This window comes from Luteimonas viscosa (assembly GCF_008244685.1).
Lineage (GTDB): Bacteria > Pseudomonadota > Gammaproteobacteria > Xanthomonadales > Xanthomonadaceae > Luteimonas > Luteimonas viscosa.
Window position 1 is genome coordinate 1 of record NZ_VTFT01000001.1, and the last position, 57,099, is coordinate 57,099.

Here is a 57,099-nt window from a genome sequence, read left to right on the forward strand (position 1 = left end):
GTGCGCGACCGGATCGTCGCCGAGGCCCGTGGCAATCCCCTGGCGCTGCTCGAGCTGCCGAAGGGCGCACTGCCGTCGCTGCTGGCCGGCGGGTTCGAGTTGCCCAGCGCGCTGAGCGTACCGCGCCGTGTCCAGAACAGCTTCCAGCAGCGCTCGGCCAGCCTGCCTGCCGAGACGCAGTTGCTGCTCCTGGTCGCCGCGGCCGACCCGACCGGTGACGTGGCGTTGCTCTGGCGGGCCGCCGCGCACCTGGGAATTGCTCGCGAGACCGTGGCGCCCGCGAAGGTCGCCGGCCTGGTGGAGATCGACACCCGGGTGCGGTTCCGTCATCCGCTCGTGCGCTCAGCGGTCTACACGGCCGCGACCCCGCCCGACCAGCGCCGCGCGCACAGGGCGCTGGCCGCCGTCACCGACCCACATTTCGATCCCGACCGTCGCGCCTGGCACCGGGCGCAGGCGGTGCTGGGCACCGACGAGGAAGCTGCCGCGGAGCTGGCGCACACGGCCGGACGTGCGCGCGCCCGCGGCGGGCTGGCCGCAGCGGCCGCGTTCATGGAGCAGGCGGCCAGGTTGACGCCCGAACCCGCGCGCCGAGCGACCCGCGCGCTCGAAGCCGCGCACGCCAGGTACGACGCCGGTGCCCCCGAAGCCGCCATGGCGCTGTTGGCAGTCGCGGAGGCAGGGCCACTGGATGCGCTGCAATGCGCCCGCCTCGAGCTGCTGCGCGCCCAGATCGCCTTCCATCTGACGCGCGGCCGCGAGGCGCCGGCAATGCTGATCGGTGCCGCCAGGACGCTCGCCCCGCTGGACGGCGCGCTCTCGCGCGAAACCTACCTGCAGGCACTGGAGGCGTCCTTCCACGCCGGTCGCCTGGCACCCGGCCGCGGGTTGCTGGAGGTGGCCGAGGCGGCCCGGAGCGCGCCTGCTTCACCCACGCCGCCGAGGGCGATCGATCTCCTGCTGGATGGCTTGGTCACGAGGTTCACACAAGGGTACGAGGCGAGCGTCCCCAGTCTGCAACGCGCCCTGGTGTCGCTGCGCGATGAGGACTCCGGTACCCGCGACGACAACGGGCGCTGGCTGTGGCTGGCCTGCCATGTCGGGACCATGCTGTGGGACGACGAGTCGATGTACGTGCTGGCGAGCCGCGCGGTCCGGGTCGCGCGCGAGGCCGGCGCGCTGGCTACGCTTCCCGCCGCTCTCAACGCCCTGGCCCTGGTGCTCGTGATCACCGGCGAGCTCGCCCGGGCCTCGGAGTTGTTCGCGGAGGAGGATGCGATCACGCGGGCAACGGGTGCCCCACCGCTCCCCAACTCGAGGCTCGTGCTGGCTGCCTGGCGCGGCCGGGAGCAGGGGACATCAGAACTCTTCGCAACAAGGATCGCGGAGGCAAAGGCGCGGGGTGAGGGCCTCACCGTCAGCAGCGCCGAAACTTCGCTCGCCTGCCTGCACAACGGGCTGGGCAACTATGGCAGCGCCCTGGCTGCCGTTGCGCCGCTGTCCGAGTCCGAAGAGCTGGCGCATAGCAACATTGCGCTGCCCGAGTTGATCGAGGCGGCCGTCCGCGCAGGCCAACCGGAGCGCGCGGCTGCCGCTCTGGACCGGTTGACCTCGCGAGCCAGCGCCAGCGGCACCCACTGGGCGCTCGGGGTGGCGGCGCGCTCGCGGGCGCTGACCACCACTGGGCCGGGCGCAGAAGACCACTACCGCGAGGCGATCGAGCATCTCGGAAACTGCCGCATGGCTACCCATCTCGGCCGCGCCCACCTCGTTTACGGCGAGTGGCTGCGCCGGGAAGGTCGTCGTCAGGATGCCCGCGAGCAGCTCCGGACCGCCCACAAGCTGTTCTCGGACATGGGGACGGAGGCCTTCGCCGAACGTGCCGCCTGCGAGCTGCGGGCCACCGGGGAGAGCGCGCGCAAACGTAGCGCCCAGCCGACCGACGCGCTCACCGCCCAGGAGCTGCATATCGCACGGTTGGTCGCCACGGGGGCGACGAACCGGGAAGTGGGCACCCAGCTGTTCCTGAGCCCTCGTACGATCGAAGCCCACCTGCGCAGCATCTTCCACAAGCTGGACATCACCTCCCGCCGGCAGATCAGGGACCTCCAGCTTCCCTGACACGACGGACGCGAGCGGCCGTGCGGCTTCATCCGTCTCCCGCCGTCCCCGACGTTACCCGTTCGTTGTCGATGAACTCGTCCGGGCCCCGTGCGGGACATGCATGGACCTGCGTGCGACGCCGCTCCGGCCGGCGCTCGCGCTGGTCCTGGAGCCAGCAATCGTCCAGTGTGGAGCAGTAGCAAAGCGCCAGCGCCATCCGCGGGTACTGGCCGAGCAAGCGCTGGAAATCCGCCGCATTGTCGAGTCCGATCTGCCGGATGGTCTCCCCCGGGGCAATGACGACGCCGTTGACCTTGGATGCTCGCGTATTCCTCAGATCGGACAGGCCCAGCGCATCGAAGATGTCGGGCCAGCTGCGCTGCGGTTGTCCGTCGACGTAGACACGCAGGCCGTCCACCAGTGCCGGCCCGACGCCCTTGTTTTCGATGCTGATCGCCAGGCCGCCCTGGTCGATCGTGATCGCAGGCTGCAGGTACGGCCAGACCTCGGCGCGCACCTGCTCGCGCTGCAGCATGGCCGTGTAACCCGACACGCCCAGCGCGAGCAGGCCGATCAGCGCCGCGATCACGGCGGCGACCGCGTTCCACTCCGTGCGCTTCTTGGGCGCGGGCTCGGACGCGGTGGCAGTCTCGCTCATCCGGCATATCCAGTGAATGCTGGGGCCCCGTCGGATCCGTGCCCACACGGGTTCGACATTCTCATGGGTTCTTCTGCAACGGGGACACCGACCTGCGGGCGCAGTGAGGCGTAGGCGCCGGTTTTGGCGATCATGCGGCGGGACTGATCGTGGTCATTGGTGGGGTGCAAACATGCCAGTCACAGACGTTGCATCCAGTGTCTACCAGCCCTGGCGAAAACCGATTGCGGTTCTATGTGGTGATTTGTATGGATGTGCTGTCTCGAAAGCGGTTTGCATGGAGTGCGCGATCCCGAGCTCGACGGCGTCTGCCGCCCGAGCATGGCGCTGGATCGTCAGTGCTCGCGCCCGTTCCGGCGCAGGGCATGGCTGGTCTCACGCGGTTGCTGCAGCTGATCGCGGAGCCGATCGGCGGTTCGCTGGTCGCATTCAACGCCGGGCGCGCCGCCGAGGAGGCGCGCGGCCATGCTGGCTTCGCCCGGGGTTCCAGATCCAAAAGCGGGCGCTCCGGCGCAGCAGGCCATCGAAGCGACGGCGGGGGAGGGCGGGGCACGAAACGCAGGTGACAGTCGCCGCGCAGCTCAAGGCGCGGCCTTGGCCAAAGGACACGGTGGATCAGGTGCGCGCCGTGGCCTATGTGCCGGCATTGATCCCGTTTCCGCCATCGCCGCATGGCGCACTGGCACACTTCATCGCGAGATGCTCCTGAACGAAGCGCCTGCCGAGGATCCTCGGAAAGCTGGTCGTACTGGGTCGGATGCAGGTCGAAGGGGGGCGCCCGGCGGTACGTAGCAGAAATCATGCGCGGTCAGAACCGCTCTCCTTAAGGCGTGAGAATCCCGCTGTTCGCATACGCGTGCTCACGCTGCTGCGTGGATTGACAACAGGTACTTGGTCGCAGCAGTTGTCGACGCAGATCGAAGCAAGCTGATCAGCGCCACAGCCGTTCACACGACGCTCTCGCGCCAAGCTTGGAGACTCCTGTCATTCCGCACGCTCAGCAACGTCCGCCCCGACAGGCAAGACCTCAAGGCTTCGGCGGTCCAGCTGCGCCACCACCTCCTCGAAGCCGTATGTGGCCTTCCAAACGAGCCGGCGCTCGGCCAATCGCGGAGCGTAGACCCTGTCGATGGCACTGGGCAGGTGCCAGCCCCGAGTGCGGAAGAGGCCCGCCAGGGCCGGTACGCGTTGCTCGATGACGGCGGCAGGGTCAGTCGCGAGTGCATCGCAGTCCCCTGGCTCGAACGGCGTGCTGCCCGACACAACGTAGCGCTCGAACGCGTCGCCGTCATTCTCGAGGGCCAGACGATGCGCGTCAGCCACGTCCCGGGCATCGATGCCCCGATGCAACCGATAGGCGGCCATGACGTCGGCGGTCTGGGGAAAACAACGCGACATGCGGAGGATGCGCACGGCCAGGCCGCCTGTCGCGGCGTCCTCGAGCAGGTTCTCGGCCGCAAGCTTGGTCCGGTGGTAGATGCTTTCGGGCTGAGGTGGGGTGTCCTCATCCACCCAGGTGCAACGTCCTTTCACGATCGCGCGCCCATAAAGCGCTGTCGTGCTGGTGAAGACGATGCGGCGCACGCCGCTTGCGCGCGTCGCATCGATCAGGCGCGCGGTGCCCTCTACGTTGATTCGCTCGAACTCGGCGTCCGACACGATGCCGACGTGAGGGGCATGGAGAGCGGCGGTGAGGATCACCGCTTCCGCGCCGTCCATTGCGCGGCTGACCACTGCCGGGTCGGTGAAATCGCCGACAATGCGGGTGGTGGCGAACGGGCTATGGTCGATCCCGAGAACAGAGTGGTCGCGCGTCAGCGCGCTGAATACTGCACGACCGATGCGGCCGGAACTGCCAATGAGGATGACTCTCACGTGGGCCCTCCGAGGCGAATCGTTGACCGCCCTGTTGCTGGATTATGTCTGCTCCTGACCGGTAGAGGAGGTCAACGGAGCCGGTAGCCAGGGACCGTTATCGAGGGTCGGGGCCGAGTCGTCGACCTTTTTGGCCCTGACAGGCAGCAGACACGGGGAGCCGCAAGTTGACGAGAGTGCGGCTTCAGGGCGGCGGGGCACGCGTGGAGTACGCTGTTGGTGACCGGTGGAAAGTGTCGAAGGAACATTTGAGCACGTCATGAGCCGAAGCCAGAAGCTACTGCATTTGCCCGCCCTCGTGGCACCTCTCATGGTGGGGGCAACACTTCCGATATCTGCAGTCGAGTCCCAGCCGAGGGGGGACGCGACGGTGTATCGAGATGTCACCGATACCCACGTGCCCGCCGCCCCCGATCTCCACGCGCTGGACGCCATCTTCGTGGACGTAGATGGCGACGGTGACCTGGATGTGGTGCTGGCGGTCGAACACGGCGAGAACCGCCTCTATCTCAACGACGGCGCGGGGCGGCTGACGTGGAAGCGCGGTGCGCTCGGAATCGCCGAGTACGACACCGAGCACGTGCTCAGCGCCGATTTCAACGCCGACGGATACCCGGACCTGATCTTCGTGGCCGAAGACGACAGGTCGCACCAGTTCTTCCTGGGAGGTCGCGGCGGCGAATTCTCTGAAGTCACCGATCGCCTCCCGGCGCTGAGCGAGGGCAACGGGTTGGCGGTCGGCGACGTGAACGGTGACGGCTTCCCCGACATCGTGATAGGCAATTCTGGATCCGAGTCTGGACAGAATTTCCTCTGGCTCAACGATCCGGAGCAGCCGGGGCATTTCATCGACGCAACCGCGACACATCTTCCGGCCGTAGAGGACGACACCCAGGACATCGTTCTCGTGGACCTGGACGGTGACGACGACCTGGACATGCTGGTAGCCAACGAGACTCCGCCGAGCAGGCTTCTGCTCAACGATGGTCGAGGCAGGTTTTCGGATGCTTCAGAGCGGCTGGACCTCATTGCGCCTTTCGAAACACGGCAGATGCACGTGTTCGATGCCAACGGGAGCGGATTCCCGGACATTCTCATGCTCAACCTGACCAGCAACAACCAGGACTGGGACAAGGATCCTCAGGTGCGCCTGCTGATCAATGACGGCCAGGGCCGCTTCATCGATGAGACCGTGGACCGGATACCCTTCAACACGTTCTCGACCTGGGGCGGCACGATCGTGGATTTCAACCATGACGCCGCGCCGGACATCATTGTCGGACCCATCCAGGTCCCGGGTTTCGTGCCGTTGCAGGTCCGCGCCTATGCCAACGACGGCAATGGCCGCTTTTCCGACGTCACGCCCGCAGTCATTCCAGAGGAGACCGTTGGCAGAAGCTGGGGCATGGCTGTCGGCGATCTGGATGGCGACGGTGTGGATGACATCTTCATCGGCGGCTGGGGCACGCAGGCGAGACTGCTCTTGAGCCGGCCAAGGCCATGACGTGAGCAAGGCTCTTCGTACCTGACACGAGTTGACCAGGCCAAAAGGTGTGTCCGGCCGCGCCACGAGCGTGGACACCGGGGGGCTTGAGGCTCGGATGGATTCTCGCCGAGCCGTCGGGCCTTAGATGATGTGCCGAGAACGGAACGTGGGGTTGTCCGCGCACAACGACTTCGGCCCGCAGTAGTCGTAGTCCGCGGCGGCGGCGGAAAGTTTTCGGCGGCAGACACGCGAGGCTCCAGATGGCCGATGTGTCTAGCCGGGCGTTGCCAAGGGGCGACCGACCAAGACACCAATATAACATAATATACATTATGCGAAATAAAGGATGGCTCTGGAAGGTCACACCAGCGCTACGCCCCCTGCGCTATCCCTTGATTCCCCTTCTGTGGTGGAGAAACGCCATGAACCGCGATCGCAAGGATCCACCGGAAAAACCCGATCCGCCATCATGCAAACCGGAGTCGACCAGGGACCGGGCCGAGCGCAAGGACAAGGAGAACGAGAACCAGGACGAAGCCCTGGAGGAAACCTTTCCGGCCAGTGATCCCGTGTCTCCATTCATTCCGGCGAAACGGCCGGACTGACCATGGCCCGGCCGCACGCGCCTGTCGCGCTCCTGATCGTCGACATGGTGAACCTGCTGGACTTCCCGGACGCGGATCGCATGGCGCCCTCGGCGATCGCGGCCGCGCGCAGGATCAAGGTCCTGCGCGAGCGCTTCCATGGGCGCGACTGGCCCGTTGTGTTCGCCAACGACAATTTCGCCCGGTGGCGGTCGGACTTCCGTGAACTGGTGGCGCTTGCGGCCCATGGCGAGGGCGCACCGCGGGAGATCGCGGAGCTGCTGGCGCCGGATCCGCGGGACTATTTCATCCTCAAGCCCAAGCATTCCGCGTTCCTGGCCACGCCCTTGCCGGTGCTGCTCGGGAAGCTCGGCGTTCGCCGCCTGCTGCTGACCGGAATGGCGCTGGAGAGCTGCATCCTCGCCACCGCCGCCGATGCCAATGCGCGCGAATTCGAGGTTGCGATCGTGCGCGACGCGGTCGCCGGCTTGCCCGCGTTGCGCCGAAGCGCGCTCGAGGCGCTGTCGGGCTCGGGGACGGCGCGACTGGTCGACAGTCGTGGAGCGCTGCGCTGGGCGGCGGCCGGCGACTGAGGCCGGATCGCTGGTTCCCCGACCGCAGGCCGTTGCGTGGGCGACGCCCCGCTCGTCCACAGACAGGCCGCCCAGCGGCGCGCTTTCTCATCCACGGGCGAGGTCGAGTGGCGTGCCCTGGATTCGCGAACCACGGGCTTCCAGGCCGCTGAACTGGCGGAATTGACGTTTTCTTACGGCACGGCCGCTATGCTGCACCGGTTATCCGTTACGCATGAAGTCCAATGCCGCCCAAGAGCAACAACACCGTCCTCCGCAAGTCCGGCAAGTCCGGCAGCAAGCAGTCCGCCAACCTCACCCGTGAGCAGCTCGAAGACCATCTCGCAGCCTTCCGCAAGGCCGGCGGCAAGATCGAGAAGCTCGGCAACACCAACACCTTCAAGAAGATCGGCTGACGCGCGATCCGCTTCAGCGGATCGGCACGTCGTGGAAGGTGTCCGGCGGCGGTTGCAGCCGGAAGGTGTAGTGCCACCATTCCATCGGATAGTTCTCGAAACCATGGCGGGCCATGGCGTCGCGCAGCCGTGTGCGGTTGGCCCGCTGCGCGTCGTCCAGATGCGGATGGTCGGTGTTCGCGCGCGGATCGAAGAAATCGAAGGGCGTACCCATGTCGAGCGCCTCGCAGCGCGCCGGCGACGCGTCCTCGCAGCGCAGCAGCGTGAGGTCGATCGTCGCCCCCTTGCTGTGGCCGGATCGATCGGCGATGTAGCCGGGCACCAGGCTCCCCTTCTCCAGCGCCGGATAGTAGGCCGCCTTGGTGCGCTGGTCGCGCGGATCGGCGGCCCAGCGCACGAACTGGCGCACCGCGCGTTCCGGGCGGTAGCAATCGAAGATGCGCAGCCGCAGTCCCTGCGGTCGGAGCTCGCGTTCCAGCCTGGCCAGGGCCTCGGCCGCGGGACGCAGCAGGTAGCACTTCGCCGCGTCGTAGCCATCCACGCGCGTACCGGTGAAGTTGTCGTCGCCGGCGTAGCGGATGTCGGCGTCGATGTCCGGCACCAGTTCGCGGATGTCGACCATGCCCACGGACCCGGGTGTCGCCAGGTCAGCCGTCGTATCCGTGGCAGTCGGGGGCGTCGAGGACGCGCAGGCGACGCAGAGCAGCGTCGCCAGCGCGATTCCCGCCAGTCGCAGGTCACGGGGTTGCACAGTCGCCGATCCGTTCGAAGGCGAGGTCTTCGTAGTCGTAGCTGAAATCGGCATCGGGATCCACCTTCGCCATCGTCAGCCGGTCGGGGCCGGCGGTGTGCGACTCGAACGCGAGCCAGGCTTCGGCGTCGACATCCGGGTCGTACCAGTCGACCAGCAGCCGCGTATCGCTGCGCATGACCGCGCCGCTCAGCTTCGGCGACCTGGCGGACCGGAATGCCACGCCCTCTCCTTCCGCGCAGATCGAAACCTCGCCGAACCATGGGTCGAGATAGCGGCCTGCGAATGTCGCGACTTCCGCAGGGGTTGCCGCGCGGCGTGTCCGCGCGGCAACGCGCGACGCATCCTGCGGGCGCGATTCGCGTTCCGCCGCCAGCAGTGCGGCGTAATGGGCCACGGTGAGGGAGGCATCGCCCGGCCGGGTGAAGCGCTTGACCAGCACCTGGGTGAGCACGGTACGCAGTTCGTCCGCATTGCCGTTGACCAGGATCACGAACCCGGCATCCAGTTGCGGCAGCAGCGTGAGCGCCGAGTACATGCCCGAGAGCGTGCCGGTGTGCGACACCTTCCAGGTGCCGTCGACATCGGTGAGGCGCCAGCCGTAGCCGTAGGCGGAAAAATGGCTGTCGTCCCAGTCACGCATGCGTTGCGACAGCGGCATCGGCATGTGTGTCTTCCACATCTCCTCGCGCTGGCGGGCCGACAGCCAGGGCCTGCCTTCCGCATCGAGGCCGAAACGCCCGGGTTGCAGCCACATCCGCGTCCACGCCAGCATGTCGCCGAGGCTGCAGCGGATGCCCCCGGCCGCCATCATCGGCACGTCGGCAACGACTTCCCCGTCCTCGCGGATCGCGACCGGTTCGCCGCCTTCGCCGCGCATGTGCGGCTGCGCGATGTTGCCGACCGCGTCCCGGCGCCATTCGCCGACCTGGCAGCGGTCCATGCCGAGCGGCCCGAACAGTTCGCGCCGCACCAGCACGTCGTACGGCGCGCCACCCGCGGCGGCGGCCACCTCGCCTGCGACGATGTAGAGCGTGTTGTCGTAGGCATAGCGCGACCGGAAGCTGTAGACGGGCCGGAGGTGGCGCAGGCCGCGGATCACGTCCTCGCGCGTGAACAGGTTGGGTTCGGGCCACAGCATCAGGTCCCCTGCCCCGGCGCCGAGGCCGCTGTTGTGGATCAGCAGGTCGCGCACCTGGATCTCGCGCGTCACCCAGTCGTCGTGCATGCGGAAGTCCGGCAGGTGCTTCACCACCGGATCGGACCAGTCCAGCCGCCCCTGGTCGACCAGGCGCGCAAGCAGGGCGGTCGTCATCGCCTTGCTGTTGGACGCGATCTTGAACAGGGTATCGCCGTCGATGCCCTCCCCTCCCCCGGCGACGAGTTCGCCGCGGGTACGGGAGAACACCACCTCGCCGTCGACGACGATGCCGACGGCGAGGCCCGGCGGGCGGTAGCGTTCGAAGGCGTCGTCGAACGCCGTGTCGAACGCCGTCGCATCGATCGGGGCGGGGCCGGACGCCGTCGACGGCGCGCTCGCGAAGCCGGAAGCCAGCGCGACGAGTCCGCAAAGAAAGCCCGCTGCACGCGATCCGTTCCGGATCGGCATGCACCCCGCCCTTTTCGTCCGCATCACCAGAACCTGTAATCCACCAGCAGCGTGTAGGCACGGCCGCGCGGATCGGCGATACGCGGTTCCCAGCCGGCACCGCTCGCGTAGTCGTTCTTGTGCGCGGTGAACGGCGGATCCTCGTCCAGCAGGTTCTTGACGCCGAGTGTCAGCCCGAGGTTCTCGAACCCGCGGAAGCTGACGCTGTAGTTGTAGGTGATGTAGCTGTCGACGTCCGATTCCCACTGCGGCGGGATCCAGGTGCCGGCCGTCACGCTGTTGGGCACCTCGTCCTCGTAGCCGTCGCGGAAGATCTGGGTCAGGCTGTGCGACCAGTCGCCCTTCGACCAGATGAAGCCGAGCGTGTGCTTCCATTTGATCGGCAGGTTGTAGTAGCGCACGTACTCGCCGACGAGGTTGTCCGAGTAATCGAAGGTCTCCAGTTCCTTGGTCTGGAAGCTGTCGATGTAGCTGCCATTGAGGTTGAGCCGCCAGTTGCCGCCGGCCAGCTCGCCCTGCAGGTTCACGTCGATTTCGACGCCCTCCATCAGCGTGCCGCCCGTATTCACGAAGCGGCGGTCGATCAGCACCACCTCGCCGCTGGCATCGCGGATCCAGTTGTCCTGGAACACCTCGTAGTAGTCGACCAGCCAATCCACGGGCGGGACCCGGATGGTGTTTTCGCGTTCGATCGACCACCAGTCCAGGCTCATGTTGAACCAGTCGACGGGCGCGATGACCACGCCGAGGCTCCTCTGGTGCGAGGTCTCCGGCTTGAGATCGGCCTTGCCGCCGGTGAGCTGGTCGGGGCGGATGACTTCGCAGCCCGGGATGGTCTCGTCGGCGAGCCCGCCCGGGCAGGTGGCCGGATCGGCGAGGTCGGCGCCGGGGTACTGGCTTTCGGTCGCGCCGCTGAAGAGCTTCGAGAACTCGGGCACCTTGAAGCCGGTGCTGTAGGCGCCGCGGAATGCCAGCGCGTCGAGCGGTTGCCACTTGAACGAGACCTTCGGATTGGCGGTGCCGCCGAAGCCCGTGTAGTGGTCGTAGCGTCCCGCCAGGGTGACTTCCAGGCTCTCGAAGAACGGCAGGTGGATCTCGGTGAAGACCGCCTTGACGTCGCGGCTCACCGACGGCAGCGCGTTGGCATCGTCGAACGGCGCATTGAAGATCGCCGGACGATCGGCCGCGGCACGGCGATCGCCGTTGAATTCGAACTCCTCGCGGCGCAGGTCCACGCCCACCGCCACCTGCAGGTCGCCGCCCGGCAGGCTGCCGATGCTGCCCGAGAACGCGGCATCGAACGTGGTGACGATCGACTCGCCGCCGTACAGCACGACGCCTTCGGCCGAGGCCGCATCCAGCGCCGCCATGGCTGCGGCACTCTGCTCCTGGCCCGGCATCAGGAAGGGGTTGAGCAGTCCGCTGCCGAATGCGTACTGCAGGCCTTCGACGTAGTGGTAGCCGGTTCCCAGCCGGGACTCGGACTCGCTCGATGCGCGTGAGAGGCCGAGGGTGTAATCCCAGCTGCCGATCATCCCGTCGAGCCCGACCAGGAAGCGGTAGGCCTTCGTCGTGGTCTCGATCTCGCGCGGCCCGCACGCGAGGCAGCGCCAGCGATAGGCGATGGGCGCGCCGTAGGTGAGCTGGTCCTCGCCGAAATAGTCGGCCAGCGCGTCGTAGACCAGGTCGTAGGATTCGCCCGTCGACGGATACCAGGTCGACGGATTGAAGGTCGCCGTCGCCAGGGTCGAGGACGTGATCTGGTTCGGTTCGAAGATCCTGTTCGCCGTCGTCCGCGATCCCATGAACTCCACGTAGGCCTGGTGCGTGTCGCTGATGCGGAACGTGGCCCGGCCGATACCCTGCAGGGTTTCGAGCGGCTGCAGGATCACGGCCGCGGCGGGATAGTCCCAGGCGCAGCCGTAGCGGTTGGATTCGCCGTAGTTCCACAACACGTGGTCGAACGGTCCCATCATGTCGCCGCCCGCCGCGCAACCCTGCGCACCCGGGAGGTCGAGGACGTTGACGTTGGATACGACCTGCCCGTCCAGGGGATCGACCAGCCCGCCCGCGGTCATCGAGCCGGGCTGGTTGAACACCGTGGCGAACGGCGCGCCGCGCGTGTCGGGGGACAGTCCGCGCTCGGGCTGGAAGGCGTTGGAGAAGTCGCGGGCATTGCCGCGCAGGATGTCGTTCTTCTTGGCGCTGATGCTGGCGAAGGCGTTCCAGCGGTCGTTGTCCAGATCACCGCCGCCGATCAGGAAGTCGGTGCGGTAGATGTTGCCGCCGCCGTCCTCGGTGAGATCCACGAAGGCCGAAGCCTGTGCTCCCTGGTAGTCCGCGCGGGTGATGAAGTTGATGACGCCGCCGATCGCGTCGGTGCCGTAGACGGCGGATGCGCCGTCGCGCAGGATCTCGACCCGGTCGATGGCCGAGAACGGGATCGAGTTCAGGTCGACCGCGGTGCCGCGCAGGCCGTGGGTGGCTACGCGACGGCCGTTGAGCAGCACGAGGGTGGCGTCGGCACCCTGCCCGCGCAGGTTCGCGCCGGACACGCCGTTGTTGCCGCGCAGGTCGGGAGGGGCGATGCCGGCGTTGGCGGAAAGGTTGTCGGCGCCGTTGCCGGCGACGTTCATGTACATCAGCAGTTGCTCAGCCGACGAGATGCCCTGCGCCTCGATCTCCTCCTTCTGGATGACCGTGACCGGGAGGGCGGTCTCGATGTCCGTGCGCTTGATGCGCGAGCCGGTCACGCTGATGCGGTCGAGCGTACGTGTCGCCTCGCTTCCCTGCGGCTCCGCGGCCGGAGCTTCCTGTGCCGCGGCGGTCCCTGCCAATGCCATCGCGATGGCGATCGCCAGTACCGATCCAGGTGCCGGAAGGTGACGCGTGCGGACTGCTGCCATGTGATTTCCCCGAAGTGTTCGTCGATGCGGCCGCGGAAGCGTGTCCGTCACGGTTGCCCCCTGCGTGTGCCGCTGATGTCCCCCTTCCCTGCTGCTTAACATGCGTCCGGGAAAACTGTCAATTTGCGGTTGCCGGTTTCCGCTGCCCGCGTCCGCTGCTCACGGCGCCCGGAGTACCCGAGGCGCAGGCAAAAGGACGGCCACCGTGCGGTGGCCGTCAAGGCGGGGAGGCGCCGTGTGTTCAGAAGTTCCAGGTCACGACGAGCTGCATGTGGCGCGGTGCCTGCCACACCGTGCCCTCGCCGAAATAGGGCATCTGGTTGCCGGGAGTGCTCTCGTAACGCGAGTGCACGTTGATCACGGTCTGTCTGTTGAGGAGGTTGTAGACCGACAGCCGCGCCTTCAGGTCGACATCGTCCACCGGCAATGTCCAGGTGACGTTGGCGCCCACGTTGTACACCCACGGCATCCGCCCGAACGCGCCGCGCTCGGTGTATACCAGTTCGCGCGTGGTCCAGTCGCTGCAGCCCGAGACGCACAACCAGCCGGAGCCGCCGCCGCTGAACTCGCCCGGGCCGCCCGCGCTGCGGTTGTCGTCGGGCCAACGCACGCCGAACGCCGTGATCGGCCCGCCGGAGCGTGCCGATACCGTCGCGCCGAAGCTCCACATCTCGTTGAGCTGATAGCTGCCGCGCAGCTTGATCTGGTGCCGGAAATCGTTGAACAGCACGCCGTAGCGCTCGTTGACGGCCGGATGGTCGTAGTACTGCACCAGGTTGGTGTCCGCGTACCCGGTGTCCGAGTTCACCGGGCCTTCGATGTTGCCCTCGGACTTGGACCACAGGTAGCTGGCATTGAGCGCCCATTTGCCGTCCCAGGCGCGGTCGAGCTGGAACTCCACCGCCTTGTAGGTGCGCTTGGGTTTCTTGTAGCCCATGACGATGTCGCTGCCGAGAGTGATGTAACCGTCCTGCGAGCTGTCGAACGTGACCCAGTCCTCGGTGGTCGGGCACCACAGCGTATTGGTCTCGCCGGGATTGATGATCGGCCAATCGCCCGAATACCAGGGGCAGCCTTCCACGTGGTTGATGCGTGCGTCCTCCACCGCCCGGCTCACCTCGCGGTAGGTCGCGTTCACGCCCCACGACCAGGTACTGCTGATGGCCTGCTGGAAGCCGAGGATGTACTCGTCCTGGTACACCTGCTTGAGGTCGCGGGCGACGGCCGTACGGACGTCGTCGGGGGCGGGGACGTTGCCGTCGGTGTTGACCGGGCCGAGCTGCTCGCCGATCGCCGGGAACAGGTATGGCAGGCCGGTGATCGGATCGGCGCGCTGGTCCCATCCGTCGAGGACGTAATAGGCGTGCTCGTCGGTGGTGCCGCCGCCGAAGTAGTCCGTGAGCTTGTTGGTCAGCGGGATGTAGTAGCGGCCTGCGTTGCCGAACAGCTTGGTGGTGCCGTCCTGCTTCATGTCCCAGCTGAAACCGACGCGTGGCGCGATCATGTCCGAGAAGTTGGCCCGGGCGAAGGTCGCGCCCGATGCGAGCTTGTTGTGGAACTTGTCGGCGCGGACGCCGAGGTTCAGCAGCAGGCTCGGGGTGACGCTCCAGGTGTCCTCGATGTAGATCGCCTGCGCCTCGGTGCTGACCGGCGCGCCGGTGATGTAGCGCCGGGCGTCGACGTAGGCCGTCACGCCGTCCGGGATACTCGCGCCATTGGGCAGTTCGCGGTCGTCCTCGTCGGCGGCGATGCCGATGACGGTGTAGCTGACCCCGTCGCCGGGATAGATCCGCGAGCTGTTCGAATCCATCGTCTCCTGGTCGACGCCGAAACGCAGCAGGTGGTCGCCGAGCGTCCACTCGAAGTCGAGCCGTGCCGCCTCGCGTTCGTCGAAGCGACTGTTGATGCTGCTGTTCGAGGGATGGCACCCTTCCTGCATCGTCGCCGGGCCGAACAGCTCGGTATAGGTGCTGGCGCGTCCGACGATACTGCAGTCTCCGTCCCAGGGGCTGCCGCCGGTGGCACTGCGCTCGTTGATGCCGTACATGGCCTTGGCGACGAAGTTGTCGGTGAGATGACCGGTATAGGTGACCGACCAGTTGTCGCCGCCCGATCCGGAATAGCTCTCTCCGGTCTTGTCGCCCAGCCCGGTCCCGTCCCAGTCGTATGCGTAAGCGCTGGTCGCCGAATCGGTCTTGTCGGAGAACGCCAGGAGTTCCAGCAGGTGGTTGTCGTTGATCCGCCAGTCGAGCTTGGCGCCCCAGAAGTCGTTGCTGCTGTCCGTGTACCAGGCTTCGGTGGTGTCGATGTCCCTCGGCTTGCTGTCGATCCGCTCGTACATCGCGAAGAAGAACAGCTTGTCCTTCACGATCGGGCCGGAGGCCCACACGTTCGCCTTGTACAGCGGGCTTTCATCGCGGCTGCGGCGGTCGCGCTCGTCGATGGTCCCGTCCTCGTGGAAGCGGTCCTGCCTTGCCCAGGTCCAGGCGGACGGTTCCATGGTGACTTCCATTCCGCTCTTGAACTCGTTGCCGCCGGAGCGGGTAACCGCGTTGATGACACCACCAGTGCTGCGCCCGAACTCCGCGGAATAGCCCCCGGTCTTGATCTGGAACTCGTCGTAGAACGCGAACGGCACGGACGAGAAGCCCTGGCGCCGGTAGGGGTCGGTCACGTTCAGGCCGTTGATGTAGACGACGTTCTCGGCGACAGAGGAGCCACCGAACGTGAGTCCGCCGAACGTCGCACCCGAGGACACCACGCCCGGCGCCAGCAGCGCGACGGAGGCCAGGTCCTGGCTGACCGGCAGGCGCGCGATCTCTTCGCGCCTGATGTTGGTCGCCGATTCGGTCGAGTACACGTCGACCCGGTTGATCACCCGCGAACCGACAACCTGGACTGCGTCCAGGTTGACCAGCGCGCCGTCGCCGCCGAGGTTGATATTGGTGGTTCCACCCAATCCGATGTTGAGCGCGATCGGCTCGCCGACGGGCTGTCCGTCGCGCGTCACCGTGAGCGTGTAGTCGCCGACCGGCAGCTGGCTCAGGCGATAGACACCGTCTGTGCCCACAGCCACCGAGCGGGTCAGGCCGGTATTGGCGTTCGTGACCGTGATCTGGTCGCCCGCGCTGGCGCGGCCGGCCACCGCGCCGGTGACGCTCTGCGCGAATACCGCTGGCGTGGTGGCGGCGATGCATGCGCCCAGTGCGATGCACAGCGCGGCGCGGCGGAACGTCGTCGTATGGCTGGCCTTCATTGCGGTTTCTCCCCGAAGAAAAACGATGGCGGTGGTTGGCGTGGCTCAGGTGCGGGTTGCCGCCGGCAGCGGCAGCAGTTCCCAGTCGAAGTCGTAGTCCCACTGGTCGAAGTAGAGGTTCCCGCCGTCCCACTCGGCTTCTCCGCGCTGGAGGTCGACCGTCTCCGAGCGGAAATGGGTCTTGGCCGGGACGAAGTCGCGGCCGTAGTCGTCGTTGAAGGCGATGCGGTAGGCGTCGAAGCCGCCGAGGTAGAAACCGGCGAGGTCCGGATCGTCGCCGGCCAGTCGGCCGAAGGTGACGTCCATCGGCAGCCAGCCGTAGGGCGCCAGGTACAGCCAGCCCCAGTCGTGCATGTTGTCGTAGTCGGCGTCGGAGAAGATCCAGCCCGACTGCCAGCGCGCGGGGATGCCGTTGAGCCGCAGCAGCGTGATCAGCAGCAGGGTCTGCTGGCCGCAATCGGCGTGGCCGGCTTTCAGCGCATGCTCGCCGATATTGGTGATGGTCGAGTACTCGAGCGCACCCGCCCAGGGAATGCGGTCGACGGCATCGAACAGTTTTCGTGCGATCCGATAGGGGTTGGTTTCGTCGCCCACGACCTGGGCGGAGAACAGCCGCATCGCATCGCTGAACACCACGTGCGGCGCACGCTCGGCCAGGTATGGCGCGAGTTCGGCACTCGGCTCGACCGGCACCACCTTCTCCGCGTCGACCACCACGTACTGCCCGTACACGGTGAGTTCGTAGCTGACCGAGAACCGGGTGGGCTCGCCGGCGCGCGCGGGCTGCTCGAAGTAGGCGGTGCGCTGCATCGCCGATTCCGGCGCCAGCTCATGGGTCGTGGGCCTGGTGGACAGCAGGCGCAGGTCTTCCTGCTGGCCCGGGATCGCGCGGGGATAGGGAATCCAGGCGCGGATGGTTTCGCCGGCCGGCACCGCATCGGCATCGACGGTCAGCGACTGGGTGACGCGCACGCGACGTGGTGCGACGCCGCGGCGCGACTGCGCGATGGCCTGGGCCCGCACTTCGGCGTGGTGCGGATGCTGGCGCTGTTCCAGCGGACTGTCGCGGAACGGCTGCGGGTCGGCGCGACGGTCCCTGGCCTCCGCGCTCAGCCGGAACAGGTTATGGGGCGCGCGGCTGAAGTAGCGCAGTTCGCCATCGATGAGTCGCGACTCGAGCAGGCCGGCGCGGCGCCAGCGGTCGAACTCGTCGTCGCGCAGGTCGGGGACCTGGCGACGCACCGCAGCCCGGGCCTGCGCGTCGTCGAGGCTGAAATCCAGGAGAATGCGGCGCATGCGCTCGCGCTGGAATTCGAGCGACCGGCTTGGCCCCGGTTCGGCGGGCAGCGTGGCCTGCGCGGCATCGATCAGCGCATGTGCTTCGGCGAACCGGCCATCGTCGATCAGTTCGATCGCCTGGGCCAGCGCAGGTGGGCTCTGCCCGCCCGCAGCGGCTCCCTGCCCGGCCGCGGGACCGATCAGGCCCATCGCCATCGCCACCAGCCAGATGCCCGGGTTCCACCGCGCCGGGCGTCGTGGCGCGCGCACCGGGCAAGGCGCCCGGTCGGGCGTCGTTGCAGGTTTCGGTCGGATGTCGGTCCCCACGGCGCGCAGCCACCGGCAAATAGGTGTTTCCGGCTGTGTAACATGACCGCAAGGCAACGTCAATAAATTATTCTTGACACGGTAGTATTCTGAATGATGTATTCCTTCCTCGCCGATCGGCGTCATCACCCTTGGAGGAGCGTCTTGAACGAGCGGCAGCGGTCGTCCGCACGACACCGGGGCACCGTTGGCCTGCTGGCGATGCTGATCGCCGCACTGGCCACCCCTGTCCTCGCGCAGGCGCAGGTCCTCGCGCAGGCGCAGGGTCCGGAGCGCGAGGTCGTCCCGGGTGTCGTCGAGGCGCAACTGGCCCCTAAGTACTGGATCGAGCGGCTGCGTGATGCCGATCGCGTGATCCTCGATGCCGAAGCCATCGCCGCGCACAACGCGCAGATGCAGCGCCTGGAGCCATCGCTGCACGACATCGAGCAGTTGCCGGTGACGCTGGAGGCCGGGCAGGTGCGTGCCTGGATCGAGCAGGCATCGCCACGTCCCACGCGCACGCTGTACGACGGGAGCGGCAAGGAAGGCAGTGCCCGGGCGATCGACAGGCTGGTGGACGCGCTCGACCTGAAGGACATCCCGCAGACCCAGGTGACGCGCTACGGCATGGTGGTCCGCCGCGCCGACCTGCGCACCTTCCCCACCCACCTGCACGTGTTCAGTTCGCCCGATGACCGCGACATCGACCGCTTCCAGGAAAGCGCGCTGTTCCCCGGCACCCCGGTGGCGGTGGTCCACGAAAGCCGCGACCGGCGCTGGCTGTTCGTGCTCAGTCAGACTTACGCCGCCTGGATCGAGGCGGACAAGGTCGCGTTCGGCGACAAGGCGGAGATCTTCGCCTATACCCGCCGCATTCCCTTCCTGGTGGCGACCGGGGCGAAGGTGGAGACGGTGTACACGCCCGAACGGCCGGCCGTATCGAACGTGCAGCTCGACATGGGCGTGCGCGTGCCATTGGCGCAATGGCAGCCGGACGAACCGCTCAACGGCCAGCACCCCGGCTTCGGCCACGTCGTCGAACTCCCGGTCCGCGGCACGGACGGCGTCCTCGAGTTCGCCCCCGCGTTGATCCCGCGCTCGGCCGACGTCTCGCCCGACTACCTGCCGCTGACCAAGGCCAACCTGATCCGCCAGGCGTTCAAGTTCCTGGGCGAGCGCTACGGCTGGGGACACCGATACAACGCCCGCGACTGCAGCGGGTTCGTCTCCGAGATCTACCGCAGCTTCGGCGTGCTGCTGCCGCGCAACACCAGCGCGCAGTCGGTCAGTCCCGGGCTGGATCGTTTGCCCTTCGAAGGCCTCGGCCACGACCGGCGCCTGCAGTTGCTGGGCGAGGCCGAGGTCGGCGACCTGGTGTTCATCCCGGGCCACGTGATGATGGTGCTGGGGCGCGTCGGCGGGGAGACCTACGTGATCCACGATACCAGCGGCATGTCGTTGCTCGGCGACGACGGGGATTTGCGGCGCTACCGGCTCAACGGCGTGGTGGTCACGCCGCTGCTGCCGATGATGTCCAACGCCACCACGGCCACGGTCGACCGCATCACCAGCATCCAGCGCATCCGGCCGTGACCGGCACAGGGAAGGCGGCCGAACGCGCCGCGGGGGAAACCGAATGAAGATCACCGAAGTCCGCCTCGGCATGGTCCGGGTGCCGTTGAAGACGCCGTTCAAGACGGCGCTGCGCACGGTGGACACGGTCGAGGACCTGATCGTCTCGATCCACACCGACAGCGGCCACGTCGGCTACGGCGAGGCCGCGGCGACCGCGGTCATCACCGGCGACACCCACGGCTCGATGATCGAAGCCATCGGCAAGGTGATCGCGCCGCGCCTGGTGGGCGAGGACGTCGCCAACCTCAACCGCATCGTGCGCCTGGTGCAGACCGCGCTCGAGCGCAACACCAGCGCCAAGGCCGCGGTCGAGATCGCGGTCTACGACCTCTGGGGCCAGCTGTACGAGGCGCCGCTGTACCGCATGCTCGGCGGCGGCGAACCGGTGATCACCACCGACATCACCATCAGCGTCGACCACATCGACAAGATGGTGTCGGATTCGATCTCGGCGGTGGAGCGCGGTTTCGAATCGCTCAAGATCAAGGTCGGGAAGGACATCGGGCTGGACGTGGAGCGGGTCAAGGCGATCCACGCCGCGGTCGAGGGCCGCGCCCTGCTCCGGCTCGACGCCAACCAGGGCTGGACCGCGAAGCAGGCGGTGCACGCGATGCACGCGCTCGAAGACGCCGGCGTGCACCTGGAACTGCTCGAGCAGCCGGTGCGCGCACGCGACATCGCCGGGCTCAAGTACGTCAGCGACCGGGTCAACACCCCGGTGATGGCGGACGAGAGCGTGTTCGGGCCGCTGGAAGTGATCGAGCTGATCGAACAGCGCGCCGCCGACATCATCAACATCAAGCTGATGAAGACCGGCGGCATCTCCAACGCGATCCGCATCGCCGACATCGCCGCGCTGTACGGCGTGGAGTGCATGATCGGCTGCATGATCGAGACCAGCATCAGCGTCGCCGCCGCGGTCCACCTGGCGATCGCCAAGTCGGACGTGATCACCAAGGTCGATCTCGACGGCCCATCGTTGTGCGCGTTCGACCCGGTCGACGGCGGCGTGACATTCAACGAATCGGAGATCTCGGTGTCCGAGGCGCCCGGGCTCGGCATCCGGGCGATCCGCGGCTACAAGCCGATCGGCGTCTGAAGCGACGGCCATGCAGCCGCTGCTGATCATCCGTTCCGAACGCGGCCAGATGTCGGCGATCGAGCGCCGCATCGCCGACTTCATCCTCGAGAACGCGCACCTGCTGCGCGACTATTCCTCGCAACAGCTGGCGAACGCGCTGGGCATCAGCCAGTCGAGCGTGGTGAAGTTCAGCCAGAAGCTGGGGTTCAAGGGCTATCCGGACCTGAAGTACTCGATCGGCGAGGCGGTCGCGCGCAACGGCGACGGCGCCGAGCCCGTGGCGAGCGGCACCGACGACCACAGCCAGGGCGTGCTCGCGCGCGAACTGTGGCAGGCCAAGTCGCGCGCGGAGGAGGAAACCCGGCTGCTGAATCCGCCCGACCGGATCGACGCCGTGGCGGGCATGGTGCGCGACGCCGGCAAGGTGTTCGTCGTGGGGACCGGCGAAGACAGCGTGATGGCGCGTGCGTTCGCGATCCGGCTGTCGTTGCTGGGGTTCCTCGCGATCCACCATTTCGATCCGGTGCTGGTGCCGGCCGAGGTGTCGACCTCGCGGCCGGACGACGTGCTGCTGCTGTTCTCCGAGCGCGGCCAGGCCGCGACCCTGTGCCAGCTGGCGCGCCTGTTCCGCTCGCGCGGCGGCAGGGTCGTCTCGGTGACGCGGCATACGGCCAACCCGCTGCGCGCGCATGCCGACCTGTCGCTGCTGGTGTCGGCCCACGACGAGGCAGCGCACGTCGAGCCGCTGCTCTACCAGGCCGCCCTGCAGCAACTGCTGGACGTGGTGTTCCTGCTGCTGTGCGGCGACGAGTCGCGCCGGCGGCAGCTTGCCGACTACCATGAGCACGTGCGTTCCCTGCTCGACTCGTGATCGATCGCCGATGCCATGATCCCGCTCCCGCGTGACCCGCCCGCCCGGCGCCGACCGCTGCAGCCATCGACGCCGGCGGCGCGCCCGCGACGCTCCGCGGCCCGTTCCCGTCGATGCGCGGCAGCGCTTCGTGCTATCCAGTCCCCTGCCCCTTCCAGGAATCCCGCCCCTCCATGACTTCCGAAGCCGCCGCCAGGCGCCCCGGCCTGTCCACTCCCGCGCGCGTGCTGATCGCGCTGCTCCTCGGTGCCGCGACCGGCCTGCTGCTGGCCGCCTTCGATCCCGCGCGCGCCACCCAGGTGGCCGACGCGGTGCAGCCGATCGGCCGGCTCTGGCTCAATGCGCTGCAGATGACCGTGGTCCCGCTGGTCGCGGCGCTGGTGGTGGTCGGCATCAACTCGGCGGCCGACGCCGCGGCGTCGGGACGCACGGCGCGCACCGCGATCGTCGTGTTCCTGGTGCTGCTGGCGCTCTCGGGCACGTTCGCGGCGGTCGCGGCGCCGACCTTCCTGTCGCTGGTGCCACGCGACGAGGCCCTGATCGAATCGTTCCGCGCCGCGATCCAGGCGCCGGAGAACCTGCCAGAGGCGGCCGGCGTGGGTGCGTGGCTGGCGAACATCATCCCCAGCAACGCGATCGCGGCGGCGGCCAACAGCGCGATGCTGCCGCTGGTGGTGTTCGCGATGTTCTTCGGCTTCGGCCTGACCCGGATCGAGCCCGAGCGCCGCGCGCGCATGCTGGAGATGGTGCGCACCCTCGGCGACACCATGATCGTGGTCGTGCGCTGGGTGCTGTGGGCGGCGCCACTGGGGGTGTTCGCGCTGGTGCTGGCGGTGTGCGCGCGGGTCGGGATCGACATGCTCAGTGCGCTGGGTTACTACATCCTCACCCAGTGCGTGTTGTACATCTCGATCACGCTCCTGCTCTACATCGTGGCGGCGGTCGCCGCCGGCGAGCGGCCCGCACGCTTCGCCCGGGCGCTGCTGCCGGTGCAGGCGATCGCGGCGAGCACGCAATCCTCGCTCGCCTCGCTGCCGGTGATGGTCGACAGCGCCCGCATGCGCCTGGGTTACCCGATCGCGGTCACCTCGCTGGTGCTGCCGATGGCGGTGTCGCTGTTCCGCATCGCCAGCCCGCCGCAGTACATCGTGGTGGCCTGCTTCATCGCCTGGATGTACGGGGCCGACCTGACGGCGGTGCAGCTGGGGACCGCGGTGGCGCTGAGCATCGTGGTCAGCATGGGCTCGGTGGGACTGCCGGGCCAGGTCAGTTTCATGACCACCAACATGCCGGTCACCCAGGCCATGGGCTTGCCGGTCGAACCGCTCGGCGTGCTGCTGGCGGTCGACACGATCCCCGACGTGTTCGCGACCGTCGCCAACACCTCGGCCGACGTCACCGCGACCGCCGTCGTCGCGCGCCGCACGGGGCCGACGGATCCCGAGGACGGGCCGGGGGCGGACTCCGGGACCTGAGCGCGCTCACAGCAGCTTGCTGCGGCGCATCTCCATGACCCGCTCGGGTGGCGCGAACGTGTCGGCGCTCGACATCTGCCAGAACGTCCGGAACACCGCGTGCTCGGGCACCCGGTCGAGCAGTTCTCCGGGTTCGAGGAAGCGGTAGAGCGCCGACAGCGAGCGCACCTCGGTCGGCGACACCCGCCGCAGGATGTGTTCGGGGCCAAGCTGCGAGGGATGCTCCAGCCCCGCCGCACCGATGAGGTCGCGCAATGCGCGCAGCGTGTTGCCGTGGAAGTTGGCCACGCGCGCGGCCTTGTCCTCCACGTCGAGCTTGCGCCAGCGCCTCGGATCCTGCGTGGCGACGCCGGTCGGGCAATGGTCGCTGTGGCAGGTGCGCGACTGGATGCAGCCCAGCGCGAACATGAATCCGCGCCCGGCGTTGCACCAGTCCGCGCCCATGGCGATGGTGCGCGCGATGTCGAACGCGCTCGCGATCCGTCCCGCGCCGACCAGGCGCACCCGGTCGCGCAGGCCGAGCCCCACCAGGGTGTTGTGCACCAGCATCAGCGCCTCGTGCATCGGCAGGCCGACGTGGTTGATGAACTCCGCCGGCGAGGCGCCGGTGCCGCCTTCCGCGCCGTCGACCACGATGAAGTCCGGCAGCACCCCGGTCTGCTGCATCGCCTTGGCCAGGCTGAACCATTCCCAGGGATGGCCGATGGCGAGCTTGAACCCGGTCGGCTTGCCGCCGGAGAGTTCGCGCAGCCGGGCGACGAATTCGAGCAGGCCCACGGGCGTTGAGAACGCCGAATGCGCCGCCGGCGACACGCAGTCCACGCCCTGGAGCACGCCGCGCGCGGCGGCGATCTCGGCCGTGACCTTGGCCGCCGGCAGCACCCCGCCGTGGCCGGGCTTGGCGCCTTGCGAGAGCTTGAGTTCGATCATCCGCACCTGCGGGTCGCGCGCGTTGAGCACGAAGCGCTCCTCGCTGAAGCGGCCGGCTTCGTCGCGGCAGCCGAAGTAGCCCGAGCCGATCTCCCAGACCAGATCGCCGCCGTACTCGCGGTGGTAGGTCGAGATCGAACCCTCGCCGGTGTCGTGGTAGAACCCGCCGCGGCGGGCGCCGGCGTTCAGGGCGCGGATCGCGTTGGCCGACAGCGAGCCGAAGCTCATCGCCGAGATGTTGAACACGCTCGCGTCGTAGGGCGCCGATCCGTTCCCGCCCACCAGCACCCGGAAGTCGTGCGAATCCACGTGCACCGGCACCAGCGAGTGGTTGATCCATTCGTAGTCGACGCTGTAGGGATCGTGCTCGCTGCCGAACGGCACCGTGTCGCGTTCGTTCTTGGCGCGCTGGTAGACCAGCGCCCGCTTCTCGCGCGAGAACGGTACCTCGGCCAGGTTGTCCTCGATGAAGTACTGGCGGATCTCGGGCCGGATCGACTCCAGTCCGTAGCGCAGGTGCGCGAGCAGCGGGTAGTTGCGGCGCAGCGTCGAACGGCGCTGCAGCAGGTCGAGCGTGCCCAGCGCCGCCAGCGCCCCGAAGACCGCCACGCCCCACCACCAGCCGGGCATGCGCACGGCCAGCCCGAGCGACAGCGCGGCAAGCACGACGCAGGCGATGTACGCGGAGTAACGGCTCATCGGGCTCCCTGGAATGCGTGGCGTGCCCGGAGTCGGGATCGAACCGACATGGCCTTGCGGCCGAGGGATTTTAAGTCCCTTGCGTCTACCAGTTTCGCCATCCGGGCGTGGCCTTGGCGCCAGCACGCGCACTGGCGGCGACGGATGGAGGCCTGGGTCGGAATTGAACCGGCGTACGCGGATTTGCAGTCCGCTGCATAACCACTCTGCCACCAGGCCGGTGACGGTCGCCCCGGAACGATACACGCTCGCGGCGCCGATAAACAAAACCCCGGCATCGCCGGGGCCTGCAGGAATCTGGAGCGGGAAACGAGACTCGAACTCGCGACCTCAACCTTGGCAAGGTTGCGCTCTACCAACTGAGCTATTCCCGCGTGGAGCCGCGCATTTTACCGCCTGACCTGGAACTGTCAACAGCCGTCCGCTCGGCCGCGCGCAGCACCGGCCAGGCCGCCCGCAGGTAGGCCAGGCCGGACCACAATGTGAGCAATGCGGCGGCGCCCAGCAGCCAGTCGCCGATGCGGAACACCAGCCCGCCCATCCAGATGTCGGTGCCCGGCTGCAGCGGGAAACGCGGGTTGATCGAGTACAGCAGGCACGACAGCGCGACCATCTGGGCGATGGTCTTGATCTTGCCGATCGCGGCCACCTTGACCGTCGCCCGCTGTCCGAGTTCGGCCATCCACTCGCGCAGCGCCGAGACCGCGATCTCGCGGCCCACGATCACCGCCGCCCAGAACGCCATCCACGGCGTCGGATGGCCCTGCACGATCAGGAACAGCGCCACCGCCACCATCAGCTTGTCCGCCACAGGGTCGAGGAAGGCGCCGAACGCGGAGTACTGGTTGTAGCGACGGGCGATCCAGCCGTCCAGCCAGTCGGTGACCGCGGCGAGGATGAACACGAAGGCGGACGCGAAGTTGGTCCACTGGGAAGGCATGTAGAACACGGCCACCAGCACCGGGATCAGCAGGATCCGCAGCAGGGTCAGCCAGGTGGGGACGGTCAACTTCATTTCGACGGGGGAGTCGGGCCGGCGGGGGCGGCGTCCTGCAATCCGTGAAGGGTCGCATAGATCCGCCCGGCCAGCGCCTCGCTCACGCCTTCGACCTTGGCGATCTCCTCGGCGCCGGCGGCCTTGAGGCCACCGAGGCCGCCGAAATGCTTGAGCAGGCTGGCGCGGCGGCGCGGGCCGATGCCGGGGATGTCCTCGAGCCGGCTGATGCTGCGCGCCTTCTGGCGGCGGCCGCGGTGGCCGGTGATCGCGAACCGGTGCGCCTCGTCGCGCACCTGCTGGATCAGCTGCAGCCCGGGCGAATCGATCCCCGGGCGCAGCTCGCGGCCGTCGGGCAGCAGCAGCCGTTCGTGCCCGGCACGCCGCTCCTCGCCCTTGGCCACGCCCACCACCATGATCCGGCCATCGTCGAGCCCGTACCCGGCCAGCACGCTGCGCGCCTGCGCCACCTGCCCCGCCCCGCCGTCGATCAGCAGCAGGTCGGGCAACACGGCGTCGATCCGGCCCCCGCGTGCAGCGCCCGGTTGCGCGGCGGCGCCCTCACCGGGCGAAGTCGCTTGCGCGTCCCCGGTCTGGTCCTCGCGCGCAGCGCCCGGGCGTTCGTCGGCGCGCGGGCCGGTGGCTCGCGAACGCGCCTCCCCGGTGTCGACCGCACGGCGAAAGCGGCGCTGCAAGGCCTGCTGCATGGCGGCGTAGTCGTCGCCCGGCTCGATCCCGGCGATGTTGTAGCGCCGGTACTGGCCGCGCACCGCGCCCTCGGCATCGAACACCACGCACGAGGCGACGGTCGCCTCGCCCATGGTATGGCTGATGTCGAAGCACTCGATCCTCGTCGGCGCCGCGTCCAGCCCCAGCAGCGTGCGCAGCGATTCGAGCCGCGCCTGCTGCGCGGCCTGGCTGCCGAGTTCGGTCGCCAGCGAGAGCTCGGCATTGCGGCGGGCGAGGTCGACGTAGCCGGCGCGCTCTCCGCGCACGCTGTGGCGGATCTGCACCTTGCGCCCGGCGGCGGCGCTGAACGCCTCCTCCAGCAGCGAGATGTCCTCGATGCCGCGGTCGAGCACGATCTCGCGTGGCGGCGGCTGCTCGGCGTAGTACTGCGAAACGAACGCGGCCAGCACCTCGGCCGGATTGTCGCTGCCGTTGGTCTTCGGGAAGAACGCGCGGGTGCCGAGGTTGCGGCCGTCGCGGAACGCCAGCAGCAGCACGCAGGCCTGGGTGCCCTGCATCGCCACGGCCAGCACGTCGAGCTCGGCGGCGCTGCCGTCCACGTACTGCCGCGCCTGCATCGAGCGCACGCCGGTGAGCAGGTCGCGCAGGCGCGCGGCTTCCTCGAAGTCGAGGCGTTCGCTCGCGCCCTCCATCGCTTCGCCCAGCTCGCGCGCCAGTTCGTCGCTGCGCCCCTCGAGGAACAGGGTGGCGCGACGCACCGCATCGGCGTACTCGCGCGCCGGCACCAGGCCCACGCAGGGTGCGGTGCAGCGCCCGATCTGGTGCTGCAGGCAGGGCCGCGAGCGGTTGCGGAACACGCTGTCCTCGCAGCTGCGCAGCCGGAACAGCTTGTGCATCATGTTCAGCGTCTCGCGCACCGCGGTCACGCCCGGGTACGGGCCGAAATAGCGCCCGGGCACGCTGCGCGGGCCGCGGTGCAGCGCCAGCCGCGGCCAGGGCTCCTGGGTCACGAGCACGTAGGGATAGCTCTTGTCGTCGCGCAGCAGCACGTTGTAGCGCGGCCGCAAGGACTTGATCAGCTGGTTCTCAAGCAGCAGAGCCTCGCCCTCGGTCCGGGTCACCGTGACTTCCATGCGCGCGATTTGGGCGAGCATGGCCACCGTGCGCGCCGGCCTGGGCACGTTGCTGAAATAGCTGGCCACGCGCTTCTTCAGCGCGCCGGCCTTGCCGACGTAGAGCACGCTGCCGTCGGCGGCGATCATCCGGTACACGCCGGGCGCGGTGCTCAGGCCGCGGGCGAAGGCCTTGCCGTCGAAGGGCGCGGCCTCGGGTGTCGCGGAACCGCCGGAACCAGGTGCTTCCGCGGTCATTCGCCGATGGGCACGTGGCGCAGGGCCCCGGTGCGCGGATCGAACCGGAGCACGGCGTGGGCATCGGTGTCGGCGATCCAGACCGCGCCCGCGCCTGCCGCCAGCCCGGCCGAGCCGTGCAGGCGCTGCGGCAGCTCGGCCGTGCTCACCTCGCCGCCGCCCAGGCGCAGGCAACGCAAGGCATCGTTGCCGCTGTCGGCGATCCACAGCTGGGGCGAATCCGGATCGAGCGCGATCGCCAGCGGCTGCTGCAGGCGGGCCTCGGTGCGAACGCCGTCGGCATTGCCGTACTGCCACTGGTCGACGCCCACCAGGGTGGAAACCGCGCCCGAACGGACGTTGACGCTGCGGATCGCAGAGCCGGCGGCATCGCAGACGTACAGCACCTGCTGCACCGCCGCCAGCGACACCGGTTCGGCGAACGACGCGCCGAGGCCCTTGCCGTCGACCACCGCCAGCTTCCCGGAACCCGCGACCAGCTGCAGGCCCGGCGCGCCGAGATCGTATTTCCACAGTCGGTTGTCGCCGGCGGTGGCGATGAACAGCGCGCTGCCGCTGAGCGCCACCGCGCGCGGCTGGTCCAGGGCGACCGCCCGCGGATCGCGGATCGCCCCTTCGGCCGGGGTGCCGGCACGGCCGGCGCCGCAGATGGTGTCGATGTCGCCACTGCGCAGTTCCACGCGCCGCACCGCGTGGTTGCCGCTGTCGGCGATGTACAGCGCGTCGCGCCACACGCACATGCCGTGCGGGCGGTTGAACGCGGCCAGTTCCATCGGGCCGTCGATGAACCCGGGGCCGCCGCTGCCGAACTGGCGCAGCACGCGCCCGGCGTGGTCGCACTCGAGCACCCGGTGATGCTCGCTGTCGGCCACGTACAGGTAGTTGCCGGACACGACCAGCCCGGTCGGGAAACGCAGCGGCAGCGGCGGCTCCCCGCCGCGGCGCATCTCGATCGGATCGGCGTTGGGCAGGGTCGGCACTAGTTCGCCGGCCAGCGCACTCACGCGCGCGTCGAGTTCGCGGATCGGACCGTCGCCGACGATGCGGTCGCGGATCCGGCCCTCGCCGTCGATCAGCACCACCGTCGGCCAGGCTTCGATGCCGTAGTGCTGCCACAGGGTCCAGTCGGGGTCGTGGCCGATCGGGAAGTCGTAGCGCTGGCGATTCAGCCGCTTGCCGATGCGGCGGCCGTCGCGCTCGCTGTCGAACTTCGGCACGTGCACCGCCACCACGTTGACCCGCTCCCCATGGCGCGCGCGCAGGCGCGCCAGGTCGGACAGCCGGTGCTGGCACCACGCCGAGCCGGCGTTGACGAACACCAGCGCACAGACCTTGCCGCGCAGCTGCGCGATCCGCAGCGGCGCCAGCAGGTTCAGCCACTCGACGCTTGGGGGGAACTCGGGGGCGGTGGTCGCGTCCATGTGCAGCGATTATGCGTCAATCGTCCGGGTCCGGTCGGCCAGGCCGGCGACGATGGCGCGCGCGGCGCGGTCGACCAGCGTCCAGACGTGCTCGAACGCCTCCGGCCCGCCGGTATAGGGGTCTGGGATCTCGGCGCCCTGCCCCAGTCCCGCCCATTCCAGCAGCAGCGCGCTGCGGGCCGTGGCGTTGCCGGGGGCGCGGCCGCGCACGTCGTCGAGGTTGGCCCGGTCCGCGCACAGCAGCCAGTGGAAATCCCGGTAGTCCGACGCGCGCAGCTGGCGGGCGCGCAGCCCTGCGATGTCGACGCCGTGCGCCGCCGCGTTCGCGATGGTGCGCCGGTCTGGCGGCTCACCGGCATGCCAGCCACCGGTGCCGGCGGAGTCGACGACCACGCGGTGCCCGAGCCGGGCCTGGTCGATGCGTTGCCGCAACACGCCTTCCGCCAGCGGCGAGCGGCAGATGTTGCCCAGGCAGACGACCAGCAGCCGCATCGGTTCAGGCACGCGGGCCTCCGAGGATCGCTTCGGCCCGCGCCAGGTCTTCCGGCGTGTCCACGCCCTGGGGGAACGCCTCGGGCGCCAGTGCCACCGCGATCGGCAGCCCCGCCTCGAGCGCGCGCAACTGCTCCAGCGATTCGATCCGCTCCAGCCGCCCCGGCGGCATCGCCGAGAAGCGGCGCAGGAAGCCCGCGCGGTAGGCGTAGATGCCGATGTGCCGCAGCCATTCCCCGGGCACGCGGATGTCGCCCTCGCGCGAGAACGCATCGCGGTGCCAGGGGATCGGCGCACGACTGAAGTACAGCGCGTGTCCGGTGTCGGCCACCACCACCTTCACCGTGTTCGGGTCGAACAGCACCGCCGGTTCGGTGATGTGCTCGGCCAGGGTCGCCATCCCGGCGTCGCCCTGCGCGAGCAGGGCCGCCACGCGGCGGATGCCGGACGCGGGGGCGAAGGGTTCGTCGCCCTGCAGGTTGACGACGATGGTGTCGTCGTTCCAGCCGGCGATGTCGGCGCATTCGGCCAGGCGGTCGGTGCCGGACTGGTGGCTCGACCGCGTCATCGCCACGCGCACGCCGCTGCCCTCGAGCGCGCGCGCGATGCGGTCGTCGTCGGCCGCGACCCAGACCTCGCGCGCGCCCGCCGCCAGCGCCCGCCGCGCCACGTGCAGCACCAGCGGCTCGCCTCCCAGCAGTCGCAGCGGCTTGCCCGGCAGGCGCGTGGCGTCATGGCGGGCCGGGATGGCGACGACGAAATCCTGCGCGTTCACGGCGTGGCATTCCCCCCGGGCCGGGTCGTCAGCCGGTCGAAGAGCGCGACCCAGAAGGCCTCGGGCAGGTGCGCATCGATGCCGACGCTGAAGTAGCGGTCGTTGGCGAGGGCCGCGCATTTCACCGCGTCCTTCTCGGTCATCAGCACCGGCAGGTCGCTGCCGAAGCGCAGGTCTTCGGCGTCGTAGCGGTGATGGTCGGGGAATGCGTGCGGCACCACCGCCATGCCCTGTGCGCGCAGCATCGAGAAGAAGCGCTCGGGGTCGCCGATGCCGGCGACCGCGTGCACGCGCTGGCCGGAGAACGCCGCCAGCGGCTTCGGCCGACCGCCGGCCATCGGCCTCGCCGACCCGGCCTCGAACCACATCGGCCACTCGCCGAAACCGGCGGCGAGATCGCTCGCGTCGCCGACGTTGAGCACGCGGAAATCGCAGCGCTCGCCACGCGCCGGCGGCTCGCGCAGCGGCCCGGCCGGCAGCAGGCGGCCGTTGCCGTAGCGACGATGGCCGTCGATCACCTCGATCTCCAGGTCGCGCGCCAGCCGGTAGTGCTGCAGCCCGTCGTCGCAGACCACCACGTCGCAACCTTCGGCGACCAGCGCCCGTGCCGCGGCGACCCGGTCGCCGTCCACGCGCACGCGCGCGCCTGTGCGCGCCGCGATGAGGACGGGTTCGTCGCCGCCGACCGCCGGATCGGTGCCGGATTCCACCCAGCGCGGCGTTTTCGGATCGGCGCGCCCGTAGCCGCGGCTGGCGATCCCAGGCGTCCAGCCGGCGGCCTGCAGGCGCTGGACCAGCGCGATCGTGAGCGGGGTCTTGCCGCTGCCGCCGGCCACCAGGTTGCCGACCACCACGACGGGACGATCGATGCGCTGGCGTCGCAACAGTCCCTTGAGATAGAGGTCGCGGCGGACACCGGTCACCGCACCGTAGAGTCCGGACAGCCCGCGCGCGAACAGCGGCGCCGGCGCCTCGCCGTACCAGTAGTGCGGCGCGTGGCCCGGACGCCGGCTCACGCCTCGCCGCCCTCGCGGAACTGCATCCGGTGCAGGTGGGCGTACAGGCCGCCGCGCGCCAGCAGTTGCGCGTGGGTGCCCTGCTCCACCAGCCGGCCCTGGTCGAGCACCAGCACCTGGTCGGCATGCTCGATGGTCGAGAGGCGGTGGGCGATGACCAGGGTGGTGCGGTCGGGCATCAGCCGGTTCAGCGCTTCCTGCACCAGGCGTTCGGACTCGGTATCGAGCGCGGCGGTGGCCTCGTCCAGGATCAGGATCGGCGCGTCGCGCAGGATCGCGCGGGCGATCGCCAGGCGCTGGCGCTGGCCGCCGGAGAGCATCGAGCCGTTCTCGCCGATCGGCGTGTCCATGCCGCGCGGCAGGCGCTCGATGAACTCCCAGGCGTTCGCGGCCTCGGCGGCGGCGCGCAGCGCGACCGGATCGGCCTCCGAGGCGTAGGCGATGTTGGCCGCGACGCTGTCGTCGAACAGCATGACCCGTTGCCCCACCAGCGCGATCTGCCGGCGCAGGTCGGCCAGGCGGTAGTCGTCGAGCGGCACGCCGTCGAGGGTGATCGTGCCCGCGCTGGGCTCGTAGAAGCGCGGCACCAGCCGTACCAGGCTGGTCTTGCCGCTGCCCGAGCGGCCGACGATCGCGGTCACCGTGCCGGGCGAGGCGCTGAAGCTGATGTCCTCGAGCGCATGCCGGGTGTCGTCGTCGCGCGCGTAGCGCAGCGATACCCGGTCGAACACCAGTTCGCCGCGCGCACGGCCGAGCGCGACGCGGCCGGTGTCCTTTTCCTCTTCCGAATCGAGCACCATGAACAGGCGCTCGGCCGCCGCCACGCCGCGGCCGATCACGCTCTGCACGTTGGTGATCCGGCGCAGCGACGGGATGATGCCCATCATCGCCGTCATCAGCTGCACGAACTGCCCGGGGTTGAGCCGCCCTTCCAGCGCCTCGTGCACCGACACCCAGACGATCGCCGCCAGCGCCAGCGCGGCCAGGATCTGCACCAGTGCCGACGACATCGCGCGCGTCGTCTCCACCTTCATGTTCAGCCGCAGGATGCGGTTGGCGAAGTCCGAATAGCGCGTGCGCTCGAATTCCTGGGCGCCGTGCACTTTCACGTCCTGCTGCGCCGCCAGCGACTGCTCGGCGCTCGCGGCGAGCGCGCCCATGCCGTCCTGGATGCCGCGGCTGATGCGGCGGTAGCGCCCGCCCACGTACCACACCAGCAGGCCGATCAGCGGCGCGATCAGGATCATCGCCAGCGTCACCTTGACGCTGGTGTAGAGCATCAGTCCGAGCAGGAAGGCGATGGTCAGGCCATCGGTGAGGATCGCCTTGAGCGCATCGGAACTCGCCTGGGTGACCTGTTCGGTGTCGAAGTTGAGCCGGCTCACCATCGCCGGCACCGCCTCGGTATCGAAGCGCACGCTCGGCAGGCGCAGGTATTTTGCGAGCACCAGTTCGCGCAGGTCGCGCACCACGCTGCGGCCGACGCGCGCCATGCCGTAGTCGGTGGCGAAGGTGGCCAGCCCGCGCAGCAGGAACAGGCCGATGATCGACAGCGGCAGCACGATCGCCATCTCGGGCTTGGGATCGACGAAGCCGTCGTTGGTCAGCGGCTCCATCAGCCACACGAACGCCGCCCCGGCGAGCGCCTCGATCACCATCGCCACCATCGCCACCAGCAGGAACGGCCAGTAGACCCAGGCGTGGCCGAGCAGGCGCCGGTAGACCGGCCAGGCGCCCTGGGCTTCCGCGCTCGTCGCGGTGGTCTCGCTCATCGGCGGCTCACGGTGCCGCCGGAGCGGGCGCTTCCGGCGCGGTCGCGTTGGCGATGCGGGTGAAACCGAGCTGGCCCAGCGCCTCGTACGCGGTCACCACCGCCTGCCATGGCGTACGCGCGTCGGCGCGCAGCAGCACGGTGCGCTCGCGGTCGTCGCCGGCGACCTCGATGATCGTGCGCTTGAGCGATTCGACGTCGGTGCGCAGCGCCTCGCGGTCGTCGACGAAGTAGCGGCCGTCGGCGTTGATCAGCAGGCTCAGCGAGTTCGACTGGGCATCGTTGGGCTGGCCGGCGGCGCGCGGCAGTTCGAGCTTCAGAACCGAACGCGCGTCGAACGTGGTGGTGATCACGAAGAAGATGATCAGCACCAGGATCACGTCGATCAGCGGCACGAGGTTGATCTCGGGCACGTCCTCGGCGCGGCGGTCGCGGATGCGCATCGGCTCAGGCCTGGGTCGGCTGGGCGTCGGCGGGGAATGCGGCCACCGCCGCGGCGGCCCGGCGGGCGCGCGGGTCGATCACGTCCATCAGCTGGATCGCCTCGTGCTCCATGTCGACGATGTAACCGTCGACGCGGGCACGGAAGTAGCGGTGGAACACCAGGGCCGGCACCGCGACGATCATGCCCGCGGCCGCGCAGACCAGCGCCTTGCCGATGCCGCCGGCGAGCTGGTTGACGTCGCCGACGCCGTGGTCCATCACCCCGAGGAACATCTGGATCATGCCGACCACGGTGCCGAACAGCCCGAGCAGCGGCCCGGCGCCGGCGATCGTGCCCAGCGCGTTGAGGAAGCGTTCCATGCGGTGGGCGACATGGCGGCCGACGTCCTCCACCCGCTCGCGGATCTCCTCGCGCGGGCGGTGGCGCACGTCGAGCGCAGCGGCCAGCAGCGCGCCCAGCGGCGAGTTCCTGCGCAGCGAATCGATGTGCACCGGGTCGAGCTTGCCGCGCGCGGCCCATGCGCGCACTTCCTGGCCCAGGCCCGGCGGCAATACGGCCTTGCGGCGCAGCGCCCAGAAGCGCTCGACGATGATCGCCAGCCCGACCGCCGACAGCAGCAGCAGCGGGATCATCGGCCAGCCGCCGGACTTCACCAGTTCGAACACGCACGCCCCTCCGGCCCCTAGGGCCACACTGACTGCCGGATAGGATAGCCCAGCGCCCGCACGGCGCCGGGCGCCTCAGTGCACGGTTTCGGCGCGCCGCGCCGCGTCCCACAGGCGCGGCTGTGCGCGACGGCGCGATTCGAGCTGCAGGCCGGACCCGCGCAGTCGCACCAGGACCGCGCCTTCGCGAGCGGTGACCGCGCCCGCGGCGCCCCGTTCGACCCAGCGTCGCATGACCTCGGGCTTCGGGTGTCCGAAGCGGTTGCCATGGCCGGCCGAGACCAGGGCCACCTGCGGCGCGGTGGCGGCGATGAAGGCGGGATCCGAAGAACCCGCGCTGCCGTGGTGCGCCACCAGCACCACGTCGCTGCGAAGGCCGCCGGGATGATCGTGAACCAGCAAGCGCTCGACCACCTCGCCGACGTCGGCGGCCAGCAGCACGCTGCCGTGCGCCGACTCGATCCGCAGCACGCAGCTCGATTCGTTGCCCATCTCGGGGAAGTGCAGGTCCGGATGCAGGAACCGGAACACCACGCCGTCGGCCTCCCAGCGCGAACCTGCCAGGCACGGAACCGCGTCCTCGATCGCGGCGTCGCGCGCCGCGAACACCGGCCCGGTATCGAGGCGTCGGCGCAGCGAGGCGAAACCGCCGGCGTGGTCGGCATCGCCGTGGCTGACGATCGTGGCATCGAGCCGGCGGACCCCGAGCGCGTGCAGCGCAGGCACCACCACGCGCTCGCCCGCGTCGAAGCCCTCCGGCACGGCCGGGCCGGCATCGTAGAGGAAGGCGTGGCGCGCGGTGCGGACCAGCAGCGCACCGCCCTGCCCCACGTCGAGCATCACGAGATCGACCTCGCCGGGGCGCGGCAGCTCCCGGTCCGGCCACAACAGTGGCAGCAGGAGCATCAACGCCAGCGCCTTTCCGGGCACCGCGCGCGGCAGCAGCAGCCAGAACGCACCCAGCAGCGCCAGCGGCAGGGCGAACCAGCGCGCCTCCGGCAACCACCACAGGGCGGCGCGGCCGGCCGCCAGCCATTCGAACAGCGGCCAGGACAGTTCGAAGCAGCTCGCGGCCAGCCGCCAGGCGCCGCCGCCCCAGCCGGGATGCAGTGCTTCGAGGCCGGTGCCGACGAGCGCCATCGGCACCACCACCAGGCTCCACCACGGGATGGCGACCAGGTTGGCCAGCGGGCCCGCCAGCGACGCCTGCCCGAACATGACCGCGGTCAGCGGCAACAGCCCCAGCGTGGCGACCCACTGCGCCGCCAGGAACCCACGCACCACCGGCTGCGCACCGACCCGCGGCAGGCACCACACCAGCCAGGCCACGCCCGCGAAGCTGAGCCAGAATCCGGCCGCAAGCACCGACAGCGGATCGGCCAGCAGCAGCGCGATCGCGGCCAGCGCCAGCGAATCGGCCACTCCCATCGGCCGGCGCCACAGCCGCGCCAGCACCACCACCGCCACCATCAGCACCGTGCGCACGGTCGGCAGCGCGAAGCCCGCCACCGCGGCATAGCCGGCGGCGCCCAGCAGTGCCCCGGCCGCGGCGGCCTGCGGTCGCGGCACGCGCCGGCCGAGCGCGGGCAGCAGCCACCACAACCCGGCGATGGCGAGCGCGGCGAATCCGGCGACCAGGCCGACATGAAAACCGGAGATGGCCACCAGGTGGGTCAACCCGGTGGCGCGCAGGATCTCCCAGTCCACATCGTCCAGCCCGCGCGTGTCGCCCAGCGCGAGCGCGCGCACGAAGCGCGAGGCCGGGCGCGCCACCGCCGCGTCGATCCTGCCGGCGATGCGCTCGCGCCAGCCGTCGATGCCGGCGCCGCCATGTCGCCGTTCGGCGGGCTCGGCGTCGCGCACATAGCCGGTCGCGGCGATCCGCCCGGCCAGCATGTGTTTCTCGCTGTCGTACCAGCCGGGGTTGCGCAGGCCGCGCGGCGCGCGCAACCGCGCAGTGAATCGCCAGCGGCTGCCGGCCTCGATCGCGTGGCGCTGCGAGTCCGCGGCCGCGCGATCGTCGTACCACGACAGCCGCAGCAGGCGTCCGCGCAGGGCGGGCGGCGTCGCCTGCCCGCGGTCGACCCGGAACAGGAACCGCGTACGTCGCGGTTCGTGCTCCGGCAACTGCACCACGCGACCGTCGATCGCGAAATCCCCGCGTTCCAGGTCCGGCGGCAACTGCTGCGACAACGCCCAGGCCGCGTGCAGCCCGAACAGCGCGAACCCCGCCAACAGCGCGCCAGCCGGCCGACGCCAGTCATCGAACCGCCACCAGGCGAATGCGCCCAGCCCGAGCAGGACGGCCAGCAGCGCGGTCAGCGGCAGGGCCGGCAACCGCGAACCCGCCAGCGCGCCTAGCACCAATGCGAACGCCACGCCGGTACCGAACGGTGGACGGGCGAGATGCCCGGGTCGTGGACCTTCCATGGCCTCGTTCGTCGTCGGGAGAGACAGGCGCCCAGTGTCACGTCGGCCCCGGCCCGGCGCGATCGGGCAAGATGGCGCCGGCGTGTAGGGCTAGTCCGACGTCGCCGCGCCCGCCGTCGCGACGCCGGGCATTGACGTGCGTTCGCCGCTTTCGCAAGCTCGACCGATGTCCGCCGGCCCGCCCGATCTGTCCGCCCTGATCCGCGACCGGTTGCCGCCGGCGATGCGCGGGCTGGTGCCGCCGCCCTGCCTGCTCGAGATGCAGGGCGAATGCGTCGCCTACGAGGAAGGCCTGCGCCTGTGCATGCGCTTCCCGGTGCTGCCGCGCTACCGCAATCCGCTCGGCAACATGCAGGGCGGCTTCATCGTCGCCGCGCTGGACAACACCATCGGCCCGTTCTCGTTCCTGGTCGCGCCGCCCAGCGCGACCGCCACGCTGAACACCCAGTACCTGCGCCCGGTGACCCCGGACGATGCCTCGATCACCTGCGCCGCATGGCTGGTGGAGCGCACCCGGAACACCCTGCACATCCACGCCGAAGCGCGCAACGACGCCGGCAGGATCGTCGTCCTCTGCCAGTCGGTGAACCAGATCCTGCCGCCGCCGGACGGGGACTGAGGACGACCGGCGAGCGCGCTCGTTCCCGCCCGCGCCGTTCCCGCCCACGAGCGGCCGCGAAGGCGTCGACCGGCCGGGGCGTCGGCGACGACACCCTCCCGGGCCCGCCACGACGATGCCTGCGCCGGCGCGGCAACAGGAATCCACGCCCCTAGCCCCGCGGGAGCGGACGCTTCACGTCCACTTCATCGAGTGCCCATCGCCCCGACATGCGGACGCAGCACGCTCTCCCCGCATCGAGGCAGACGGGACGGCAGGGTGGCGGGAGCGGCGCGCATGCAGTGGGACCTGGTGGTGGTGGGCGCGAGCTTCGCGGGCGCGGCCTGCGCGCTGGCCGCGCGTCGCGGCGGAATGCGCGTGTGCGTGCTCGAGCGCAAGCGCGATCCCGGCATCCGCCTGCACACCACCGGCATCATCGTGCGCGAGGCCGCGGAAGGCACGGCGCTGGCGGGCATTCCCCCCGACCTGGTGCGACGGATCGACGGCGTGCGCCTGTACGCGCCGAGCCTGCGCAGCATGGCGCTGCAGCGGCACGGCTACTACTTCCTGGCCACCGATACTCCCGGCGTGATGCGCTGGCTGGCGGCGGAGCTCGAAGGCGCGGGCGTGGAGCTGCGGCTGATGCAGTCGTTCACCGATGCGCAACGCACCGCCGGCGGCTGGCACGTCGACGGCCTCGGCGACTGCCGCTGGCTGGTAGGCGCGGACGGGGCGAAATCGCGCGTCGCGATGCGGGCCGGCCTCGGGCGCGTGCGCGACTTCCTGTACGGCGTCGAGCACGAATTCGACGGCGCCTCGCTGCGCGAACCCGGGCGCCTGCACTGCTTCATCGACCGCGGCCTGGCACCGGGCTACATCGGCTGGGCGGCGCAGAACCCGCGTGGCGTGCAGCTCGGGCTTGCGTTCCGGCATCGCCACGACCGCGCCGGCGTGCCCGATATCGAAGGCTTGCGCAGGCGGGTCGGCGAGCGGCTGGGCCTTGATCCCGCGGTGTCGCCCAGCGCCACCCGCGCCGGGCTGATTCCGTGTGGTGGCCCGGTGCGCCCGCTGGCCGCGCCGGGCGTGATCCTCACCGGCGATGCCGCGGGCATCGTTTCACCGGTCACCGCCGGCGGCATCCACTCGGCTTGGCGGCACGGCGAGGCGGTGGGCGCCGCGATCGCGCTGCACCTGCGGAGCGGTGGTCCCGACCCCGCCATCGCCGCCGAACGCGCCGCGCCGCGCTTCCGCGGCAAGCGCCTGCTGCGCAAGGCCTTCGATCGCCTGCAGCGCGACTGGCCGTTCGACGCGTTGATCGGCACGCCGCCACTGCGCTGGGCCGCGGAGCGGATCTATTTCCATGCCCGTGGCCATGGGTCGCGACCACGGGGTGCCGCGTGATCGCACTCCTGTCGCTGTCCGCCCTCGCCCTGGCACTGTTCGCGGCGATCGTGACGGCATTCGTCGTCGCGCCGCGCGAGATGTCGGCGCTCTCGGCCTGCGCGACGGTGCTGGCCGTGGGCGGGTGTGCGGCCCTGGTGCATGCGCACCGTCTGTCCCATGTGCCCCCGGGGCTGGGCGTGCGGCAGGTGGTCTACGCGGAAGAGGAGGCCTGGGGATTCGGACCGGGCGGCAACGAGGCCGGCTTCATCGCCTACCGTCTGCCCGGGGACGCCGCGCGAGCGGTCGCGGCCGGTGGCGTGGGGTACCTGGAGCGGATGCCGCCGCCGGAGGCATCGCGGCGCTGGCGCGGCCGTTACAGCGGGTGGCGCGCCACGCCGGTGGCGCCGGACAGACGCTGGCCGCCCGATCCGGCAACCGGCCGCCACGAGATCCTGCAGTACGTCTGCGCATACGGATTCTGCATCGACGTCGACCGCGACCAGCTGCGCGCCGCGGCCGAGGCCGTGAATACGCCCGGCAGCTACTACGCCTACGGCCGCATCGGAATGATCGTGGTCGTGCCGCGCAGCCGACGCGTGTACTACCTGTACAACGGGTGATCCCGGCTCAGCGCAGTTCGAAGGCGTCGGCGTCCAGCATCGCGGGGAAGCGCTCGCGGTGTGCGGCGAGCCTGTCGGCAAGCAGCGTGGTAGTGACCACCACTTCCTCGTCGGTGCATTCGCTGGCGGCGTGGCCGAGGAAGTCGATCACCGCGCTGTCGCCGTCGTACTGCAGGCCGTTGCCGTCGCGGCCCACCCGGTTGAGCCCGGCCACGTAGCACAGGTTCTCGATCGCGCGCGCGCGCAGCAGGGTCTTCCAGGCATGCGCGCGCGCGGCCGGCCAGTTGGCGATGTAGAGCAGCAGGTCGTAGTCGAGCCCCTGCGGGCGTTCGACGTCGTAGCGGTTGCGCGAGTACACCGGGAAACGCAGGTCGTAGCAGACCAGCGGGCAGATGCGCCAGCCCTTCCATTCCACGGTCAGGCGTTGGCGGCCGGCGGCATAGCGCTCGTGTTCGCGGGCGTAGCGGAACAGGTGGCGCTTGTCGTAGTGCCGCAGGTCGCCGTCGGGCGTGACCCACAGCAGCCGGTTGAATACCGACCCGTCGACGCACAACTGCACGCTGCCGCAGAGTACCGCCCCGAGCCGCGCGGACTGCTCCCGCATCCAGGCGACGGTCGGCCCGTCCATGGTCTCGGCCTCGCCGATCGCATCGTTGGAGAAACCGCTGGTGAAAGTTTCCGGCAACAGCACCACGTCGGTGCTGCCGCGCAGCGGTGCGACCAGTTCGCCGTAGTAGTCGCGGTTGCCGGCGGGGTCGTGCCAGCGGGTGGCGCCCTGGACCAGGGTCAGGCGGAGATTTTCCATGGCCGGCAGCCTAGACGAAGGCCCGGCGGCTGGGTAGACGCCGACGTCGGCCTGCGCGGGGGCAGACGACTACTGCCCGCCGGGACCCTGCCCTGTCCTCGCGCCGGGGGCGAACCGGGCGTCGCGAAGGCTGGGCGCTGCGCCCTGGTCGCCGCTGCCGGGTCGCGCTGCCTGCCGGAACCGTTCCCGGCCCACCCACGGCGGCCGCCTGCGCCGCTCAGAGCATCTGCAAACGCTCGATCGCCGCATCCAGGGTGGTTTCGTGCTTGGCGAAGCACAGGCGCGCCAGCCGCTGCCCCAGCGGCGGATGTTCGTAGAACGGCGAAAGCGGAATGGCCGCGACCCCCTTCTCGATGGTGAGCCAGCGGCAGAACGCGGCGTCGTCGAGCTCGCTCACCGCCGAATAGTCGACCAGCTGGAAATAACCGCCCGGCACGGGCAGCGGCCGCAGCCGCGTGGTCGCCAGCTGCTCGCGGAAGCGGTCGCGCTTGGCCTGGTAGAACGCGCCGAGCTGCTCGTAGTGTTCCGGCTCGGCCTCGAGCATGGCCGCGAAGGCATGCTGCCCCGGGGTGAAGGTGGAGAACACGTTGTACTGGTGCACCTTGCGGAACTCGGCGCTCAACGCCGGCGGCGCGATGCAGTAGCCGATCTTCCAGCCGGTGCAGTGGTAGGTCTTGCCGAAGCTCGAGACCACGAATGCGCGCTCGCGCAGCGCCGGGTGGCGCAGCACTGACTCGTGGCGGACGCCATCGAACACGATGTGTTCGTAGACCTCGTCCGACAGCAGGAAGATGCCGGCCCGCCCGATGATCGAACCGATCTGTTCCATGTCCGCGGCCGAGAGCATCGCCCCCGACGGATTGTGCGGGCTGTTGATCATCAGCATCCGCGTGCGCGGCGTGATCGCCTCGCGCACGCGCTGCCAGTCGGGCGCGAACGTGGTGGGGTCGAGCGGCACGTGCACCGCGCGCGCACCGGCGAGTTCGATCGCCGGCTCGTAGCAGTCGTAGCAGGGATCGAGCACGATCACTTCGTCGCCCGCGCGCACCACGGCGTGGATGGCGTTGAAGATCGCCTCGGTGGCGCCGCTGGTGACGGTGACCTCGGTGTCGGCATCCGGCCGGTGGCCATAGACGCGTGCGGTCTTGGCCGCGATCGCCTGCCGCAGCGCCGGCACGCCGGTCATCGGCGCATACTGGTTGTGGCCGGCGCGCATCGCCGCTTGAAGCTCATCGACCAGCCGTTGCGGCACGGGGAAGTCGGGAAAACCCTGTCCGAGATTGACGGCGCCGTGTTCCAGCGCCAGTTGCGACATCACGGTGAAGATGGTGGTGCCGACCTTCGGCAGTTTGGTCTCGATCATCGATGGGTCGCACCGCGCCATGGGATCGTGCAGTTTACGAGCGGGGCCCGATCGGTTACACCTATCGGCTGTTCACGTACAAGGGGACTCGCATGGCTTCCCCCTGCCCTCCGGCAGACGCCGGGCCCGCTGCGCGCTGACCGGGCCCCGATGGCGACTCCACTTCCCCCGCTCGGCGAGGCGCGCGTCTCGGAGCTGCTGCACGCCTTCCTCGCCGCCGAGTATCGGTGGCAGCACGAGGGCGGCTGGCACGACATCATCATCGGCCTGCCGACGCCGGGGCTGGAACTCGCCTATCCGGAGGCGACCTCGTTCGGCCTGCTCTCGGCCTGGAACCCGCTGTCGGTCGAACGCAGCAGCGAGGAAAACCGGCGCGCCGACGAGGCCCTGCACCAGGCCCTCGTCGCCGGTGGCCATCCGTTCCGTCCCGCGTTCGCTTCCGCGCGCAACCGCACCTGGCGCGAACCCAGCTGGCTGGTGATGGGGATGGAGCCTGATGATTTCGACGCGCTCTCGCGCCGGTTCGGGCAGCTCGGCACGCTGTGGTGGCGGCCGTGCGAGCCGGTGCGGTTGCGCATGGCTGCGGCCAGGCCGTCCGACGAGGCCGGCGACACCGACGTCGACTGGCTAGAATGACGGCGATGGCCGACCTCCGGCCGAAGCGCCCGTGATGCCCGACACCCCTCCCGCCACCGCGCCGCTGATCGCCGTGCGCGGCCTCGGCTTCGCCCGCAACGACGTGCCGGTGTTCGGCCCCCTCGACTTCAGCGTCGAGGCGGGCGAAGCCCTGCTGGTCCAGGGCGACAACGGCGCCGGCAAGACCACCCTGTTGCGGGTGCTGGCCGGACTGCTCGATGGCGAGCGCGGACAGGTGCTGGTGTCGGGCGTGGCGGCAGGGCCCGCCGCACGCGCCGGGCACATCGGCTACCTGGGCCATCTGCCGGGACTGAAGGCCGACCTCAGCGCCATCGAGAACCTCGCCTGGTTGTGCGGGCTGCTCGGCAGGCGCGCGTCGATCGGCATCGAGCAGGCGCTGGCCATCGTCGGCCTGGCCGGGTTCGAGGATGCGCCGGCGCGCAGCCTTTCGGCCGGGCAGCGCAAGCGGCTGTCGCTGGCGCGGCTGTGGCTGTCGCCGGCGCCGCTGTGGCTGCTCGACGAGCCCTATGCCAACCTCGACCTGCCCGGGATCGAACTGGTCAACCGCATGGTCCGCGCGCACCTGGACGACGGCGGCGGCGCCCTGGTCACCACCCACGGCGCCTATGCCGCGCCGCCGGTGCGCACGCGGCTGCTTCGGCTCGGGACGGCCGGTGCCCCGGCGCCGGGAGCATGACGATGTCGGTTGCCGCGCCGACCCTGTGGTCCTCCGCGCGCGCCCTGGTGGCGCGCGACCTGCGCCTGCTCTGGCGTCGCCGCGGCGACGCGTTCCAGCCGGCCCTGTTCGCGGTGCTGGTGGTGGTGCTGTTCGCGCTGGCGATGGGCAGCGAACGCGAACTGCTGTCGCGGGCGGCGCCCGGCGTGCTGTGGGTGGCGGTGCTGCTGTCGGGGCTGCTGGCGCTGGATACGCTGTTCCGGGGCGACGCCGAGGACGGTTCGCTGGAACAGTGGCGGCTGGCGCCGGTGCCGCTGGCCTGGCTGGTGCTGGTGCGCACGCTGATGCACTGGCTGACCACCGCGGTGCCGTTGCTGCTGGCGGTGCCGCTGCTGGCCGAACTGCTGTACCTGCCGCGGCCGCTGTGGCCGGTGCTGCTGGGCGCGCTGGCGCTGGGCACGCCGTTGCTGAGCCTGATCGGCGCGGTGGTCTCGGCGCTGACCGTCGGCATGCGCCGCGCCGGCGTGCTGCTGGCGCTGCTGGCGCTGCCGCTGTACGTGCCGGTGCTGGTGTTCGGCGCCGGCAGCGTGGCTGCCGCGGCGCAGGGCCACGACCCGTCGGGCGGCCTGTTGCTGCTGGGTGCCGGGCTGCTGCTGGCGCTGGTGCTGGCGCCGGTGACGGCGGCGACGGCCATCAGGATCGCGTCGCAATAGCGGGTTGCAGCAGGGGGTGTGGCGGCGGCGAACCCGGATGCGCTGCGCTTATCCGGGCTACACGATCCGACCCGTAGCCCGGATAAGCGCAGCGCATCCGGGACTCCACCAAAGTCCCCGCCTCCGATTCCGACGACCGGAAGCCACACCCGACGCGTGCCCCGGGCCGCTCCCTGGGGCATCCTGTCCACCCCCGAGGCTTGGCCGCACCGGTCGAGTCTGAAAAAATAGACACTTAGCCATGGAGGCCGGCGGCCAGCCCCCGGTCTCCGGCCGCTCCCGCGGCCTTTCCCAGCGAGCAGACAGCCCGATGTCCAACATGAACCCGGTGGTGCGCTGGTTCCACCAGCTCGGGTCTCCGCCGTATTTCGACCGCTTCGCGGCGCGCTGGGCGCCGTGGGCCTTCGCGTCGGCGCTGCTGGCGATGGGCGTGGGGCTGTACGGCGCGCTGTTCGTGGTCCCGGCCGACTACCAGCAGGGCGACAGCTTCCGGATCCTCTACATCCACGTGCCCAGCGCCTGGATGAGCATGGCGATGTTCGCGCTGATGGCGTTCTACGGCGCGATCGCGCTGGTCTGGCGGATCAAGCTGTGCGAGATCCTGGCCATGGCCTGCGCGCCGATCGGCGCCGCGTTCACCGTGATCACGCTGGCCACCGGCAGCATCTGGGGCAAGCCGATGTGGGGCACCTGGTGGGACTGGGACCCGCGCCTGACCTCGCAACTGGTGCTGCTGTTCCTGTACTTCGGCGTGATCGGCCTGTACGCGGCGATCGAGGACCGGCGCGCGGCCGCGCGCGCCGCCTCGCTGCTGGCGATCGTGGGCGTGGTGATGCTGCCGGTGATCCGCTACTCGGTGGTGTGGTGGAACTCGCTGCACCAGGGCCAGACGATCCGCGTGTTCGGCGAGTCGTCGATGGACGCCAGCATGCTCCCGCCGCTGCTGTGGATGGTGGCGGGCACCAAGCTGTGGGCGATCGGCTCGCTGCTGGCACGGGCGCGGGCCGACAACCTGCAGCGCGAAGCCGGCAAGGACTGGGTGCGACGCCTGGCCGGGGCGACGCCGTGAGCTACGCCAGCTACGTGATCGCCGCCTACGCCGTGTTCGCCACCGTGCTGCTGTGGGATTTCATGGCCCCGCGCATCCGCATCGCCCAGATCATGCGTGCGGCGCGGCTGCTCGCCAGGCGCGAGGCCGCGCGCGAATCCGCCACCGTGGCCCCGGAGCTGAAGCGATGAACCCCACCCGCCGCCGCCGCCTGTGGTTCGTGCTCGCGCTGCTCGCAGCTGCCGCGCTGGCGGCCACGCTGGTGGCGTTCGCGCTCCAGCGCAACATCGCCTACCTCTACACCCCGAACGAGATCCTGTCCGGCGCCGCGGGCGCGGCGGTGAGTTCGGGCGAGGCGCGCTTCCGGCTCGGCGGCATGGTCGAGAAGGATTCCTTCCGCCGCGAGCAGGGCTCGCTGGTCTCGCACTTCCGCGTCACCGATGGCGACGCGCAGCTCGAGGTGGAGTACGACAAGATCCTGCCCGACCTGTTCCGCGAGGGCCAGGCGGTGGTCGCCACCGGGCGCATGCGCGATGGCCGCTTCGTCGCCGAAGACGTGCTCGCCAAGCACGACGAGACCTACGTGCCCAAGGAAGTCGCCGACAAGATGGGCCTGGCCCACAGCAAGCACGACGTCGACGTGGCGCCGAAAGCGGAGGCGGGGTACTGATGGCGCACTGCGGGTTCAATCCGGCGTCGATGCACACGGCCTCTCATCTCGATAGCGCCTGTCATCTCGAACGCAGTGAGAGATCTGCTCCTTCGGCGGCAGGATTTCTCACTGCGTTCGAAATGACAGACTTTGCGTTCGAAATGACGGAGCGGGGCTTCGACACGACATCCGCGGCGCGCGGGACGATCGCCGGGGCGCAGCGCTAGTGCTGCCCGAACTCGGACAGGTCGCGCTGCTGCTGGCGCTGCTCGCGGCGCTGCTGCAGTCGGTGCTGCCGCTGGCCGGCGCTGCCGGTGGCCGTCCGGCGTGGATGGCGGTGGCGCGTCCTTCCGCCTACGCGCAACTCGCGCTGCTGCTGTTCGCCTACGTCGCGCTGACCGCCGCGTTCGTGCAGCAGGACTTCTCGGTGAAGTACGTCGCCGACAACTCCAACTCGCTGCTGCCGATGGTGTACCGCTACACCGCGGTGTGGGGGTCGCACGAGGGCTCGCTGCTGCTGTGGGTGCTGATGCTCGGCGTGTGGAACGCGGCCGTGGCGCTGTGGTCGCGGCAGTTGCCGGAGGTGGTGGTGGCGCGCGTGCTGGGAGTGATCGGGCTGGTGGCCATCGGCTTCCTGTCGTTCATGATCTTCACCTCCAATCCGTTCGAACGCCTGCTGCCGGCGGCGCCGGAAGGGCACGACCTCAACCCCCTGCTGCAGGACCCGGGGATGATCATCCACCCGCCGATCCTCTACGTGGGCTACATCGGCTTCGTGGTGCCGTTCGCGTTCGCGATCGCGGCCCTGCTCGACGGCAACGTCGATGCGCGCTGGCTGCGCTGGACGCGGCCGTGGACCAACGTGGCCTGGGGCTTTTTGACCATCGGCATCGCGCTCGGCTCATGGTGGGCGTACTACGAGCTGGGCTGGGGCGGCTGGTGGTTCTGGGATCCGGTGGAGAACGCCAGCTTCATGCCGTGGCTGGCGGGCGCCGCGCTGATCCATTCGCAGGCGGTGACCGAGAAGCGCGGCAGCTTCGCCGGCTGGACCCTGCTGCTGGCGATCGCGACGTTCTCGTTGTCGCTGCTGGGCGCGTTCCTGGTGCGCTCGGGCGTACTGACCAGCGTGCATTCGTTCGCCGCCGATCCTTCGCGCGGCCTGTTCATCCTGGCCTTCCTGGCTGCGGTGATCGGCGGCGCGCTGGTGCTGTACGTGCTGCGCGCGCCGCGGCTGCCTGAAGGGCGCCCGTTCGCGCCGGCCTCGCGCGAGACCCTGCTGCTGCTCAACAACCTGCTGCTGGCCGCGGCCTGCGCGATGGTGCTGCTGGGCACGCTGTATCCGCTGCTGGCCGACGCGCTGGACCTGGGCAAGGTCTCGGTGGGGCCGCCCTACTTCGGCACCCTCTTCGTGCTGCTGATGGCGCCACTGGTGCTGCTGGTGCCGTTCGGGCCGCTGACGCGCTGGCAGCAGGAGCTGGCGTCGAAGCCGGTCGCGATGCTGCTGCCGTGGCTGGCGCTGGCCCTCGCGCTGGGCGGCGTGGCCTGGTTCCTGGCGCCGCAGGGAGCGCTCAAGACGGCGGCCGGCGTGTTCGCCGCGGCGTGGATCGCACTGGGCACGTTGCGCTTCGTCTGGAGCCGCCTGCGCGCCAGCGGCCGCGCGTTCACGCCCGAGATGCTGGGCATGACCCTGGCCCACGGCGGCATCGCCGTGTTCCTGATCGGCGCGTTGCTGGTGGAAGCGCAGGGCGTGCAGCGCGAGATCGCGATGACGCCGGGGCAGACCGCGGTGATTGGCCGCTACGCGTTCCGGTTCGACGGCGTCGAGCGCGTGCAGGGTCCGAACTACGTGGCCGACCGCGGCCTGGTGCAGGCCTTCCACAACGACGCGCCGCTGGTACTGCTGCATCCGGAGAAGCGCGCCTACGCCAGCGGCGGCCAGGTGATGACCGATGCCGGCATCCACGCCGGGCTGTTCGCCGACGTGTTCGTCGCGCTCGGCGAGCCGCTCGGCGACGGCGCCTGGGCGGTGCGCATGCAGGTCAAGCCGTTCGTGCGCTGGGTCTGGGCCGGCGCCTTCCTGATGGCGCTGGGCGGATTCGTCACCGCCGCCGACCGGCGTTTCCGGCGCGTGTCGGGGAATGGTCGCGGCACCACGCGCGACGACGCGCGCGGCGAACCGGCGGGACCACTGCCGGGCGACGACGCTCGCGATCCGACCCCACGAGGCGCCGGCTGATGGCGGCTTCGCGCAATCTCGCCGCGGTGGTCATCGGGGTCGTGTTCCTCGGGCTGGTCGGGCTGCTGCTGTACGGGGTGCTGGTGTCAGACCGCGCCGACCGCGAGGCCCTGCCCTCGCCGCTGATCGGCAAGCCGGCGCCGGAGTTCTCGCTGCCGGTGCTGCACGAGCCTGGGCGCCTGGTGTCGTCGGCCGAACTGCTCGGCCAGCCCTACCTGCTCAATGTATGGGGCAGCTGGTGTCCCGGCTGCCGGGTCGAGCACCCGGTGATCACCCGCATCGCAGAGACCCGGCGGGTGCGCGTGATCGGCTACAACTGGAAGGACGAACACGCCGACGCGCTGCGCTGGCTGGAGCAGTTCGGCAACCCCTACTGGCTGGTGCTGGTGGACTACGACGGCCGCAACGCGATCGACTGGGGCATCTACGGCGCGCCGGAGACGTTCCTGGTCGACGCGCAGGGCATCGTGCGCTGGAAGCATGTGGGACCGGTGGACGATGCGACGCTCGAGAACAGCCTGATGCCGGCGCTCGATGCGATCGGGGTGCCGGAATGAGGGGCATGGCGGCGTTCGCGGCGAGCGTGCCGGGATCCGGGGCGCGGTGGGCGCGGACCCTGCCTGCGTTGATCCTGCTGGCGATGCTGGCGGCATTCGGGAGCGTGGCCCAGGCGCAGGCCGTGCGCGACGCGACCCCGCTGGAGTTCCGCGACGACGCCGAAGAGCGCCGCTTCCACGACCTGGTGGCGGAACTGCGCTGCGTGATGTGCCAGAACCAGTCGCTGGCCGATTCCAACGCGCAGATCGCGCACGACCTGCGGCGCGAGGTGTTCGACCTGATGCGCGAGGGACGCAGCGACGACGAGATCCGCGAGTTCCTGGTCGCGCGCTACGGCGAGTTCGTGCTCTACCGCCCGCGCTTCGGCGGACATACCTGGGCGCTGTGGCTGGCGCCGGGCCTGCTGCTGCTGGCCGGCGGCGTGGTGATCGTGCGCATCGTGCGTGCGCGCGGACGCCAGCCGATCCCGCCGGACGAGGAGCAGGAATGGTGAGCGGTACGCTGCTGCATGTCGTGCTGGTGGTCGCCGCATTCGTGGTGGCCGCGCTGGTGGCGCTGCCGCTGCGCAAGGCATCGCCACGCCTGTTCGGCGCCATCGTGGTGGTGGTGCCGGTGCTTGCGTTCGCGCTGTACCGGATCGTCGGCACGCCCGCTGCGCTCGATCCTTCGACCGCGATCGCGGCTTCCACCGCGGAGGACGCACCGTCGATGGAGGAAGCCATCGTCGAGCTCGAAGCCGCACTGGCGCGCGACCCGGCGCAGCCGGAAGGCTGGCGCCTGCTGGCACGCGCGCATGCGGCGCTCGGCAACCGGACCCGGGCGCGCGACGCCTTCATGACCGCGCTCGAACACATCCCCGACGATCCCGAACTGCTGCTCGAGGCCGCGCAGGCGCGCGCCCAGGCCGCGCCCGGCAACCGCTTCGACGACGAGGCGCTCGCAATGCTGCGCAAGGCGCTGGCGCTCGACCCGGGCAACCAGCGGGCGCAGTGGTTCATCGGCGTGGTGCAGCGCCAGCGTGGCGAGGACGCCGCCGCCGTCGCCACGTGGGAGTCGCTGCTGCCCGCACTCGACGAGGCGACCGCGAACGCGCTGCGCACCCAGATCGACGAAGCGCGGCAGGCCGCGGGCCTGCCGCCCCGCGCGGAAAGCGGCGCAGAGGCAGGCGACACCGCGACCCCCGTGGCCGGGGACGCGCCGGCGACGGGTCTGCGCGTGCGCGTGTCGCTCGATCCCGGTTTCGCCGCGCGCGTCCGCCTGCGCGGGGATGCCGTGGTCTTCGTGATCGCCCGCGCCGCAGGCGGCCCGCCGATGCCGGTCGCGGTGGAACGCCATGCCCTGCAGGACCTGCCGCTCGACATCGTGCTCGACGACGGCGACGGCCCGATGCCGACGGCCAGGCTTTCGGCGCAGCGCGAAGTGGAAGTGATCGCCCGCCTCTCCGCCAGCGGCAGCGCCAGCCGCGGCGAGGGCGACATCGAATCCGCGCCGGTGCGCGTGACGCTGCCGGCGTCCGCGCCCATCGACCTGGTGCTCGGCGCCCCCACGCCCTGACAGGCCCCGAAGTGCCCGTAGCCCGGATAAGCGAAGCGCATCCGGGGCGAGCCGCCTGCAATCTCCACCTCCCGAAGGCCCCATCACACCGGCAAGCGAAGCGCGCGCAAAGCGCTCCCAGCACGGCCGTGGGCAAGACACGCACGACGCGGATCCGCCCCAACGCCATCGACCGCCCACCCGCGTCCCCGCGCCCCACCCTTTAGAATCCCCGCATGACCGAATTCATCCCGCCCGGCACGCGCTGGGCCGCTCTGCCCTCGCCTTTTCCGATGAAGCGCGGCGGCGCGCTGCAGGACGCGCGCGTCGCCTACGAGACCTGGGGCAGGCTCGACGAGGCGCGCGACAACGCGATCCTGATCGTCACCGGCCTGTCCCCGGACGCGCACGCCGCCAGCAGCGCGGAAGACCCGACGCCCGGGTGGTGGCAGGAGATGCTCGGCCCGGGCAAGCCGATCGATACCGATCGCTGGTTCGTGGTCTGCGTGAACTCGCTCGGCAGCTGCAAGGGCTCCACCGGCCCGGCGTCGGTGGATCCCGCCACCGGCGAGCTCTACCGCCTGCGCTTCCCGGACGTGTCGATCGAGGACATCGCCGATGCCGCCGCCCACGTGGTCCGCGGCCTGGGCATCGCGCGACTGGCCTGCGTGATCGGCAACTCGATGGGCGGCATGACCGCGCTGGCGCTGCTGCATCGCCACCCGGGCATCAGCCGCGCCCATATCAACATCTCCGGCAGTGCCCGCGCGCTGCCGTTCTCGATCGCGGTGCGCTCGCTGCAGCGCGAAGCGATCCGGCTCGATCCGAACTGGAACGAAGGGCGCTACGACGAGTCCACCTACCCCGAATCGGGCATGCGCATCGCGCGCAAGCTGGGCGTGATCACCTATCGCTCGGCGCTGGAATGGGACGGGCGCTTCGGCCGGGTACGCCTGGAATCGGACCGGCCCGACGAGGAACCCTTCGGGCTCGAGTTCCAGGTCGAGAGCTATCTGGAAGGCCACGCCCGCCGCTTCGTGCGCCGGTTCGATCCCAACAGTTACCTCTACCTCAGCCGCTCGATGGACTGGTTCGACCTGGCCGAGTACGCCGACGACGACGTGCTGGCGGCACTGGCGCAGATCCGCGTCGAGCGCGCGCTCGCCATCGGCGCGCGCACCGACATCCTGTTCCCGGTGGAGCAGCAGGAGGAGGTCGCCGAAGGCCTTGCCCGCGGCGGCGCGCAGTCGCGGTTCGTCGGCCTGGAGTCGCCGCAGGGGCACGATGCGTTCCTGGTGGACATGGCCCGCTTCGGGCCGGCCGTGGGCGGGTTCCTGGAAGCGCTGTGAGCGGCGGCTGGCAGCGCGCCGCCTGTTTCCGCGTCTCCACGGACCATGGCCGCCGCGGCCGCCCGCACCCGTTGAACGGTTTCATCCGTTACGGTCTAGAATGATCCCATGAGCCCTGCCGCCCTGCCCGGCATCCCCTTCGAAGGCCGCGAGCGCTTCATCGAGGCGATCGATGAAGCGGTGCGCAGCGGCGACGAACACGCGGTCACCGCGCAGTTGCGCGGCGCGCTGTGCGCGCTCATCCGCGACCCCGACGTGCACCTGCCCGCCTGCGTCCACGAGCCGATCGAGGACCACTACGCACGGCGTGAGATCTACCGCAGCCCGACCCACGGCTACAGCGTGGTTGCCATGACCTGGGGGCCCGGCCAGGGCACGCCGGTGCACGACCACTGCGGCCTGTGGTGCGTCGAAGGCGTGTGGCACGGCGAGCTCGAGATCACGCAGTACGAAATGCTCGACGCCGAGGGCGAGCGCTGCCGTTTCCGCGCCGCCGGCGGCATGCAGGCGGGCACCGGCAGCGCGGGCAGCCTGATCCCGCCGCACGAGTACCACAGCATCGCCAACGCCAGCGCCGACCGCGTCGCGGTCTCGGTGCACATCTACCAGGCGCCGATCGAGCATTGCTGCAAGTTCGAGCCTGTGGATGGCGAATGGTACCGGCGCGTCGACGCGCAACTGCCCGTGGACCACGCTGCCTGAGCCCGCGCGACGCGATACGATTCGCTCGCCTTCGCCGCTCGAAAGACCGCCATGTTCCGCGACTTCATCCTCGCCTCCGCCCACCACCTGCTGCTGTTCGGCCTGATCGCGATGCTGGCCGTGCAGTCCGCCCTGCTCTCGCGCCCGCTCGATACCCGCGCCATCCGTCGCCTGGTCGGCATCGACCGCGGCTACGGCGCCACCGCCGGCCTGCTGCTGCTTGCCGGCCTGATGCGCATCGGCATGGGCGTCAAGGGCAGCGACTTCTACCTGCACAACCCGTGGTTCCACGGCAAGTTCGGCGCCTTCGTGCTGGCGGCGCTGCTGTCGATCTACCCCACGCTGGCGTTCCTGCGCTGGCGCAAGGCGGCCGGCGCCCAGCTCGACTGGCGCCCGAACGCCGCCGAGGTGTCGCGCGTGCGCATGGTCATCAAGGTGGAATTCGCCCTGATCGCGCTGATCTTCGTGCTCGCCGCCGGCATGGCCCGACACGGCGGACTTGGCCTCTGACGCCCAAGCCCGGCGGGCGGTTCCGCTATACTGCGCCCCCGCGCCGGAGTGGCGGAATCGGTAGACGCAGCGGACTCAAAATCCGCCGCCCTTAAAAGCGTGTGGGTTCGAGTCCCACCTCCGGCACCAGCGATCTTGATGGCCCCGTCTTGCCGGCGGGGCTTTTTCGTTCTCAGCCCGGCCGCGGGCGTTGAAACGGCATCGCGCCGGATAGTCCGGCAGACCGGCCTGCCCGGGGCCCCCGGTGCGTGGCCACCCAGTGACTTGCGACTGATCCCGGCGACGTGCCCTGCCCCGCGTTATGCCCGCGTGGGCGCCCGCATATCCGGATATTCCGCATGCGTGGGGCATAGCGCGGAACCGCCTGATGCCGCTGCCCACCGCAAATAACTGATGTGCAAGGGGCAATGGATTGACGGGAGACCTCACGCGAAGCAAAGTCGGCGCTATGCCCCACTGAGGGGTCTATTAGTAGTTAGGGCGCTCGGGCCAAGCATCTTGTCCGCGTTGGTACCAGCGCCTGTCGCCTCCGGGGAAGGCCTGCGGCAGTCCCGCTCAGCGCAACAGCTTCATTCCTGCTGGTTCTTGGCGCAAGCCGTCGGCTGGCGGTGCTCCAGGGGGCAGGTCACGCCGAGTTGCTCCGGGGCAAGCCCCATGCGGCTACTGGTTGGCGTACAGTTCCGGCAACGGGGTCCGGTAGTTCTGTCGCCGGCGCCCTAACTATTCGTTCAAGCCGATGCCACTTCGTGGCACGGCTTAACTCAAGCGTTAGGCCTAGCTGGAGACTACATGAGCGCATTGGCAGTGCTCCTTCTTGCGGCGGCCGCCAGCCCAGGTCCTGCCGTCGCTCCTACAGACATATATGCTCTTGGCCAGTCTCTCTCTCGCAGCCTCTGCGCGACTGACGAGACCACGAAAAGGGTGCAATCGTCACGGGCGTCGCCATACGATCCGGAAACGACCGAGCGGATCGAGACAGTCTCATGCAACGCGGGTGAGTCTCGGGTCTTGATCTCTCCGCTTGCTACAGATCCCAACGGAATCGTCCTCTACGTTTACGTGCGTGGCACAACAGCAGACATCCCCAGCTTTCTTCAGGTCGGAGCTTCGCTAGAATCCGCAATTTCTGAGCTCGGCCAGCCGTCTCACAAGCAACCAGGCAGCATTGTTTTCCTCCTTGGAGAGAGCGAGTCAACGTTTGAGATACTGCACAAGAGCGGAAAGATTGTGTCTGTGGCTTGGTCGTTCTATAGCGGCTAGGCCTAACAATTCATTCAAGCCGACGCCGCTTCGCGGCGCGGCTTAACTCAGGTGTTAGGTGTGCGATGGGGATCAACGTCTACTGGAAGGATGAGTGCGGCGAGGTCATTGCGACCGTTGAGGACTCAGAGGCACTTGCTCAGATGAGCGGCCTTCTATCTCGGCAAACCGGCAGCGCTTGCGTTCGGTTCATATATCCAGCCGGGGATGCCTGCTTCAACCAACTCCAGATTCCCGTACTGGCATCGGAGATTCGTAGCCTGTTGCCGGCTATCGGCAATCCCCGTTGGCAAAGCCATCTTCAGGCTGTACTTTCGCTAATTGAGGGTGCGTCCAAGTCACATACATATGTTTGGTTCCAGGGTGACTAGCCGCACACCTAACAATTCATTCAAGCCGACGCCGCTTCGCGGCGCGGCTTAATTCAGGTGTTAGAGCCCATGATTGACTATCGCGCACGCTCAACACTTGCCCAAGCTGCTCGGGTGCTTGTGGCTGGCCGCATCACGAACTATCAGTTTGAGAATCGCGAGCCAGAATCGAGCGATCCAGCCGTAAAAGAGATCTCGTACATGGGCTTTTGGCCTCTTTACTCGGACACGCCTGAGTACCGGCTTGACGGAGACCGCAAGCTAAGCCCAGAGGATAGGCTGTTTGCTGCGCGTTGCATTCTCTTTCTCAAGTCTGGCTTGCGTTACAGCTGGCCGATTCCTTCATGGTGGGACTCTACTTGGCTTCAAATCCGCAGCACGGTGACGTTCGGACGAGCCAAACGTGAGTACCAAGAGCATCTGTCATCGCTCGGCGATGTCGATCTCTGGCCGTTTCAGTCGGCTTCCCAGTACGCTGAAGCGTTACGTTCGCCTGTGTACCTCATGGGCTTGGGCTCTAACAATTCATTCAAGCTGAACCCGCTTCGCGGGTCGGCTTAACTCAGGCGTTAGGCCGCATGAGACACATCGTCGCCATCTTCTTTTTTCTTTGCAGCGCCGCCGCGCTTGCTCAGCATCGCATCCCCGATCCGCCGTCGGGCCCTACGCCAGCTTGCCCGATTCTTCCAGGCGTTACTAACGTTCAAATCACCGGGGACGCTGGTCCAGACTTCTGGACTTGCACCGCCACGCATCTGAGCAGCGGCAAGAAGCTATTCGACGTTTACGTGGGCAATCACCCACCAAGGTTTACTCCCGGCTCCCGGTACGGCGGCAGCACCTTTGCGCGTGGCAGGGCGCTTGTTTGGTTCGTGACGCCTACGGGCGGCTGGGACAAGCCGAGAGTTTGGCAAACGTTCTTGCCCACCGGCGATGAACGCTTGTCCATCATGGTTGTTTCTTTCACTAAAACTGGTCCAGCAGAGTTGGATCGCATTACCCCGCTAATTGCTCATCTGCGGGTCGGGCACTAGCGTGCGGCCTAACAATTCATTCAAGCCGACCCCGCTTCGCGGGTCGGCTTAATTCAGGTGTTAGGCGCTTGATGGAGCTTTCCCTGCTCTCGCTGCTAGAGACCCCGCCCGTCCTCAGGGCCGAGACGCTTGAGCGTGAGCGCGCTGCTCGCGGCTGGTCGGTTGAGCGCCTTTGCAACGAGCTGTCTGTTCTTGTCGCCAAGGGTTTCATGGCTGGTGAACTCACCTTCGATGCAGCGGACACAGCAATGAACTGGCTGTGGCCCTACTCCTTCCAAGCGGGCAGCAGCTACTTGCCGGAGCCCTGCAACGAGATCTACTTGGCCTTCGATGCTGGCGAGTGGCAGCGGAGGGATGACCCGCCTGAACTTGACCCTGTCGAGGCGTACACTCGCCCTCGGCTCGAAAGCATCCTGGCGCAGGGCTACTCGGCAAGCGCCTAACAATTCGTCCAAGCCGACGCCGCTTCGCGGCGCGGCTTAACTCAGGTGTTAGGCCGCTCGGGTCAAGCATCAATCGCTGTGCTGGCTTCAGCTCCTGCACCTGGCACGGGCAAGCCTGCTGCTCCAGCTTCAAAGCGCAGTAATTTCGTTCCCGTCCGGTCGTGTGCGCAAGCCGTTGGCTGGCGGCATTGTGCGCAGCAATGTCTTTCCCGAGAGTGCTTGGGGCAAGCTTGCCGCGGCTGCGGTTTGGGGTACAGTTTCGGCAACGGGGCCCGGCAGTTCCGTCGCCGGCGCCCTAACAATTCGTTCAAGCCGAACCCGCTTCGCGGGTCGGCTTAACTCAGGTGTTAGGCCTCACATGAAGCATTTGCTGTTCTTGATGAGTCTGCTGTTCGTAGTCGGTTGCAGTCCACAGAGTCCTGCCCCACCTGAGGTAACGGTTTCGGTTCCGCCGCCTCCCGATGTCGGCGACATTGGCCACTTTCTCAATTGCGCCGCAGAGCCGCGTCGTGAGCTGTCTGCTCGCGAGGAGTGTGAAATTGCCGCTTTTCGGTCTCGCTGTACCGCGCTTGATGACTGCTATGTCAGCTGCATCAGTAGCCCTTCGGGGTCCTTCGTCGGTGGGCGCTGTGCTCACGTGTGCACACTCGGGCCTCACCGAGGTGCTTCACCACCGGACGCTCTGGCAAAGTGCTCAAATGTTGCCGGGCGCTCGGGCGTGGACGTAGAGTGAGGCCTAACAATTCATTCAAGCCGACACCGCTTCGCGGCGCGGCTTAATTCAGGCGTTAGGCGCCATATGGGCATTCCAATCCCATGAACAAGGAGTCGCAGGTTCACCGCGAGCTAGAGCACTGGGCAACGGCTCGTGGCCTGATGTGTGAAAGCTTCGAGCGCTGGGATGCACATATCATCCGCGCTCTATTCCAGGATTCTGGCGGCGACATTTATGAGTTCTGGGCGGCCGCTGATGAGTCGTCGGGCGCAAATGTGGGAGCATGCTTGGTCAAACGGGGCGGCAAGAAGTACCGAGCTTTGCACCGCGAACGAGAACGGTTCTCCCACGTCGAGCATGTGCCTGCGGGCCCTATCGCGGCCGCCTTAGAATCTTGCCTGGATCAGGTGCACCAATGGGTCAGCGCCGCAGGGCACCAGCCGGTGGTTTCCACAGCTGGCGCCTAACAATTCGTCCAAGCCGACGCCGCTTCGCGGCGCGGCTTAACTCAGGCGTTAGGCCGCTACCAATTGTTCCAGCAGGAGGGGAGCTATGGAGGATGCAAAGAGGAATGAGTTTGAGTTCCGCGCCAGCGAGCTTGTATCGCACCTGGTTCGGACCAACTCCAACGAAACTGTTGAGTTAGTGAACTGGCTGAATCAAGGCAAGCTACTGCTCCTTTCAGAGCCTTCAGATATTGGTGGAGAGGATGACGGGCAAAACTGGAACGTCCTTGCACAGCCCGATGGGGCATTCGATAGGCTGGCCTTCTATTTGCGTCGGCGAGCGCCGAAAGAATCCGGAGAAATCCTGCGCAAGGAAGTCTTGCCGGTTCTTCGCGGGAATCTGGACTCTCCCGAGGAGTACTTGCGGAGACAGAGCGGACCTTCAGCCGAGAACACAAGCAGCAGAGGGGGAGAGAAACTCAAGAGACGGAATTACTCAATATGGGGCTATCCCCACGACAAAGAGCACAAGTACCTCAAGTCGATTGAGCAAAAGTGGGAATGGGGTGGGTTCTTTCTGGGGCCACTATGGATACTGATTAAGGGTGGCCCGCCTCTTCTTGCACTCATAGTGCTGGCAGCCGCCGTGGGGCCATTTCTTGCCTTTAGCATCAACGCTCTTACAGTTGTCTGGTTCCTGATCGTTTGGATACCTAGTGCGAGGTGCCACGCCGGCATTTGGGCTATGAAACTAAAGTCTATTGGGCATGTTCGGTTAAGGTGACGTCTCAGCGATTTCACATGAAGATGCGCAAGAGCAGTACAAAAAAGGTCGAGCGGCCTAACAATTCGTTCAAGCCGAACCCGCTTCGCGGGTCGGCTTAA

At 68.9% G+C, this 57,099-nt stretch carries 49 protein-coding genes, 4 tRNA genes and 1 pseudogene; 31 read left to right on the forward strand and 23 right to left on the reverse strand.

Annotated features, from left to right (window positions below; translation table 11 throughout):
- Window positions 1–2,121 (forward strand): helix-turn-helix transcriptional regulator (locus FZO89_RS00005; protein ID WP_149101347.1); only part of this gene is annotated, 2,121 nt, incomplete at its 5' end.
- 28 nt (window positions 2,122–2,149) lie between these two features.
- On the opposite strand, the gene FZO89_RS00010 is transcribed toward FZO89_RS00005, so the two are convergent.
- Window positions 2,150–2,761, reverse strand: coding sequence for a hypothetical protein (locus tag FZO89_RS00010; protein WP_149101348.1), 612 nt, complete (start codon window positions 2,759–2,761; stop codon window positions 2,150–2,152).
- A gap of 984 nt (window positions 2,762–3,745) precedes the next feature.
- Window positions 3,746–4,636, reverse strand: coding sequence for an NAD-dependent epimerase/dehydratase family protein (locus FZO89_RS00015; protein ID WP_149101349.1), 891 nt, complete (start codon window positions 4,634–4,636; stop codon window positions 3,746–3,748).
- Window positions 4,637–5,033: 397 nt separating this feature from the next.
- On the opposite strand from FZO89_RS00015, the gene FZO89_RS00020 reads away from it, so the two are divergent.
- The 4 genes from FZO89_RS00020 to FZO89_RS18410 all read left to right on the forward strand — a co-directional run bounded on the left by FZO89_RS00020 (window position 5,034) and on the right by FZO89_RS18410 (window position 7,694).
- Entirely contained in the window at window positions 5,034–6,140 is a 1,107-nt protein-coding gene (locus FZO89_RS00020) for an FG-GAP repeat domain-containing protein (protein WP_222928056.1), read from the forward strand.
- A 404-nt stretch (window positions 6,141–6,544) separates the two neighbouring features.
- Entirely contained in the window at window positions 6,545–6,727 is a 183-nt protein-coding gene (locus tag FZO89_RS00025; RefSeq protein ID WP_149101351.1) for a hypothetical protein, read from the forward strand.
- Window positions 6,728–6,729: 2 nt separating this feature from the next.
- Entirely contained in the window at window positions 6,730–7,299 is a 570-nt protein-coding gene (locus tag FZO89_RS00030; protein WP_149101352.1) for a cysteine hydrolase family protein, read from the forward strand.
- Between the two features lie 224 nt (window positions 7,300–7,523).
- The gene (locus tag FZO89_RS18410; protein WP_187470978.1) at window positions 7,524–7,694 is read left to right on the forward strand and encodes a hypothetical protein; all 171 of its coding nucleotides are present in this window, start codon (window positions 7,524–7,526) and stop codon (window positions 7,692–7,694) included.
- A gap of 13 nt (window positions 7,695–7,707) precedes the next feature.
- Here the strand turns inward: FZO89_RS18410 and FZO89_RS00035 are convergent, their stop codons facing one another.
- From FZO89_RS00035 to FZO89_RS00055, 5 genes are all read right to left on the reverse strand, one after another.
- A complete protein-coding gene (locus tag FZO89_RS00035) occupies window positions 7,708–8,445 on the reverse strand; it encodes a M15 family metallopeptidase (protein ID WP_425480400.1) in 738 nt (245 codons plus the stop codon).
- Window positions 8,432–10,054: a serine hydrolase gene (locus FZO89_RS00040; protein ID WP_262378454.1), complete on the reverse strand. Its 1,623-nt coding sequence runs from the start codon at window positions 10,052–10,054 to the stop codon at window positions 8,432–8,434. Before FZO89_RS00040 ends, FZO89_RS00035 begins: the two co-directional genes overlap by 14 nt.
- A 23-nt stretch (window positions 10,055–10,077) precedes the next feature.
- Window positions 10,078–12,960, reverse strand: coding sequence for a TonB-dependent receptor domain-containing protein (locus FZO89_RS00045; RefSeq protein WP_262378455.1), 2,883 nt, complete (start codon window positions 12,958–12,960; stop codon window positions 10,078–10,080).
- Between the two features lie 241 nt (window positions 12,961–13,201).
- On the reverse strand, window positions 13,202–16,216 hold the full coding sequence (locus FZO89_RS00050) for a TonB-dependent receptor (protein ID WP_149101355.1): 3,015 nt from the start codon (window positions 16,214–16,216) through the stop codon (window positions 13,202–13,204).
- Between the two features lie 45 nt (window positions 16,217–16,261).
- Window positions 16,262–17,710 (reverse strand): transglutaminase-like domain-containing protein, encoded by a 1,449-nt coding sequence (locus tag FZO89_RS00055; protein ID WP_149103952.1) that lies wholly within the window; start codon window positions 17,708–17,710, stop codon window positions 16,262–16,264.
- Between the two features lie 312 nt (window positions 17,711–18,022).
- On the opposite strand from FZO89_RS00055, the gene FZO89_RS00060 reads away from it, so the two are divergent.
- The 4 genes from FZO89_RS00060 (at window position 18,023) to FZO89_RS00075 (ending at window position 22,865) form a co-directional block, all read left to right on the forward strand.
- Window positions 18,023–19,396, forward strand: coding sequence for a C40 family peptidase (locus FZO89_RS00060; RefSeq protein ID WP_149103953.1), 1,374 nt, complete (start codon window positions 18,023–18,025; stop codon window positions 19,394–19,396).
- 43 nt (window positions 19,397–19,439) lie between these two features.
- A complete protein-coding gene (locus tag FZO89_RS00065) occupies window positions 19,440–20,537 on the forward strand; it encodes a dipeptide epimerase (protein ID WP_149101356.1) in 1,098 nt (365 codons plus the stop codon).
- Window positions 20,538–20,547: 10 nt separating this feature from the next.
- Entirely contained in the window at window positions 20,548–21,390 is an 843-nt protein-coding gene (locus FZO89_RS00070; RefSeq protein WP_149101357.1) for a MurR/RpiR family transcriptional regulator, read from the forward strand.
- Window positions 21,391–21,563: 173 nt separating this feature from the next.
- Window positions 21,564–22,865, forward strand: coding sequence for a dicarboxylate/amino acid:cation symporter (locus FZO89_RS00075; protein WP_316247523.1), 1,302 nt, complete (start codon window positions 21,564–21,566; stop codon window positions 22,863–22,865).
- A 6-nt stretch (window positions 22,866–22,871) separates the two neighbouring features.
- Here the strand turns inward: FZO89_RS00075 and FZO89_RS00080 are convergent, their stop codons facing one another.
- The 14 genes and pseudogenes from FZO89_RS00080 to FZO89_RS00145 all read right to left on the reverse strand — a co-directional run.
- Window positions 22,872–24,494, reverse strand: a complete 1,623-nt coding sequence (locus tag FZO89_RS00080; RefSeq protein WP_149101358.1) for an FMN-binding glutamate synthase family protein — start codon at window positions 24,492–24,494, stop codon at window positions 22,872–22,874.
- Window positions 24,495–24,517: 23 nt separating this feature from the next.
- Window positions 24,518–24,601, reverse strand: a tRNA-Leu gene (locus FZO89_RS00085).
- A 38-nt stretch (window positions 24,602–24,639) separates the two neighbouring features.
- A tRNA-Cys gene (locus FZO89_RS00090) sits at window positions 24,640–24,713 on the reverse strand.
- A 79-nt stretch (window positions 24,714–24,792) separates the two neighbouring features.
- Window positions 24,793–24,868: transfer RNA gene (locus FZO89_RS00095), tRNA-Gly, on the reverse strand.
- On the reverse strand, window positions 24,859–25,509 hold the full coding sequence (gene pgsA, locus FZO89_RS00100) for a CDP-diacylglycerol--glycerol-3-phosphate 3-phosphatidyltransferase (protein WP_149101359.1): 651 nt from the start codon (window positions 25,507–25,509) through the stop codon (window positions 24,859–24,861). Before pgsA ends, FZO89_RS00095 begins: the two co-directional genes overlap by 10 nt.
- The gene (uvrC, locus tag FZO89_RS00105; protein ID WP_149101360.1) at window positions 25,506–27,548 is read right to left on the reverse strand and encodes an excinuclease ABC subunit UvrC; all 2,043 of its coding nucleotides are present in this window, start codon (window positions 27,546–27,548) and stop codon (window positions 25,506–25,508) included. Before uvrC ends, pgsA begins: the two co-directional genes overlap by 4 nt.
- Window positions 27,545–28,969, reverse strand: coding sequence for a thioredoxin-like domain-containing protein (locus FZO89_RS00110; RefSeq protein WP_149101361.1), 1,425 nt, complete (start codon window positions 28,967–28,969; stop codon window positions 27,545–27,547). The genes uvrC and FZO89_RS00110 overlap by 4 nt, the downstream gene beginning before the upstream one ends.
- A 9-nt stretch (window positions 28,970–28,978) precedes the next feature.
- Window positions 28,979–29,461, reverse strand: coding sequence for a low molecular weight protein-tyrosine-phosphatase (locus FZO89_RS00115; protein WP_149103955.1), 483 nt, complete (start codon window positions 29,459–29,461; stop codon window positions 28,979–28,981).
- A gap of 4 nt (window positions 29,462–29,465) precedes the next feature.
- Window positions 29,466–30,236, reverse strand: a complete 771-nt coding sequence (gene kdsB, locus FZO89_RS00120) for a 3-deoxy-manno-octulosonate cytidylyltransferase (protein ID WP_187471205.1) — start codon at window positions 30,234–30,236, stop codon at window positions 29,466–29,468.
- A complete protein-coding gene (gene lpxK, locus FZO89_RS00125) occupies window positions 30,233–31,252 on the reverse strand; it encodes a tetraacyldisaccharide 4'-kinase (protein WP_149101363.1) in 1,020 nt (339 codons plus the stop codon). The genes kdsB and lpxK overlap by 4 nt, the downstream gene beginning before the upstream one ends.
- A complete protein-coding gene (gene msbA / locus FZO89_RS00130; protein WP_149101364.1) occupies window positions 31,249–33,024 on the reverse strand; it encodes a lipid A export permease/ATP-binding protein MsbA in 1,776 nt (591 codons plus the stop codon). The genes lpxK and msbA overlap by 4 nt, the downstream gene beginning before the upstream one ends.
- Window positions 33,025–33,031: 7 nt before the next feature.
- Window positions 33,032–33,466, reverse strand: a complete 435-nt coding sequence (locus FZO89_RS00135) for an ExbD/TolR family protein (protein WP_149101365.1) — start codon at window positions 33,464–33,466, stop codon at window positions 33,032–33,034.
- A 4-nt stretch (window positions 33,467–33,470) separates the two neighbouring features.
- Window positions 33,471–34,133 carry a MotA/TolQ/ExbB proton channel family protein gene (locus FZO89_RS00140; protein ID WP_149101366.1) on the reverse strand — a complete coding sequence of 221 codons (663 nt, stop codon included), beginning with the start codon at window positions 34,131–34,133 and terminating at the stop codon, window positions 33,471–33,473.
- Window positions 34,027–36,563 (reverse strand): annotated as a pseudogene (locus FZO89_RS00145) (DNA internalization-related competence protein ComEC/Rec2); the annotation flags it as partial. The pseudogene FZO89_RS00145 and the gene FZO89_RS00140, both read right to left, overlap by 107 nt.
- 166 nt (window positions 36,564–36,729) lie before the next feature.
- On the opposite strand from FZO89_RS00145, the gene FZO89_RS00150 reads away from it, so the two are divergent.
- From FZO89_RS00150 to FZO89_RS00160, 3 genes are all read left to right on the forward strand, one after another.
- Window positions 36,730–37,182 carry a PaaI family thioesterase gene (locus tag FZO89_RS00150; RefSeq protein WP_149101368.1) on the forward strand — a complete coding sequence of 151 codons (453 nt, stop codon included), beginning with the start codon at window positions 36,730–36,732 and terminating at the stop codon, window positions 37,180–37,182.
- A gap of 276 nt (window positions 37,183–37,458) precedes the next feature.
- The gene (locus FZO89_RS00155) at window positions 37,459–38,562 is read left to right on the forward strand and encodes an NAD(P)/FAD-dependent oxidoreductase (RefSeq protein WP_149101369.1); all 1,104 of its coding nucleotides are present in this window, start codon (window positions 37,459–37,461) and stop codon (window positions 38,560–38,562) included.
- Window positions 38,559–39,164: a hypothetical protein gene (locus FZO89_RS00160; protein ID WP_149101370.1), complete on the forward strand. Its 606-nt coding sequence runs from the start codon at window positions 38,559–38,561 to the stop codon at window positions 39,162–39,164. Before FZO89_RS00155 ends, FZO89_RS00160 begins: the two co-directional genes overlap by 4 nt.
- Window positions 39,165–39,171: 7 nt before the next feature.
- Here the strand turns inward: FZO89_RS00160 and FZO89_RS00165 are convergent, their stop codons facing one another.
- Window positions 39,172–39,969, reverse strand: coding sequence for an amidohydrolase (locus FZO89_RS00165; protein ID WP_149101371.1), 798 nt, complete (start codon window positions 39,967–39,969; stop codon window positions 39,172–39,174).
- Between the two features lie 217 nt (window positions 39,970–40,186).
- Window positions 40,187–41,332 carry a pyridoxal phosphate-dependent aminotransferase gene (locus FZO89_RS00170; protein WP_149101372.1) on the reverse strand — a complete coding sequence of 382 codons (1,146 nt, stop codon included), beginning with the start codon at window positions 41,330–41,332 and terminating at the stop codon, window positions 40,187–40,189.
- Window positions 41,333–41,482: 150 nt separating this feature from the next.
- Between FZO89_RS00170 and FZO89_RS00175 the strand changes: the two genes are divergently transcribed.
- From FZO89_RS00175 to FZO89_RS00265, 19 genes are all read left to right on the forward strand, one after another.
- Window positions 41,483–41,968, forward strand: coding sequence for a DUF3293 domain-containing protein (locus FZO89_RS00175; RefSeq protein WP_149101373.1), 486 nt, complete (start codon window positions 41,483–41,485; stop codon window positions 41,966–41,968).
- 34 nt (window positions 41,969–42,002) lie between these two features.
- Window positions 42,003–42,665, forward strand: coding sequence for a heme ABC exporter ATP-binding protein CcmA (gene ccmA, locus FZO89_RS00180; RefSeq protein WP_149101374.1), 663 nt, complete (start codon window positions 42,003–42,005; stop codon window positions 42,663–42,665).
- Window positions 42,662–43,357 (forward strand): heme exporter protein CcmB, encoded by a 696-nt coding sequence (gene ccmB, locus FZO89_RS00185; RefSeq protein ID WP_149101375.1) that lies wholly within the window; start codon window positions 42,662–42,664, stop codon window positions 43,355–43,357. Before ccmA ends, ccmB begins: the two co-directional genes overlap by 4 nt.
- 319 nt (window positions 43,358–43,676) lie before the next feature.
- Complete coding sequence (gene ccmC, locus FZO89_RS00190) at window positions 43,677–44,426, forward strand: heme ABC transporter permease CcmC (RefSeq protein WP_149103956.1); 750 nt, start codon at window positions 43,677–43,679, stop codon at window positions 44,424–44,426.
- Entirely contained in the window at window positions 44,423–44,596 is a 174-nt protein-coding gene (gene ccmD, locus FZO89_RS00195) for a heme exporter protein CcmD (protein WP_149101376.1), read from the forward strand. The genes ccmC and ccmD overlap by 4 nt, the downstream gene beginning before the upstream one ends.
- The gene (gene ccmE, locus FZO89_RS00200) at window positions 44,593–45,075 is read left to right on the forward strand and encodes a cytochrome c maturation protein CcmE (protein WP_149101377.1); all 483 of its coding nucleotides are present in this window, start codon (window positions 44,593–44,595) and stop codon (window positions 45,073–45,075) included. The genes ccmD and ccmE overlap by 4 nt, the downstream gene beginning before the upstream one ends.
- Before the next feature lie 208 nt (window positions 45,076–45,283).
- Window positions 45,284–47,293, forward strand: a complete 2,010-nt coding sequence (locus tag FZO89_RS00205) for a heme lyase CcmF/NrfE family subunit (protein WP_149101378.1) — start codon at window positions 45,284–45,286, stop codon at window positions 47,291–47,293.
- On the forward strand, window positions 47,293–47,850 hold the full coding sequence (locus FZO89_RS00210) for a DsbE family thiol:disulfide interchange protein (protein ID WP_149101379.1): 558 nt from the start codon (window positions 47,293–47,295) through the stop codon (window positions 47,848–47,850). Before FZO89_RS00205 ends, FZO89_RS00210 begins: the two co-directional genes overlap by 1 nt.
- Window positions 47,851–47,933: 83 nt before the next feature.
- Window positions 47,934–48,344, forward strand: coding sequence for a cytochrome c-type biogenesis protein (locus FZO89_RS00215; protein WP_149103957.1), 411 nt, complete (start codon window positions 47,934–47,936; stop codon window positions 48,342–48,344).
- On the forward strand, window positions 48,338–49,405 hold the full coding sequence (locus FZO89_RS00220; protein WP_149101380.1) for a tetratricopeptide repeat protein: 1,068 nt from the start codon (window positions 48,338–48,340) through the stop codon (window positions 49,403–49,405). Before FZO89_RS00215 ends, FZO89_RS00220 begins: the two co-directional genes overlap by 7 nt.
- 215 nt (window positions 49,406–49,620) lie before the next feature.
- A complete protein-coding gene (gene metX, locus FZO89_RS00225) occupies window positions 49,621–50,733 on the forward strand; it encodes a homoserine O-acetyltransferase MetX (RefSeq protein ID WP_149101381.1) in 1,113 nt (370 codons plus the stop codon).
- Between the two features lie 108 nt (window positions 50,734–50,841).
- Window positions 50,842–51,435 carry a cysteine dioxygenase family protein gene (locus FZO89_RS00230; RefSeq protein ID WP_149101382.1) on the forward strand — a complete coding sequence of 198 codons (594 nt, stop codon included), beginning with the start codon at window positions 50,842–50,844 and terminating at the stop codon, window positions 51,433–51,435.
- 51 nt (window positions 51,436–51,486) lie between these two features.
- The gene (locus FZO89_RS00235; protein ID WP_149101383.1) at window positions 51,487–51,945 is read left to right on the forward strand and encodes a DUF2214 family protein; all 459 of its coding nucleotides are present in this window, start codon (window positions 51,487–51,489) and stop codon (window positions 51,943–51,945) included.
- Window positions 51,946–51,987: 42 nt separating this feature from the next.
- Window positions 51,988–52,074 (forward strand) — tRNA-Leu (locus tag FZO89_RS00240).
- A 1,571-nt stretch (window positions 52,075–53,645) separates the two neighbouring features.
- Entirely contained in the window at window positions 53,646–54,137 is a 492-nt protein-coding gene (locus FZO89_RS00245) for a hypothetical protein (RefSeq protein ID WP_149101384.1), read from the forward strand.
- 17 nt (window positions 54,138–54,154) lie between these two features.
- Window positions 54,155–54,610 (forward strand): hypothetical protein, encoded by a 456-nt coding sequence (locus FZO89_RS00250; RefSeq protein WP_149101385.1) that lies wholly within the window; start codon window positions 54,155–54,157, stop codon window positions 54,608–54,610.
- A 71-nt stretch (window positions 54,611–54,681) separates the two neighbouring features.
- Entirely contained in the window at window positions 54,682–55,053 is a 372-nt protein-coding gene (locus FZO89_RS00255; protein WP_149101386.1) for a hypothetical protein, read from the forward strand.
- Window positions 55,054–55,869: 816 nt separating this feature from the next.
- The gene (locus tag FZO89_RS00260; RefSeq protein ID WP_149101387.1) at window positions 55,870–56,235 is read left to right on the forward strand and encodes a hypothetical protein; all 366 of its coding nucleotides are present in this window, start codon (window positions 55,870–55,872) and stop codon (window positions 56,233–56,235) included.
- Between the two features lie 85 nt (window positions 56,236–56,320).
- Window positions 56,321–56,998: a hypothetical protein gene (locus FZO89_RS00265; RefSeq protein ID WP_149101388.1), complete on the forward strand. Its 678-nt coding sequence runs from the start codon at window positions 56,321–56,323 to the stop codon at window positions 56,996–56,998.
- Window positions 56,999–57,099 lie beyond the last annotated feature (101 nt).

Bases quoted from the DNA above. Each gene is read 5' to 3' on its own strand.
- uvrC (WP_149101360.1), bottom strand. From the start codon at position 27,548: ATGACCGCGGAAGCACCTGGTTCCGGCGGTTCCGCGACACCCGAGGCC.
- FZO89_RS00255 (WP_149101386.1), top strand. From the start codon at position 54,682: ATGGAGCTTTCCCTGCTCTCGCTGCTAGAGACCCCGCCCGTCCTCAGG.
- FZO89_RS00025 (WP_149101351.1), top strand. From the start codon at position 6,545: ATGAACCGCGATCGCAAGGATCCACCGGAAAAACCCGATCCGCCATCA.
- FZO89_RS00210 (WP_149101379.1), top strand. From the start codon at position 47,293: ATGGCGGCTTCGCGCAATCTCGCCGCGGTGGTCATCGGGGTCGTGTTC.
- FZO89_RS00115 (WP_149103955.1), bottom strand. From the start codon at position 29,461: ATGCGGCTGCTGGTCGTCTGCCTGGGCAACATCTGCCGCTCGCCGCTG.
- FZO89_RS00165 (WP_149101371.1), bottom strand. From the start codon at position 39,969: ATGGAAAATCTCCGCCTGACCCTGGTCCAGGGCGCCACCCGCTGGCAC.
- FZO89_RS00030 (WP_149101352.1), top strand. From the start codon at position 6,730: ATGGCCCGGCCGCACGCGCCTGTCGCGCTCCTGATCGTCGACATGGTG.
- FZO89_RS00070 (WP_149101357.1), top strand. From the start codon at position 20,548: ATGCAGCCGCTGCTGATCATCCGTTCCGAACGCGGCCAGATGTCGGCG.
- FZO89_RS00040 (WP_262378454.1), bottom strand. From the start codon at position 10,054: ATGCCGATCCGGAACGGATCGCGTGCAGCGGGCTTTCTTTGCGGACTC.
- FZO89_RS00080 (WP_149101358.1), bottom strand. From the start codon at position 24,494: ATGAGCCGTTACTCCGCGTACATCGCCTGCGTCGTGCTTGCCGCGCTG.
- msbA (WP_149101364.1), bottom strand. From the start codon at position 33,024: ATGAGCGAGACCACCGCGACGAGCGCGGAAGCCCAGGGCGCCTGGCCG.
- pgsA (WP_149101359.1), bottom strand. From the start codon at position 25,509: ATGAAGTTGACCGTCCCCACCTGGCTGACCCTGCTGCGGATCCTGCTG.
- FZO89_RS00220 (WP_149101380.1), top strand. From the start codon at position 48,338: ATGGTGAGCGGTACGCTGCTGCATGTCGTGCTGGTGGTCGCCGCATTC.
- FZO89_RS00175 (WP_149101373.1), top strand. From the start codon at position 41,483: ATGGCGACTCCACTTCCCCCGCTCGGCGAGGCGCGCGTCTCGGAGCTG.
- ccmE (WP_149101377.1), top strand. From the start codon at position 44,593: ATGAACCCCACCCGCCGCCGCCGCCTGTGGTTCGTGCTCGCGCTGCTC.
- FZO89_RS18410 (WP_187470978.1), top strand. From the start codon at position 7,524: ATGCCGCCCAAGAGCAACAACACCGTCCTCCGCAAGTCCGGCAAGTCC.
- FZO89_RS00170 (WP_149101372.1), bottom strand. From the start codon at position 41,332: ATGATCGAGACCAAACTGCCGAAGGTCGGCACCACCATCTTCACCGTG.
- ccmA (WP_149101374.1), top strand. From the start codon at position 42,003: ATGCCCGACACCCCTCCCGCCACCGCGCCGCTGATCGCCGTGCGCGGC.
- FZO89_RS00265 (WP_149101388.1), top strand. From the start codon at position 56,321: ATGGAGGATGCAAAGAGGAATGAGTTTGAGTTCCGCGCCAGCGAGCTT.
- ccmC (WP_149103956.1), top strand. From the start codon at position 43,677: ATGAACCCGGTGGTGCGCTGGTTCCACCAGCTCGGGTCTCCGCCGTAT.
- FZO89_RS00055 (WP_149103952.1), bottom strand. From the start codon at position 17,710: ATGGCGATGGGCCTGATCGGTCCCGCGGCCGGGCAGGGAGCCGCTGCG.
- FZO89_RS00010 (WP_149101348.1), bottom strand. From the start codon at position 2,761: ATGAGCGAGACTGCCACCGCGTCCGAGCCCGCGCCCAAGAAGCGCACG.
- FZO89_RS00235 (WP_149101383.1), top strand. From the start codon at position 51,487: ATGTTCCGCGACTTCATCCTCGCCTCCGCCCACCACCTGCTGCTGTTC.
- FZO89_RS00260 (WP_149101387.1), top strand. From the start codon at position 55,870: ATGAACAAGGAGTCGCAGGTTCACCGCGAGCTAGAGCACTGGGCAACG.
- FZO89_RS00060 (WP_149103953.1), top strand. From the start codon at position 18,023: ATGCTGATCGCCGCACTGGCCACCCCTGTCCTCGCGCAGGCGCAGGTC.
- FZO89_RS00065 (WP_149101356.1), top strand. From the start codon at position 19,440: ATGAAGATCACCGAAGTCCGCCTCGGCATGGTCCGGGTGCCGTTGAAG.
- metX (WP_149101381.1), top strand. From the start codon at position 49,621: ATGACCGAATTCATCCCGCCCGGCACGCGCTGGGCCGCTCTGCCCTCG.
- ccmB (WP_149101375.1), top strand. From the start codon at position 42,662: ATGACGATGTCGGTTGCCGCGCCGACCCTGTGGTCCTCCGCGCGCGCC.
- FZO89_RS00150 (WP_149101368.1), top strand. From the start codon at position 36,730: ATGTCCGCCGGCCCGCCCGATCTGTCCGCCCTGATCCGCGACCGGTTG.
- FZO89_RS00050 (WP_149101355.1), bottom strand. From the start codon at position 16,216: ATGAAGGCCAGCCATACGACGACGTTCCGCCGCGCCGCGCTGTGCATC.
- FZO89_RS00250 (WP_149101385.1), top strand. From the start codon at position 54,155: ATGAGACACATCGTCGCCATCTTCTTTTTTCTTTGCAGCGCCGCCGCG.
- FZO89_RS00110 (WP_149101361.1), bottom strand. From the start codon at position 28,969: ATGGACGCGACCACCGCCCCCGAGTTCCCCCCAAGCGTCGAGTGGCTG.
- FZO89_RS00045 (WP_262378455.1), bottom strand. From the start codon at position 12,960: ATGGCAGCAGTCCGCACGCGTCACCTTCCGGCACCTGGATCGGTACTG.
- FZO89_RS00075 (WP_316247523.1), top strand. From the start codon at position 21,564: ATGACTTCCGAAGCCGCCGCCAGGCGCCCCGGCCTGTCCACTCCCGCG.
- FZO89_RS00245 (WP_149101384.1), top strand. From the start codon at position 53,646: ATGATTGACTATCGCGCACGCTCAACACTTGCCCAAGCTGCTCGGGTG.
- FZO89_RS00230 (WP_149101382.1), top strand. From the start codon at position 50,842: ATGAGCCCTGCCGCCCTGCCCGGCATCCCCTTCGAAGGCCGCGAGCGC.
- FZO89_RS00135 (WP_149101365.1), bottom strand. From the start codon at position 33,466: ATGCGCATCCGCGACCGCCGCGCCGAGGACGTGCCCGAGATCAACCTC.
- FZO89_RS00215 (WP_149103957.1), top strand. From the start codon at position 47,934: ATGCTGGCGGCATTCGGGAGCGTGGCCCAGGCGCAGGCCGTGCGCGAC.
- FZO89_RS00155 (WP_149101369.1), top strand. From the start codon at position 37,459: ATGCAGTGGGACCTGGTGGTGGTGGGCGCGAGCTTCGCGGGCGCGGCC.